The 56766-nt window shown below is 40.0% G+C and carries 60 protein-coding genes and 1 tRNA gene (2 of these 61 only partly in view); 37 read left to right on the top strand and 24 right to left on the bottom strand.

The features are described from left to right. The 3 genes from potB to potD all read left to right on the top strand — a co-directional run. Nucleotides 1-687, top strand: partial view of a spermidine/putrescine ABC transporter permease PotB gene (potB, locus tag ABE954_RS19165; RefSeq protein ID WP_042845478.1) — the 3' portion only. Its footprint begins 177 nt before the window's first position; 687 of the gene's 864 nt are visible here — the last part of the coding sequence; the start codon falls outside the window, past its left edge; the stop codon is at nucleotides 685-687. Next, nucleotides 684-1469, top strand: coding sequence for a spermidine/putrescine ABC transporter permease PotC (gene potC, locus ABE954_RS19160; RefSeq protein ID WP_042845477.1), 786 nt, complete (start codon nucleotides 684-686; stop codon nucleotides 1467-1469). The genes potB and potC overlap by 4 nt, the downstream gene beginning before the upstream one ends. Nucleotides 1470-1636: 167 nt before the next feature. After that, nucleotides 1637-2686 (top strand): spermidine/putrescine ABC transporter substrate-binding protein PotD, encoded by a 1050-nt coding sequence (gene potD, locus ABE954_RS19155; protein ID WP_042845476.1) that lies wholly within the window; start codon nucleotides 1637-1639, stop codon nucleotides 2684-2686. Between the two features lie 80 nt (nucleotides 2687-2766). Here the strand turns inward: potD and ABE954_RS19150 are convergent, their stop codons facing one another. After that, a complete protein-coding gene (locus ABE954_RS19150) occupies nucleotides 2767-3327 on the bottom strand; it encodes an NADPH-dependent FMN reductase (protein ID WP_042845475.1) in 561 nt (186 codons plus the stop codon). A gap of 308 nt (nucleotides 3328-3635) precedes the next feature. Between ABE954_RS19150 and ABE954_RS19145 the strand changes: the two genes are divergently transcribed. The 18 genes from ABE954_RS19145 to ABE954_RS19060 all read left to right on the top strand — a co-directional run bounded on the left by ABE954_RS19145 (nucleotide 3636) and on the right by ABE954_RS19060 (nucleotide 18853). Beyond that, a complete protein-coding gene (locus ABE954_RS19145) occupies nucleotides 3636-4214 on the top strand; it encodes a TetR/AcrR family transcriptional regulator (RefSeq protein WP_042845473.1) in 579 nt (192 codons plus the stop codon). A gap of 52 nt (nucleotides 4215-4266) precedes the next feature. Next, on the top strand, nucleotides 4267-5109 hold the full coding sequence (locus ABE954_RS19140; RefSeq protein WP_042845471.1) for a transcriptional regulator: 843 nt from the start codon (nucleotides 4267-4269) through the stop codon (nucleotides 5107-5109). Beyond that, complete coding sequence (locus ABE954_RS19135; RefSeq protein ID WP_042845470.1) at nucleotides 5106-5624, top strand: FidL-like protein; 519 nt, start codon at nucleotides 5106-5108, stop codon at nucleotides 5622-5624. The genes ABE954_RS19140 and ABE954_RS19135 overlap by 4 nt, the downstream gene beginning before the upstream one ends. Before the next feature lie 657 nt (nucleotides 5625-6281). Continuing rightward, the gene (locus ABE954_RS19130) at nucleotides 6282-6560 is read left to right on the top strand and encodes a BMC domain-containing protein (RefSeq protein ID WP_004249182.1); all 279 of its coding nucleotides are present in this window, start codon (nucleotides 6282-6284) and stop codon (nucleotides 6558-6560) included. Between the two features lie 20 nt (nucleotides 6561-6580). Then, on the top strand, nucleotides 6581-6865 hold the full coding sequence (locus ABE954_RS19125) for a BMC domain-containing protein (protein WP_042845468.1): 285 nt from the start codon (nucleotides 6581-6583) through the stop codon (nucleotides 6863-6865). A 15-nt stretch (nucleotides 6866-6880) separates the two neighbouring features. Then, a complete protein-coding gene (locus ABE954_RS19120) occupies nucleotides 6881-7159 on the top strand; it encodes a BMC domain-containing protein (protein WP_004259063.1) in 279 nt (92 codons plus the stop codon). A gap of 68 nt (nucleotides 7160-7227) precedes the next feature. Next, the gene (locus tag ABE954_RS19115) at nucleotides 7228-8862 is read left to right on the top strand and encodes an acetaldehyde dehydrogenase (acetylating) (protein ID WP_053083841.1); all 1635 of its coding nucleotides are present in this window, start codon (nucleotides 7228-7230) and stop codon (nucleotides 8860-8862) included. A 26-nt stretch (nucleotides 8863-8888) separates the two neighbouring features. Then, nucleotides 8889-9146 carry a EutN/CcmL family microcompartment protein gene (locus ABE954_RS19110; protein ID WP_004259057.1) on the top strand — a complete coding sequence of 86 codons (258 nt, stop codon included), beginning with the start codon at nucleotides 8889-8891 and terminating at the stop codon, nucleotides 9144-9146. A gap of 7 nt (nucleotides 9147-9153) precedes the next feature. Beyond that, nucleotides 9154-10284, top strand: a complete 1131-nt coding sequence (locus ABE954_RS19105) for a 1-propanol dehydrogenase PduQ (RefSeq protein WP_071548630.1) — start codon at nucleotides 9154-9156, stop codon at nucleotides 10282-10284. Nucleotides 10285-10341: 57 nt separating this feature from the next. Then, nucleotides 10342-13773 (top strand): choline trimethylamine-lyase, encoded by a 3432-nt coding sequence (gene cutC / locus ABE954_RS19100; protein ID WP_166696480.1) that lies wholly within the window; start codon nucleotides 10342-10344, stop codon nucleotides 13771-13773. A gap of 78 nt (nucleotides 13774-13851) precedes the next feature. Beyond that, nucleotides 13852-14802: a choline TMA-lyase-activating enzyme gene (cutD, locus tag ABE954_RS19095; protein WP_042845465.1), complete on the top strand. Its 951-nt coding sequence runs from the start codon at nucleotides 13852-13854 to the stop codon at nucleotides 14800-14802. 21 nt (nucleotides 14803-14823) lie between these two features. Then, entirely contained in the window at nucleotides 14824-15261 is a 438-nt protein-coding gene (locus ABE954_RS19090) for a BMC domain-containing protein (RefSeq protein WP_042845463.1), read from the top strand. Then, nucleotides 15258-15902, top strand: coding sequence for a phosphate propanoyltransferase (gene pduL / locus ABE954_RS19085; protein WP_048606020.1), 645 nt, complete (start codon nucleotides 15258-15260; stop codon nucleotides 15900-15902). Before ABE954_RS19090 ends, pduL begins: the two co-directional genes overlap by 4 nt. Nucleotides 15903-15916: 14 nt before the next feature. Next, nucleotides 15917-16606 (top strand): hypothetical protein, encoded by a 690-nt coding sequence (locus ABE954_RS19080; protein ID WP_042845458.1) that lies wholly within the window; start codon nucleotides 15917-15919, stop codon nucleotides 16604-16606. A gap of 62 nt (nucleotides 16607-16668) precedes the next feature. Next, on the top strand, nucleotides 16669-17085 hold the full coding sequence (locus ABE954_RS19075; RefSeq protein WP_042845457.1) for a multidrug efflux SMR transporter: 417 nt from the start codon (nucleotides 16669-16671) through the stop codon (nucleotides 17083-17085). A 21-nt stretch (nucleotides 17086-17106) separates the two neighbouring features. Beyond that, complete coding sequence (locus ABE954_RS19070) at nucleotides 17107-17433, top strand: multidrug efflux SMR transporter (protein WP_042845455.1); 327 nt, start codon at nucleotides 17107-17109, stop codon at nucleotides 17431-17433. 205 nt (nucleotides 17434-17638) lie between these two features. After that, nucleotides 17639-17974 (top strand): tRNA-binding protein, encoded by a 336-nt coding sequence (locus ABE954_RS19065; RefSeq protein ID WP_042845453.1) that lies wholly within the window; start codon nucleotides 17639-17641, stop codon nucleotides 17972-17974. A 177-nt stretch (nucleotides 17975-18151) separates the two neighbouring features. Next, complete coding sequence (locus tag ABE954_RS19060) at nucleotides 18152-18853, top strand: AraC family transcriptional regulator (protein ID WP_042845451.1); 702 nt, start codon at nucleotides 18152-18154, stop codon at nucleotides 18851-18853. Nucleotides 18854-18954: 101 nt separating this feature from the next. Here ABE954_RS19060 and ABE954_RS19055 read toward each other — a convergent pair whose 3' ends face one another. Together ABE954_RS19055 and ABE954_RS19050 are read right to left on the bottom strand one after the other, a co-directional pair. Further along, complete coding sequence (locus ABE954_RS19055; protein ID WP_048606024.1) at nucleotides 18955-19362, bottom strand: DUF2628 domain-containing protein; 408 nt, start codon at nucleotides 19360-19362, stop codon at nucleotides 18955-18957. A gap of 192 nt (nucleotides 19363-19554) precedes the next feature. Continuing rightward, nucleotides 19555-19935, bottom strand: a complete 381-nt coding sequence (locus ABE954_RS19050; RefSeq protein WP_166686598.1) for a DUF1992 domain-containing protein — start codon at nucleotides 19933-19935, stop codon at nucleotides 19555-19557. 457 nt (nucleotides 19936-20392) lie between these two features. On the opposite strand from ABE954_RS19050, the gene ABE954_RS19045 reads away from it, so the two are divergent. Further along, the gene (locus tag ABE954_RS19045) at nucleotides 20393-21964 is read left to right on the top strand and encodes an AbgT family transporter (RefSeq protein WP_042845449.1); all 1572 of its coding nucleotides are present in this window, start codon (nucleotides 20393-20395) and stop codon (nucleotides 21962-21964) included. Nucleotides 21965-22111: 147 nt separating this feature from the next. Here the strand turns inward: ABE954_RS19045 and ABE954_RS19040 are convergent, their stop codons facing one another. Then, nucleotides 22112-22429: an MGMT family protein gene (locus tag ABE954_RS19040; protein WP_042845448.1), complete on the bottom strand. Its 318-nt coding sequence runs from the start codon at nucleotides 22427-22429 to the stop codon at nucleotides 22112-22114. A gap of 201 nt (nucleotides 22430-22630) precedes the next feature. On the opposite strand from ABE954_RS19040, the gene ABE954_RS19035 reads away from it, so the two are divergent. After that, nucleotides 22631-23509, top strand: a complete 879-nt coding sequence (locus ABE954_RS19035) for an extracellular solute-binding protein (protein ID WP_281110730.1) — start codon at nucleotides 22631-22633, stop codon at nucleotides 23507-23509. Nucleotides 23510-23535: 26 nt separating this feature from the next. Next, the gene (locus tag ABE954_RS19030; RefSeq protein WP_281110731.1) at nucleotides 23536-23988 is read left to right on the top strand and encodes a hypothetical protein; all 453 of its coding nucleotides are present in this window, start codon (nucleotides 23536-23538) and stop codon (nucleotides 23986-23988) included. Nucleotides 23989-24202: 214 nt separating this feature from the next. Here ABE954_RS19030 and ABE954_RS19025 read toward each other — a convergent pair. The 5 genes from ABE954_RS19025 to aspA all read right to left on the bottom strand — a co-directional run bounded on the left by ABE954_RS19025 (nucleotide 24203) and on the right by aspA (nucleotide 29109). Beyond that, a tRNA-Phe gene (locus ABE954_RS19025) sits at nucleotides 24203-24278 on the bottom strand. Between the two features lie 126 nt (nucleotides 24279-24404). After that, nucleotides 24405-24983: a transcriptional regulator gene (locus tag ABE954_RS19020; protein WP_042845447.1), complete on the bottom strand. Its 579-nt coding sequence runs from the start codon at nucleotides 24981-24983 to the stop codon at nucleotides 24405-24407. Nucleotides 24984-25250: 267 nt separating this feature from the next. Continuing rightward, nucleotides 25251-25544 carry a helix-turn-helix domain-containing protein gene (locus ABE954_RS19015; protein ID WP_042846388.1) on the bottom strand — a complete coding sequence of 98 codons (294 nt, stop codon included), beginning with the start codon at nucleotides 25542-25544 and terminating at the stop codon, nucleotides 25251-25253. A 673-nt stretch (nucleotides 25545-26217) separates the two neighbouring features. Next, complete coding sequence (locus tag ABE954_RS19010) at nucleotides 26218-27540, bottom strand: anaerobic C4-dicarboxylate transporter (RefSeq protein WP_048606083.1); 1323 nt, start codon at nucleotides 27538-27540, stop codon at nucleotides 26218-26220. A 144-nt stretch (nucleotides 27541-27684) separates the two neighbouring features. Then, complete coding sequence (gene aspA, locus ABE954_RS19005) at nucleotides 27685-29109, bottom strand: aspartate ammonia-lyase (protein ID WP_042846386.1); 1425 nt, start codon at nucleotides 29107-29109, stop codon at nucleotides 27685-27687. A gap of 440 nt (nucleotides 29110-29549) precedes the next feature. Here aspA and ABE954_RS19000 point away from each other — a divergent pair, with 440 nt between their 5' ends. From ABE954_RS19000 to ABE954_RS18985, 4 genes are all read left to right on the top strand, one after another. Beyond that, nucleotides 29550-30065, top strand: a complete 516-nt coding sequence (locus tag ABE954_RS19000; protein WP_048606085.1) for an FxsA family protein — start codon at nucleotides 29550-29552, stop codon at nucleotides 30063-30065. A 163-nt stretch (nucleotides 30066-30228) separates the two neighbouring features. Next, entirely contained in the window at nucleotides 30229-30522 is a 294-nt protein-coding gene (locus ABE954_RS18995) for a co-chaperone GroES (protein ID WP_042846384.1), read from the top strand. A gap of 51 nt (nucleotides 30523-30573) precedes the next feature. Then, nucleotides 30574-32217, top strand: a complete 1644-nt coding sequence (groL, locus tag ABE954_RS18990) for a chaperonin GroEL (RefSeq protein WP_166686600.1) — start codon at nucleotides 30574-30576, stop codon at nucleotides 32215-32217. 442 nt (nucleotides 32218-32659) lie between these two features. Next, nucleotides 32660-33004: a DUF4156 domain-containing protein gene (locus ABE954_RS18985; protein ID WP_042846381.1), complete on the top strand. Its 345-nt coding sequence runs from the start codon at nucleotides 32660-32662 to the stop codon at nucleotides 33002-33004. Between the two features lie 47 nt (nucleotides 33005-33051). Here the strand turns inward: ABE954_RS18985 and epmB are convergent, their stop codons facing one another. Continuing rightward, on the bottom strand, nucleotides 33052-34080 hold the full coding sequence (gene epmB / locus ABE954_RS18980) for an EF-P beta-lysylation protein EpmB (protein WP_042846377.1): 1029 nt from the start codon (nucleotides 34078-34080) through the stop codon (nucleotides 33052-33054). Between the two features lie 43 nt (nucleotides 34081-34123). Between epmB and efp the strand changes: the two genes are divergently transcribed. Continuing rightward, the gene (efp, locus tag ABE954_RS18975; protein WP_042846375.1) at nucleotides 34124-34690 is read left to right on the top strand and encodes an elongation factor P; all 567 of its coding nucleotides are present in this window, start codon (nucleotides 34124-34126) and stop codon (nucleotides 34688-34690) included. 84 nt (nucleotides 34691-34774) lie between these two features. Here efp and ABE954_RS18970 read toward each other — a convergent pair whose 3' ends face one another. From ABE954_RS18970 to ABE954_RS18960, 3 genes are all read right to left on the bottom strand, one after another. Next, nucleotides 34775-34972 carry a YbdD/YjiX family protein gene (locus ABE954_RS18970; RefSeq protein ID WP_004258665.1) on the bottom strand — a complete coding sequence of 66 codons (198 nt, stop codon included), beginning with the start codon at nucleotides 34970-34972 and terminating at the stop codon, nucleotides 34775-34777. A 121-nt stretch (nucleotides 34973-35093) separates the two neighbouring features. Continuing rightward, the gene (gene cstA / locus ABE954_RS18965) at nucleotides 35094-37187 is read right to left on the bottom strand and encodes a pyruvate/proton symporter CstA (protein ID WP_371025657.1); all 2094 of its coding nucleotides are present in this window, start codon (nucleotides 37185-37187) and stop codon (nucleotides 35094-35096) included. Between the two features lie 361 nt (nucleotides 37188-37548). Beyond that, nucleotides 37549-38457: an EamA family transporter gene (locus tag ABE954_RS18960; protein WP_042846373.1), complete on the bottom strand. Its 909-nt coding sequence runs from the start codon at nucleotides 38455-38457 to the stop codon at nucleotides 37549-37551. 268 nt (nucleotides 38458-38725) lie between these two features. Here ABE954_RS18960 and sugE point away from each other — a divergent pair, with 268 nt between their 5' ends. Beyond that, nucleotides 38726-39040: a quaternary ammonium compound efflux SMR transporter SugE gene (gene sugE, locus ABE954_RS18955; protein ID WP_125890504.1), complete on the top strand. Its 315-nt coding sequence runs from the start codon at nucleotides 38726-38728 to the stop codon at nucleotides 39038-39040. Nucleotides 39041-39114: 74 nt separating this feature from the next. Here sugE and ABE954_RS18950 read toward each other — a convergent pair whose 3' ends face one another. Then, nucleotides 39115-39333 (bottom strand): helix-turn-helix transcriptional regulator, encoded by a 219-nt coding sequence (locus ABE954_RS18950; protein WP_166686601.1) that lies wholly within the window; start codon nucleotides 39331-39333, stop codon nucleotides 39115-39117. A 206-nt stretch (nucleotides 39334-39539) separates the two neighbouring features. Between ABE954_RS18950 and ABE954_RS18945 the strand changes: the two genes are divergently transcribed. Genes ABE954_RS18945 through ABE954_RS18930 form a run of 4 tightly spaced genes read left to right on the top strand, consistent with a single transcriptional unit; the run spans nucleotide 39540 to nucleotide 43550 of the window. Continuing rightward, a complete protein-coding gene (locus tag ABE954_RS18945; RefSeq protein WP_166686602.1) occupies nucleotides 39540-40301 on the top strand; it encodes a hypothetical protein in 762 nt (253 codons plus the stop codon). Nucleotides 40302-40340: 39 nt separating this feature from the next. Beyond that, on the top strand, nucleotides 40341-41531 hold the full coding sequence (locus ABE954_RS18940; protein ID WP_166696488.1) for an MFS transporter: 1191 nt from the start codon (nucleotides 40341-40343) through the stop codon (nucleotides 41529-41531). A gap of 16 nt (nucleotides 41532-41547) precedes the next feature. Further along, nucleotides 41548-42312 carry a hypothetical protein gene (locus ABE954_RS18935; RefSeq protein WP_166686604.1) on the top strand — a complete coding sequence of 255 codons (765 nt, stop codon included), beginning with the start codon at nucleotides 41548-41550 and terminating at the stop codon, nucleotides 42310-42312. Nucleotides 42313-42365: 53 nt separating this feature from the next. Next, nucleotides 42366-43550 carry an MFS transporter gene (locus tag ABE954_RS18930; RefSeq protein WP_166686605.1) on the top strand — a complete coding sequence of 395 codons (1185 nt, stop codon included), beginning with the start codon at nucleotides 42366-42368 and terminating at the stop codon, nucleotides 43548-43550. A gap of 54 nt (nucleotides 43551-43604) precedes the next feature. Here ABE954_RS18930 and ABE954_RS18925 read toward each other — a convergent pair whose 3' ends face one another. The 3 genes from ABE954_RS18925 to tet(59) form a co-directional block, all read right to left on the bottom strand. After that, nucleotides 43605-43781: a hypothetical protein gene (locus ABE954_RS18925; RefSeq protein WP_166686606.1), complete on the bottom strand. Its 177-nt coding sequence runs from the start codon at nucleotides 43779-43781 to the stop codon at nucleotides 43605-43607. A gap of 180 nt (nucleotides 43782-43961) precedes the next feature. Beyond that, nucleotides 43962-44543, bottom strand: a complete 582-nt coding sequence (locus ABE954_RS18920) for a TetR/AcrR family transcriptional regulator (RefSeq protein ID WP_129466456.1) — start codon at nucleotides 44541-44543, stop codon at nucleotides 43962-43964. A 79-nt stretch (nucleotides 44544-44622) separates the two neighbouring features. Next, entirely contained in the window at nucleotides 44623-45825 is a 1203-nt protein-coding gene (tet(59), locus tag ABE954_RS18915) for a tetracycline efflux MFS transporter Tet(59) (protein ID WP_226693168.1), read from the bottom strand. A gap of 80 nt (nucleotides 45826-45905) precedes the next feature. On the opposite strand from tet(59), the gene tetR reads away from it, so the two are divergent. Beyond that, nucleotides 45906-46508, top strand: a complete 603-nt coding sequence (gene tetR, locus ABE954_RS18910; protein WP_000113092.1) for a tetracycline resistance transcriptional repressor TetR — start codon at nucleotides 45906-45908, stop codon at nucleotides 46506-46508. A gap of 58 nt (nucleotides 46509-46566) precedes the next feature. Here tetR and ABE954_RS18905 read toward each other — a convergent pair whose 3' ends face one another. The 5 genes from ABE954_RS18905 to frdA form a co-directional block, all read right to left on the bottom strand. Next, entirely contained in the window at nucleotides 46567-46965 is a 399-nt protein-coding gene (locus ABE954_RS18905) for a hypothetical protein (protein WP_042846363.1), read from the bottom strand. 352 nt (nucleotides 46966-47317) lie between these two features. Further along, nucleotides 47318-47671 (bottom strand): fumarate reductase subunit FrdD, encoded by a 354-nt coding sequence (frdD, locus tag ABE954_RS18900; RefSeq protein ID WP_042846361.1) that lies wholly within the window; start codon nucleotides 47669-47671, stop codon nucleotides 47318-47320. 15 nt (nucleotides 47672-47686) lie between these two features. After that, nucleotides 47687-48082 carry a fumarate reductase subunit FrdC gene (gene frdC / locus ABE954_RS18895; protein WP_042846360.1) on the bottom strand — a complete coding sequence of 132 codons (396 nt, stop codon included), beginning with the start codon at nucleotides 48080-48082 and terminating at the stop codon, nucleotides 47687-47689. Nucleotides 48083-48096: 14 nt separating this feature from the next. Beyond that, complete coding sequence (locus tag ABE954_RS18890; RefSeq protein ID WP_004258616.1) at nucleotides 48097-48831, bottom strand: succinate dehydrogenase/fumarate reductase iron-sulfur subunit; 735 nt, start codon at nucleotides 48829-48831, stop codon at nucleotides 48097-48099. Continuing rightward, a complete protein-coding gene (gene frdA, locus ABE954_RS18885) occupies nucleotides 48824-50620 on the bottom strand; it encodes a fumarate reductase (quinol) flavoprotein subunit (protein ID WP_129466454.1) in 1797 nt (598 codons plus the stop codon). The genes ABE954_RS18890 and frdA overlap by 8 nt, the downstream gene beginning before the upstream one ends. A gap of 821 nt (nucleotides 50621-51441) precedes the next feature. Between frdA and epmA the strand changes: the two genes are divergently transcribed. After that, nucleotides 51442-52419, top strand: a complete 978-nt coding sequence (epmA, locus tag ABE954_RS18880; protein ID WP_042846358.1) for an elongation factor P--(R)-beta-lysine ligase — start codon at nucleotides 51442-51444, stop codon at nucleotides 52417-52419. Nucleotides 52420-52486: 67 nt separating this feature from the next. On the opposite strand, the gene glpQ is transcribed toward epmA, so the two are convergent. Beyond that, the gene (gene glpQ, locus ABE954_RS18875) at nucleotides 52487-53554 is read right to left on the bottom strand and encodes a glycerophosphodiester phosphodiesterase (protein WP_166684950.1); all 1068 of its coding nucleotides are present in this window, start codon (nucleotides 53552-53554) and stop codon (nucleotides 52487-52489) included. Nucleotides 53555-53658: 104 nt separating this feature from the next. Then, complete coding sequence (gene glpT / locus ABE954_RS18870; protein WP_042846353.1) at nucleotides 53659-55008, bottom strand: glycerol-3-phosphate transporter; 1350 nt, start codon at nucleotides 55006-55008, stop codon at nucleotides 53659-53661. A 439-nt stretch (nucleotides 55009-55447) separates the two neighbouring features. Between glpT and glpA the strand changes: the two genes are divergently transcribed. Continuing rightward, a protein-coding gene (gene glpA, locus ABE954_RS18865) for an anaerobic glycerol-3-phosphate dehydrogenase subunit A (protein WP_042846352.1) crosses the window boundary here: on the top strand, nucleotides 55448-56766 show its 5' portion. The gene runs 340 nt beyond the window's last position; 1319 of the gene's 1659 nt are visible here — the first part of the coding sequence; its start codon is at nucleotides 55448-55450; the stop codon falls past the right edge of the window.

Below are 56766 nucleotides of genomic sequence, written 5' to 3'. Positions count from 1 at the left end.
GACCCAATGTATGCAGAAGTGATGCTTCATTCGCTTAATATGGCGCTGATTGCGACCTTCTTCTGCTTAGTCATTGGGTACCCGTTTGCTTTTATATTGGCTAAGTTACCAAAGCGTATCCAACCCCTGATGCTATTTTTGTTGATTGTACCTTTTTGGACTAACTCACTAATCCGTATCTATGGTTTGAAAGTTTTTCTTAGTACCAAAGGGTACTTGAATGACTTTTTACTTTGGGTTGGCATTGTTGATAAACCTTTGAGAATTATGTACACGCCAGAAGCGGTAATATTGGGGCTTATCTATATATTACTGCCGTTTATGGTAATGCCGCTTTATTCAAGTATCGAAAAACTGGATAAATCATATTTAGAAGCGGCAAGGGATCTTGGTGCGAATAAATTCCAGCGGTTTGTAAAAATTATCATTCCATTAACGATGCCTGGGATTATTGCGGGCTGTCTATTAGTTCTGCTGCCTGCAATGGGGTTATTTTATGTTGCAGATTTAATGGGCGGAGCAAAAAACCTGTTAATTGGTAATGTGATTAAGAGCCAGTTCTTGAATATTCGTGATTGGCCATTCGGGGCAGCAACCAGCATTTTCCTAACTGTGATGATGGGGTTATTGCTGTATGTGTATTATCGAGCGGCTAAGCTTCTGAATAAAAAGGCATATGAAGAATGATCGGACGTACTTTGCGTGGTGGCTTTATGGCCATCATTTACGCTTATCTTTATATTCCAATTATTATTTTGATTATTAACTCTTTCAATGAATCTCGTTTTGGTATTCAGTGGCAAGGGTTTTCAACAAAATGGTATGAATTACTCAGTAATAATGACAGCTTATTGGAAGCAGCAGGGCATTCGTTGACAATGGCTATCTTGTCAGCAACTTTTGCCACAGTTATTGGTACATTAACGGCGGTTGCTTTGTTTCGCTACCGTTTTAGAGGAAAGCCTTTTGTGGGGGGAATGCTGTTTGTGGTGATGATGTCCCCCGATATCGTGATGGCCATTTCCTTATTAGTGCTATTTATGATACTAGGTGTTTCACTGGGCTTTTGGTCATTGCTGTTTTCTCACATTACTTTCTGCCTGCCGTTTGTGGTTGTTACCGTATACGCAAGGCTCAAAGACTTTGATGTGAAGATGCTCGAAGCGGCACGTGACCTCGGTGCGGGTGAATTTACTATCTTACGTAAAATCATACTGCCTTTAGCATTACCTGCTGTTGTTGCTGGGTGGTTACTGAGTTTCACATTATCGATGGATGATGTGGTGGTTTCGTCATTTGTTACGGGGCCGAGTTATGAAATTTTGCCATTAAAAATTTATTCGATGGTGAAAGTGGGTGTTTCTCCTGAAGTGAATGCATTGGCAACCGTGTTGCTGATAATGTCCCTATTGCTTGTCTGTTTAAGTCAGTGGGTGATGCGGGATAAATACTCAAAAAAAGCCAAGTAATAAGTTAAACGATGGTGCTGTGTTTTGTTGTATTGCAGCATCTTTTTTAGTGCCATTAGGCGAGAGGGTGGGCTCCAATTGAGTCCATAAGATACATACCCTAAATAATTCAAGTTATTGCTTGAGATATGCGGGGGTAAAAACACGTTGTTGAGGGAAGCTCAGTCATGAAAAAATGGTCCTATCTACTGGCGGCAGGCTTAATGGCTGCAAGTATTGGCACGGCAACCGCCGCTGACGATAATAAAGACGTACTGTATTTCTATAACTGGACAGAATATGTTCCCCCCGGTTTATTAGAGCAATTTACCAAAGAAACGGGTATCAAGGTAATTTACTCCACCTATGAATCAAACGAAAGTATGTATACCAAATTAAAGACCTATAAAGAAGGTGCTTATGATTTGGTTGTACCATCTACTTACTTTATCGCCAAAATGAGCAAAGAAGGGATGCTGCAAAAGATCGATCAAAGTAAATTAAGTAATTTCAAAAACCTTGATCCAAATTTAATTCATAAAGAATTCGATCCAAATAACGATTATTCCGTGCCTTATATTTGGGGCGCTACGGGGATCGGGATTAACGGTGAAGCGGTTGATCCAGGCTCGGTGACTTCGTGGGCTGACTTTTGGAAACCTGAGTATAAAAATAGCCTACTAATGATGGATGATGCGCGTGAAGTATTCCAAGTCGCGTTGACTAAACTGGGCTATTCAGGGAACACGACCGACCCGAAACAAATTGAAGAAGCTTATAAAGAGCTACAAAAACTTCGTCCGAATATTTTAGCCTTTAACTCTGACAACCCAGCGACACCATTTATCGAAGGTGAAGTGGATGTAGGTATGTTATGGAATGGCTCTGCATTTGTGGCAAGGCAAGCAGGTCTACCTATTGAGGTCGTATGGCCAAAAGAGGGTGGGATTTTCTGGATGGATAGCTTAGCCATCCCAGCCAATGCAAAAAACGTTGAAGGTGCCCATAAGCTAATTAATTTCTTACTGCGCCCTGAAATTGCGGCACAAGTTGCTGAATCTATTGGTTACCCAACACCAAATTTAGAAGCTAAGAAAATGTTACCTGCGGAAATTGCTAACGACCCATCCCTTTACCCAAGTGAAGAGGTGCTGAAAAAAGGCGAGTGGCAAAGCGATGTCGGGAATACCAATATTCTGTATGAAGAGTATTTCCAAAAGCTAAAAGCAGGCCGTTAATAATCTGATTATTAGGTTTATTTTATGTAAAGGGCACTGGTTGAGTGCCCTTTTTTATGGGCGGCATATTGCCAACCCACTTATTTACTCACAATATTATGTGCCACAAACTTTGCAAAGGTATCGGCCCAAGGTTGTAAGAAATCTTTGCTTTTTGGTGAGATATTTCCCTGCTCATCCACCATGCCGTCATACCATTTCAGGTAACATTCGGGTTGGTTCATGGTAGGCATATTTAAGAATGCAAGGCTATTGCGTAGGTGCTGTTGGGCTATCGCGGTACTGATATTACCAATAGAAACACCTAAAATGCCTGCTGGAATGCCATCCCATGAATTATCACCCCAAGGGCGGGAACCTTGGTCAATGGCATTTTTCAACACGCCAGGGATTGAGCGGTTATATTCTGGGGTAGCAAAAATAATTCCGTCACAAGCTTTAATCTGCGATTTAAAATTTGCGACCACAGTTGGCACACTTTGGTCTGCATCTTGGTTGTAGAGAGGTAAGTCACCGATGTTGATAAACTTAAAGGTAAAGTTTGCTGGGAACAACTTGGTAATGGCCTTAGCCACGGTTAAGTTGTAAGAATCTGCACGTAAGCTACCAACAATAACACCAATACTATATTGATTTGACATGATAAAACCTCTTCTATCGACAGTTGATCATTAATACTTCATATGATTTGTATTTTGTCAGAACGTTGTTTCTTTTATTAAACATCATAATATGAACAGGTGCAAAATCTAAGTTAAATTAAAACGACAGAATAAGTGAAACAAATATCAAAAAAAATTGAATTTTTTAAATTAATTATAGTGATATGAATTATTACGATGGGATATTGTGAGTCCTCTTCCAGTATTTCTATTTACCCACTGACAAATCATAGTTACTTGATTTTAGTCAAAATGAAACATACCGACTGGTCGGTATCATTCGTTTCATGAATAAAACGGCACAGCATAGAAAAAAAGATCCCGCCAAACTCCAAGTTGAGTTACTCAAAGCGGCTCGCATTATTGCTGGTAGAGAAGGGATTTCTTCGTTATCTCTTAATGCTGTGGCAAGAGAAGCGGGTGTCAGTAAAGGCGGGTTGATGCACCACTTCCCAAGCAAACAGGAACTCATCCATGCGTTGTTTCTCCAATTATTGGGAATTATGGATGAGCGAATTCATTTGATTATGGAGAATGATCCGAATCCGTATGGGCGTTTCTCTCGTGCATATTTGCACTATATTGGTGAACTTAAAGAATCGGATGAAAGTTTTCAACTTGCTTTGCTGTCTTTAGCTATGCCAACAGAGCCGGTATTACGTCAATGTTGGCGAGATTGGGTGTTAGGCCATTTAGCAAATGGGGATGAATTTGATAATAGTTATTTAGGGGCATTAGTCAGGTATGCCGCTGATGGGTTATGGCTTTCGTCATTGACTGAAGGGGAAACATTATTACAACAAGAACGCGCTGCTATTGTAAGTCGGTTGACACAAATATCATTTGAAAAACTACCTGAGGAGTAACGGTAATACCAGCAGTGTAATTTTATTAATATAATAAGCACATGAGGCGATAGTGAAATATAAAATCAATGCCTTCATTATATATGATGCAGTTGATGGCACTTTATCTTTGAAAGAAGGTGAGGTGGACACGCAATTGTCTATCACTGCTAATGCATTATTATTTTATTTTATACAACATAATGGTGTTTTATCCCGAGACGATATATTGAAATCTGTATGGGATGATAATGGCTTAGTGTCATCGAACAGTAATTTAAATCAATACTTAAGTATTTTAAGAAAAGCATTCCGTCAATATGGTATTGAAAATATTATCGTTACTGTTGGTAGAGGCTTATTAGAATTCAATTCTGAAGTCTCCTTAGAATTAATTGATGATATTAAAATCAACCCTCTTGAGTTAATTAGTAATCTTAATGAAATTGATGGCGCAGAGGTCGTTTTATCTTCTGTTGCGAATTCAGCCCCACATCCCCTTGAAGAACCACAGATTATTACTTCACTAACCCCAGAAAAAAAAGAAATTTGTTGGTATTTAGCTAGTGCAGCCTTATTGCTTTGCTCAATTTTATTAGCCGTGATGGCTTATCTATCCAAGCAACCATCATCACCAATTAGTATGACGGTGTTGGAACACAATAATTGCGATGTCTTGTCAAATGAGAAAATGATTAATGGCACTGTTGCCCTCAACTATATACAAAATTTTGACAAGGTAAGAAATAACTTGAAACTAGACTGCATAGAAAAGGAGCGATTTGTTTTTTTCTATGGTGATAAGTTACAAACGAATGGATTAGGGCGAGTTTTTCTGGCCCATTGTGCTGTGAATGAAGATAACCCATTTAGTTATTGTGATAATTACTTCTACTATTCATGGAATCCATCATGAAGATTTCAGGCAAGGTATTATGCTTACTGAGTGGTTTACTATTTATCATAGTAGCGGTTTATACTCAGTCAGTGTTATTTTCAAATCAACAAGATGGTTTGATGGTCTGTTCGACTAAAGGCATTATGCGCTTTGAAAATATGATAGATGAAAATGTTAATGGCAACATTCATTTCAATTTTGGTTCTAATGGCAAGGGCTCGATTGTTGTGGAAGGTTATACAGACTCCAAAGCAGGGTGGCTATATTTACAACGTTACGTAAAATTTAGTTATACTACCCAACGAGTATCCCCAACAGAAAGGCATTATAATATCAGCCAATGGGAATCACGAGCATCTTCTATTGATGAATCCCCTGATGTTATTTTCGATTACTTTATGCGAGAGATGTCAGATAGCCATGACGGTTTATTTCTTAATGCCCAAAAGCTCAATGACAAAGCATTATTGTTAAGCTCAATAAATTCCCCTCTTTATATCTGCACACTTAAACCTGGCAGTAAATTTGATTAATGGTCTGAAAATAGCTTAAAGAAAAGGGCGCTATGGGCTCTTTTCTTTCAGTATTTTATGCGTATAGAGATGCTCCCCCGCGTTTTATCCAATAGCTCATTGGAGCTTTACTTAGTTTAAACTAATTATGCCTATGCAGGGTTCCTCATAGTGGTTTCGTGAATGGGATTAGCCAAGTTGGTATTGAAGTTGGCAGTTGCCCAATCGCTATCTCACAAATAAATACTTAGCTAAGCTTATAAGCAAGTGAGCCCTTCCACAGTTATCACTCCCTAAATTACCCCGCCTTATCAGCTCAATAATATCTTGTTAACAATTCCTTTGATTAATCGTAAATCAACTTTTAGCCCTTTTTTCATCTCCAGATAGAAACGTGAATTTTTGGTTTTTTTAGTGAGGTTACATAAAAAATCAAATAAATCACGCTAATTTTTAGAGTAAAACACTAAGTATTAATCATTCATGGATTTATATTTTGTTTTGTTTTTTAGGTTCTATAGTGAGTTTGAAGCCAAAGGCTGCGTTCAATAAATCACCGCGCAGACACCCTTGGCGCAAATGATTACCCCGATATTTCAAAGGACATGTACTCGGACACATCAATTTGAATTATCAGCGGTAAAGAAAAACAAAGAAGGTTTCTCGGAGGAAATAACAATGGGTGATGCATTAGGTCTTATTGAAACTAAAGGTTTGGTGGCTTGCATCGAAGCAGCGGATGCCATGTGCAAAGCGGCGAATGTTGAGCTAATTGGTTATGAAAATGTCGGTTCCGGTTTGGTAACTGCAATGGTTAAAGGGGATGTAGGCGCGGTTAAAGCGGCTGTCGATTCCGGTGTTGAGTCTGCTCAGCGTGTTGGGGAAGTTGTGACCTCTTTGGTGATTGCGCGTCCACACAATGACATCAACAAAATTGTTATTAAACATAAAGCATAACTTTTTCCGGAGGAAAAAACATGGGTGACGCATTAGGTCTTATTGAAACTCAAGGGTTAGTGGCCTGTATTGAAGCCGCAGACTCGATGTGCAAAGCCGCAAACGTTGTGCTGATTGGTTATGAAAATGTTGGGTCAGGGTTAGTTACCGCCATGGTCAAAGGCGATGTAGGTGCAGTGAAAGCTGCAGTGGATTCAGGTGTTGAATCCGCCTCTCGCGTTGGCACCGTCGTGACATCTTTGGTTATCGCGCGTCCTCATAGCGATATTCAAAAAATCGTCGCCCAGTATAAAGTCACGGAATAAAAAAGGAAATCACTTATGAAAGAAGCACTTGGTCTAATTGAAACCAAAGGTTTAGTGGCTTGTATTGAAGCGGCTGATGCGATGTGCAAAGCGGCGAATGTCGAGCTAATCGGTTATGAAAATGTTGGTTCAGGGCTCGTGACAGCAATGGTTAAAGGTGATGTGGGTGCCGTTAATGCTGCTGTTGAATCCGGTGTTGAGGCTGCAAAACGTATCGGAACAGTGGTGACTTCACGCGTTATCGCAAGACCACACAACGATATTGGCAAAATTGCGCAGCAACACAAAGCGTAATTATTGGCTAATAAATCAATAAAACAACAAGTTAATGAGTTAATTTTGACTCCGATACGGGGGAAGACATGGTTGCATTAGACAAAGATCTGCAATCCAGACAGCTAGCAAGAGAGCTAGTTCGAAACGCGAAGCAAGCGCAGAAAGAATTCGCGACATTTTCGCAGGAAAAAATCGACAGTATTGTTAAACACATTGCTATTGAGTCTGCACTTCATGCAGAAGAGTTGGCAAAAATGGCCAATGAAGAGACAGGGTTTGGGAAGTGGCAAGATAAAGTCCTGAAGAATACCTTCGCTTCAATGCGTGTTTATGAGCACATCAAAGATCTAAAAACCGTTGGCATCATTAATGATGACAAAGTCAACAAAGTTATGGATGTGGGGGTACCTCTTGGTGTTATCACAGCGTTAGTACCTTCTACTAATCCGACATCAACCATCATCTACAAAACGTTGATTGCCTTGAAGGCTGGTAACGCAATCGTCTTCTCCCCTCATCCAAATGCTAAAGCATGCAGTTTCCGTACGTTAGAAATAGTCAAAAAAGCCGCACTAGAAGCGGGCGCACCAGCAGGTATCGTTGATGCAGTCACTATGTTGACTCTTGAAGCAACGAAAGAACTGATGCACAGCAAAGACGTTTCATTAATTTTGGCAACGGGTGGTGAAGGCATGGTACGTGCAGCCTATGCATCAGGCACACCAACCATTAGTGGCGGCCCGGGTAATGGCCCTGCATTTATTGAACGTAGTGCTAATATCAAGCAAGCAGTCAGTGACATTATCACCAGTAAAACTTTCGATAATGGTGTGATCTGCGCATCTGAACAATCCATTATTGTTGAGCGTTGTATCTATAACGAAGTCCATCGTGAACTCCTTGCCCAAGGTGCTTACTTCATGAATGAAGAAGAAGCGAAGCGTATGGCATCCATGTTGCTTAGAGCGAACGGCACTATCAACCCTGAAGTGGTAGGTAAAGATGCGATTACTTTAAGCCAACGAGCAGGTTTCGCTGTCCCTGCGAATACCCGTGTATTAATTGCATTACAAGATACCGTTTCCCCTAAAAACCCGTACTCCCGTGAAAAATTGTGCCCAATTTTAGGGATGTATATCGAAGAAGACTGGCAATCAGCTTGTCATCGTGTGGTTGACTTACTGACCAACGAGGGCTTAGGCCATACCTTGGTTATTCACACTCAAAACGAAGATGTTATTCGCCAGTTCTCTCTCGAAAAACCCGTTAACCGCATTTTAATTAACACACCAGCGGCGCTTGGTGGTATCGGGGCAACCACCAATATTACGCCTGCATTAACATTGGGGTGTGGCGCAGTGGGTGGGGGTTCTAGCTCAGATAATGTAGGGCCAATGAATCTACTGAACATCCGCAAAGTGGGTTATGGCGTACGTTCAATTGAAGATTTAAGGCAACCCACTCAGCCTTGTACAACTGCACAACCTGCGGTGTCTGCAACGGTAACTCAACCGCAAGTCAGTATTTTTGATGATAACCGCTTCCGTAACCCTGTTGCGGCGACAACATCACCCGTAGCTGTCCATCCAATAGGTGATGACCGATTTGGTGGTGCGGTGACAACGGCTGCGGTTACTGAGGCTGTCGTTTCTCACGGTGATATCAGTGAAGAAAATGTTGAGCAGATCATCAAGGCCGTTCTCGGACGCCTAAATAAGTAACTCATTGGAATAAGGCGGTATAAACCATGATCCTTGCAAAGGTAGTCGGGCATGTTGTTGCAACGCAGAAATGCCAAGAACTTAGCGGCAGTAACTTACTGATGGTAACAAAGCTAGGGGATGACCTTGAACCGTTGAAAAACAAAACGTATGTGGCAGTTGACAGTGTTGGTGCTGGTATCAATGACATTGTTTTAGCTGAAGCTTACTTCGCTTTGAATAAAGACAATTACAAAGCCATGTCAGTGGTTGCCATTGTGGAAAAGGTTTATACCAAGGAGTAAAAACAGCATGAACCAGTTTTTGATTAAACCTAAAGTCCAATTCGGTGCTAACGCATTGGATTTTATCTCACAAATGAGTGCTCACCATGCATTTATCGTCACTGACAAAGCGATGGTGAAGTTTGGCTTAGCTGATGAAGTCACTCGCAGGCTAACCCAAAGTGGCATCACCTTTTCGATTTACGATGATGTTGTGCCAGATCCAGACATTTCAGCCATCGTTAACGGCATGAAAATAATGGATAGGCAATACCCAGATGTGGTGATTGCACTCGGTGGTGGGTCGGTGATTGATGCTGCGAAAGCTGTTATTTACTCCCTTTGGCACACGAAAAAAGACCCCAATCGAGTTAAACCGCAGTTTATCGCTATTCCAACCACCAGTGGAACAGGCTCTGAAGTGACATCATTTTCCGTGATCAAGTCTCAGTCTGAAAAACTGGTTTTGGTTGATGAGTTTATGTTGCCAGATGTAGCTATTTTAGACCCCGCACTAGTGAAATCTGTGCCAGCTTCTATTACTGCGGATACAGGAATGGATGTGCTGTGCCATGCATTGGAAGCGTATGTTTCGCGTACCGCTTCTGATTTTTCCGATGCATTGGCAGAAAAAGCCGTGCAATTAGTCTTTGGTCATTTAATTGATTGCTACCGTGAAGGCAGCAATTTAGTGGCTCGCGAAAAAATGCACAACGCGTCATGTATTGCAGGAATGGCTTTCACTAATGCCTCCCTTGGGATAACGCACAGTTTGGCTCATGCATTAGGTGGTGTGTTCCATATCCCACATGGCCGCGCCAACGCTCTGTTAATGGCACAAGTGGTTGCTTTCAATGCAGATTTAGAAGGCCGTTGTGACACTGAGGCAGCGAAACGCTACGCCAATCTTGCGAAAAATTTAGATTTACCCGCGTCATCAATACGTGAAGGCGTTGAAAGCCTGATGGTGGCGATCAACGTATTGAAAGATGAAATGAACCTGCCAAAAGGCATTCAAGCAACAGGTATCAATGAATTCGATTTTAACGCCCGTTTAGGGGAAATGGTTGGGCAAGCACTGCGCGATAGTTGCACGCCGACCAATCCACGGGATGTGAGCAAGGTGCAACTGGAAGCGCTGTATAGACAGTCTTTTTAACAGTTAACGCTTTATGTGATGAACAACAAACTAGAAAGAACATCAGGATAGGCTAACATGAATAAATATGCTTTGACCCCACGCGTAAAAATGCTGGCTGAACGCTTAAGTGCCCGCAACAGTTCAATTATTACTGAACGAGCTAATATTTTAGAAGCATTGGGTAACCAATTATCCGGTGCGCCGCAGGCGATTAAACCTGCTCAACGTTTTTATGAGTTTATCCGCCATTTTCCAGCCTTTATCGGGCAAGACGAGTTGATTATTGGTAGCCAATCATCAACCCCACGTGGTGCTATTTTCCATACTGAAAATGAAATTAATAGCCACAGTATTTATACCTTTTTAGCAGGCGACAGTAACGTCGATGCGCCAGATTACTTAGCAGTATTAAACGTAGGCTTTTTAGCTATCAAAGCGCAGCTAGAAAATAAAGTGAGAAATATTGGTAGCGCAGTGAGCCGCAATAGCATTGATGAGGCAAATAATTGCCGCTCTGCGATTTATGCGTGTGATGCAGCAATCCACTTTGCGCAATCTTTAGCGACGAAAGCTGAAAGCATGGCAGCAATCGAATCGAACCAATATCGCCGTGCGGAGCTGCAAGAAAGCGCAGCAATTTTGCGCAATGTGCCTGCTAAACCTGCGCAAACTTTCAAGGAAGCTTGCCAAGCCTTTTATTTATTACAGCTGATCTTGCACTTAGAAAATGGCAGCTATGCGGTTAATCCAATGGGATTTGATAAAGCCGTTTATCCATTCTACCAACGCGATATTGAACAAGGCCGTTTAACTCAGGCGCAAGCTTATGAAATTGTAGAAAGTTTATGGCTGAAACTGGCTGAGCTTTCAGAAGTTCGCTCAACCAAGCAAGTTGATGGCTACCCAATGTTCGATGCATTAAAAGACGGTATCTATCTGAATGATCCTTGTGTTTGCATTAACGAGTTGTCTGGCATGATGTTATCCGCTAATGAAAATATCAGTGCTATCAATAATGGGTTAAAAGTCCGTTTATATTGCGGTAAAAACAGTGTTCAGCCGCAATACGCAGCGCCAAATGCGAATTATATTGCTCCAACAGCACAAGCGGAAACTGAATTCAAAGTTATGGAAGGTTTAACGCCCCGCTTACAACGCTTGCGCAATCGCTACTTAGAAGCGCGTCCAAGTGTGTCTATCTACCGCGCACTCGCCTTCACTGAAGTTGTCAAAAATAACCCAGGTTTACCGCCAATTTTATTGCGTGCGAAAGCGTTCCGCCGAGCTTGTGAAACGGCACCAATCCTAATTCAACCCGAAGAGCTGATTGTGGGTCATCCATGTGGTAAAGCCCGTGCGGGTGCATTCTCACCGGATATCGCATGGCGTTGGGTAGTCGAAGAACTCGATACCATGAGCACGCGTCCACAAGACCCATTTGTTATCTCAGAAGAAGACAAAAAAGTGATCCGCGAGGAAATTGCTCCGTTCTGGGAAGGGCGCTCTCTGGATGAAATTTGTGAAGCACAATACCGTGAAGCGGGGGTATGGGAATTCAGTGGTGAAACATTTGTCAGTGACTTGTCTTATCACCAAATCAACGGTGGTGGTGATACCTGCCCAGGCTATGACGTTTTATTATTCACCAAAGGAATGAATGGCATTAAAGCGGATGCTCAGGCGAAATTAGCTGAGTTGAGCATGGAAAACCCAGATGACATTGACCGCATTTATTTCTATAAAGCGTCAATTGAAACCTGTGAAGGGGTTGTTGCTTATTCACATCGTATTGCTGCACATGCGCGTGAATTAGCCGTACTTGAATCAGACCAAAAACGCCGTGAAGAATTACTGACTATCGCGCAGGTGAATGAAAATGTACCTGCTAACCCGCCGGTGACATTACAAGAAGCATTACAAAGCATTTGGACGGTTGAGTCATTATTTGAAATTGAAGAAAACCAAACCGGTCTTTCTTTAGGGCGTCTCGACCAATATTGCTTACCAATGTATGAAAACGACATCAAAACAGGCCGTTTAACTGAAGACCAAGCATTAGAGATGATGCAGGCATTTATCATCAAGTGTGCCGAGTTAATGTGGATGTCGAGTGAGCTAGGTGCGAAATACTTCGCAGGTTATCAGCCATTTATCAACTTAACTGTTGGTGGACAAAAACGTTCTGGTGGTGATGCTTGTAACGATTTGACCTATTTAATAATGGATGCGGTTCGCTTTGTGAAAGTGTATCAGCCATCTCTGGCATGCCGTATTCATAACCAATCACCACAGAAATACATGGAGAAAATCGTTGATGTGGTGAAAGCCGGTATGGGCTTCCCAGCCTGTCACTTCGATGATTCCCACATCAAAATGATGCTACGTAAAGGCTTTGATTTTGAAGATGCGCGTGACTACTGCTTAATGGGGTGTGTAGAGCCACAAAAATCAGGCCGTATTTATCAATGGACATCAACAGGTTATACCCAGTGGCCAATTGCGATTGAATTTGTGCTAAACCGTGGTCGCATGGTGTTATTTGATAGCTATCAAGGCTTAGATACGGGTGACTTACGTGAGCTGAAAACTTTCGAAGACTTTGATAATGCAGTAAAAGCACAGATTGGCCACATTGTTCGTTTATCGGCTATCGGGACTGTTATCAGCCAGCGTGTACATCGCGATGTAGCTCCAAAACCCTTGATGTCTTTACTGGTAGAAGGTTGTATGGAAAAAGGGAAGGACGTTGCAGCTGGCGGGGCGATGATCAACCACGGCCCAGGGCTGATTTTCTCAGGCCTTGCCACCTATGTTGACTCGATTGTTGCTATTCGTAAATTGGTTTATGAAGAGGGCCGCTACACGCTTGAGCAAATCCGCGATGGCTTACTCGCAAACTTTGAAGGCTATGACGAATTACGTCGTGACTGCTTAAATGCGCCTAAGTTTGGTAACGATGATGACTATGTTGACCAATATGCGCTGGATATCACCGAGTGGACAGAGCGTGAGTGCCGTAAATATGACATGTTGTATTCAACATTGAGTCACGGAACCTTATCCATTTCCAACAATACCCCAATTGGTGAATTGACCGCAGCAAGTGCTAACGGCCGTTTAGCGTGGATGCCACTCTCGGATGGTATCAGCCCAACACAAGGTGCGGACAAACAAGGCCCTACTGCCATCATCAAATCAATCAGCAAGATGAATGTTGAGACGATGAACATCGGTATGGTGCATAACTTTAAGTTCTTAAAAGGCTTATTGGATACACCGGAAGGGCGTCATGGCTTAATCACGTTACTGAGAACCGCCTCTATTTTAGGTAACGGGCAAATGCAGTTTAGTTATGTAGATAACGAAATGCTGAAAAAAGCACAGCAAGAGCCTGAAAAATACCGAGATTTAATCGTTCGTGTTGCAGGTTACAGCGCATATTTCGTTGAGCTTTGTAAAGAGGTTCAAGATGAGATTATCAGCCGTACTGTAATTGAGAAGTTCTAAACCAGCGTTGGCAGGTATGACTTCATACCTGCCGTTTCATAATAACAATAATAAATTTGAACTGATTTTAGAGGTGTAATGATGAGCGCGGCAGAGATTAAAGGTCGGATATTTAATATCCAAAAATACTCAATTTATGATGGCGATGGCATTCGAACGCTGATTTTCTTAAAAGGGTGCAATATTCGCTGCCCATGGTGTGCTAATCCAGAAGGACTAAGTAGCCAGTTTCAAGTGATGTTTTCTCACGACAAATGTGTGAATTGTGGGAAATGTGTCGATGTTTGCCCTACCGGTATCCATTACAAAACCATTAATGAACAAGGTGAACAGATTCACCGTGTCAATCGCAGTATTGACTGTATTGGTTGTCGTAAATGCGAAGAAGTGTGTATTGGCGGTGCGTTAGACATTATGGGCAAAGATGTCACGGTAGCCGAAATGATGGAAATCATTATGCAAGATTATGATTTTTATATCTCTTCCGGTGGTGGTGTAACAATCGGTGGTGGCGAAATGAGCCTACAAACCGACTTTGCTGTTGCCCTACTGCGTGAGTGTAAAAAAATGATGATCAACACCGCCGTAGAAACACAAGGAACAACCTCATTAGCCAACTATGAAAAGCTAGCTGAAGTTGTCGACCTATTTTTGTATGACATTAAACATATCGATACGGTACAGCATAAAAACTTATTCGGTATTGGGAATGAAAATGTTCGCCGTAATCTTGAAAGGTTGGTGGAACTTGGCGCTAACATCGTCGTTCGTATGCCGTTAGTCCGTGGATACAACGATTCATTTGATGCCATTACTGGTGCGATTAATTATGCGATGGAATTATCCAAACGCGGCAATGTAAAGCGCATCGATATTTTACCTTATCACCAGTTGGGTCGTGGCAAATACGACAAGTTAGAGATGATTTACCCGGTTAAACAAGACCCAACCTATAGTGCTGAAGAGTTAGATCAACTTGAAGCGTTCTTTAAGCAATTCGATTTCGATATTCGACTGGTTCGTCACTAAGTCACAAAGTAGGAGAGACAGATGAAAAGTTTAGGTGTGATTGAAACTCGGGGGCTGACATCCGCCATACAAGCCGCAGATGCAGCATGTAAAGCCGCTAGTGTAGAAATTATAGGTTATCGGAAAATAGGTTCTGGGTTGGTATCAGTTTGTTTTCAAGGTGAAATTAGTGCAGTTCGCACTGCGGTTGATCATGGCATTGACGTGATAGCGAATAGCCAACTGCTTGTCGGCTCATTAGTGATTGCTCGCCCAGAAGAAAGTGTGACGGCTAAATTGTTAACGGTGAAAAGTAAAAAGGGTGAATTAGAAAAAAGCATTGAAAAGACAGAAAAAGGACAAAGTTCATCAGAAAGTGAAACGGTTGAAGCAAAACCTCAACATACTGCGCCTGAAGTAAAAGAGGATACCAGTGTAAAAGAGACCAAAAATGACCTACGCAAAGGTAAAAAATCATGATTAATGAGCAGTTGATGGGCAAAATTTTATCCCGTCTTTCAACCAATAGCTTTGCTCAAGGAATACAACCGAACATTGCAATTCCTGTCGGTATTTCAAATCGTCATGTTCACCTGTCACAGCAAGATGTTGAAGCGTTGTTTGGTCAAGGATATCAACTGACACCATTCAAAGATTTAAAGCAGCCAGGGCAATTTGCAGCCAAGGAATGTGTCATGGTGGTTGGGCCAAAAGGGTCGATAAGCAAAGTGAGAGTCTTAGGGCCTGTTCGCCCAAAAACGCAACTTGAAGTGTCCAAAGCGGATTGTTTTGCACTGGGTATTAAAGCGCCAGTGAGAGAGTCAGGAGATTTAACGGGCTCAGGTAACGCTTTATTGATCGGCCCTGCTGGGCACGTCAACCTTGAGTCGCAAGTTATTTGTGCTCAGCGTCATATTCATATGAGTGTGATGGATGCGAGGTCACTCAATGTGGTGAATGGGCAAAAGGTAAATATCCGTACTGAGGGTGAGCGTAGCTTAGTATTTGATGAGGTTATCGTGAGAGTGGATGAGCGGTTTTCTCTTGAATTTCATATTGATACAGATGAAGCGAATGCTGCGGGTTTACGTAATAACGATAGCGTATTTATTGCGGGTTAAGGAACGGTGGCAAAATGAACGAAAAACTGATCGAGCAAATTGTGCAACAAGTTTTACGTCAGTTAAAACGACAAGTTTTGGTTGTGTTATCACCGGTTGAGGGCTATCAGCAAGCTATTTACCAAAGGTTAGCGCAGCTAGATTCTGTTTGTTTTTCCTTTTATGCCACCGCATCAATGCTTCAGTCTTCGAATATGGAGAAATGGGCTGAGCTAGGACATGTTATAGACAAAAATACGTTATCAATAAATAAGTTAAGCCGCTATAGCTGCCTATTTTTACCTTTTATTGATGCAAAAGTTGTCGGTGAAATTGCCAGTGGTTTATTTGTTAGTGAGGAAAGTGAATTAACTTTACACGCACTATCACAAAATATTCCTATATTGGCATTGAAATACCATTGCTGCCCAGAAAGTGAATTAAGCCATATCTTAGGTTTAAATAAAAATGAAAATTATAATCATCTTATTAAAGAAAATATCAGTAAAGCAATTAACTTAGGTATTCAGTTTTTTCCATTAAATGAAATTGAAAAAAAGTTACTAACTCATGATATTTCTAAATATTTAAAACCTGAAATAACTAATGAAACTCCAAGTCGCTATATTACTTTAAAAGAAGTAATGAATAACCCTAGGGGGTATTGCGCGAATGAAAATAAATTAACAGATTCTGCAATTGATTATTTAAAATCATTGAAATAATAAAATAAATTTAGCGTATTAAAAATCATCTTAATTTTCTATTTATTGTAGGAGTATTATCTATGTCCCCTAAAGCAAAATCATGGCTTTGGATGTTGGCGGTTATTATTTCTGAAACCTCAGCAACATCAACGCTAAAAATGTTTGATAATAGTGAAGGAATGACAAAATCGTTATTATTGGCATTAATCGTCGTACTGTATGTTATTTGTTATTATTCACTTTCTCGCGCTGTTAAATATATTCCGGTGGGTTTAGCTTATGCAACATGGTCAGGAACAGGGATATTAATGGTTTCTACTCTTGGCATGTTATTTTATGGTCAGCATCCAGATACTGCCGCAATGATAGGCATGGCTGTAATAGCAAGTGGTATTGTAATTATGAATCTATTTTCCAAAATGGGTTCTGATGAAGAAGCCGAAGAGCCTAAAGCTGAAGCTTCATTATTATCAGCAAAAAATAAAGCAGCTCACTAATTTAAATTTAAGGGGAATATTATGTTTACTGGATTTTTATGGTTAGCGCTTTCTATTGGCTCAGAAATAACAGGCACATCCATGATTAAAAAGACCAACAGCTTTAGTAAGTTGGGGCCTTCAGTATTAGTCATTATTGCATATTGCTTATGCTATTTTGCATTGACTCGCGCAATGGGGTATATCCCTGTCGGAGTCGCTTACTCATTATGGTGTGGGTTTGGGATTGTCGGTGTAACGTTAGTTTCTATGGTGTTATATAAACAAAAGCCTGATTTTCCTGCTGTCTTTGCGATGGGGTTAATTATCTCTGGCGGGATAATTATGAATACATTCTCCACTATGTAATTAATACATTAGTTTAATTGCTACTCTCAGAACTTTATTATTATTTTGCTCATTACGTTGCCTTCATTTTAGTGTGAGGGCTTTTTTTTAAGTAACCGAAGCTATTGATGCTTCTACAACATAAAATGATTGCCTAGCGATAAAAAGCTAAATCCGTTCTATGTTACTTTACAGAAGATAAGTGAATTAATTCAGGAATAGATTTATGCAAATTATTGAGTGGGATGATTTTACTCGGGTAGAAATGCGAGTCGGTACGATTATTCGTGCCGAAGTGAATAGTAAAGCTAAAAAGCCAGCTTACGTAATGGACGTGGATTTAGGCGAGTTGGGAATTAAACGTTCCAGCGCACAAATTACCGTCAACTATACACCAGAAGATTTGATTGGTAAGCAGGTGCTATGTGTTTGTAATTTTGAGGTGAAACGGATAGCAGGGATCAAATCCGAGGTATTAATCACGGGTGCACCGGATGAAACAGGGGCGATTGTTCTTGCAGAATTTAACCTGCCTCTACCGAATGGTGCGCTTTTAGCATAATGCTCGTCATTCTTTGTATTATCGTGTTGTTGGCTTCGCTCACTCGCCCTAGTCACATACTTTTGTATGCCCCTAGGGGCTCGTTTGCTTGCGGCCTAGCGTAGTCGGCGCCATCGCTGCCATTTATCAGTAAAAAGGTTATACTACTATCATCTGTATCAGTAGGAGTGTGATCTTTTGCTATTGCCTGAACTTCATTTTCGCCAATATTCAGACGAAGTCATTTCTCATCAACATGATGGGCAGTGGCAAGTCGTTTTGTCGTTATCTGGGCAAATGGAAATCAATATGCATCGCCAACATTTTTTACTTAATGCAGGCAATGGAGTAGTGATCCCGCCAAGTGTTAATCACGCTTTTAGTGGGCAAGTCGGCAATCAAAATTATGTATTAGAAATGCCCGCCACAGCTCAGTGGGCATTGAGTGAGAAAATGACGCAGTTCACTTTGACTCCTGCCGCTGTCGGTCTTTTGAATTGGTTGCAAAGTTTCCCGCAAGCACCTGAACATAATTTTACGGTTGCCCGCTTATTATTGGCTCAACTAAAGCCTGAAAATAAATGGATTGATGAAGTTTCTCAGTGGGTTGAACTACGCTTACATCACCCTATTAGCTGTGAAGATATGGCGACAGCTTTTTGTATGTCGATAAGTACGCTCCAACGCAAAATAAAGGCTGAAACACAATTAACGGCGATGCAGTTTTTATTACATAAACGGATGGAAGCTGCGGGGAGCTTATTGCTAACAAATATTCCGATAGAACAAATCGCATTAACAGTCGGCTATGATTCACATTCCGCATTTAGTCATGCATTTCGTAAATTTTATGGTAAAACGCCGAATGAATATCGTATACAGAAATTTCACTTACGGTAGGTTACGACTCAGCGGCTTAGGTTAACTATTTAGAAATCGAATTATCACAATACGATGATAAAAATTAGCTACTTTTAAGCCGCCATTTTATTTTTCTGCCGCTATACCATGCGTATCCCTTCGAATGGGTTCCAACCATCTAGCCCTTTAGTTTCTTTAATATAGTAAGCATAGTTAGCAACCATCGCCCACATCACTGAAATACCTACCGATAACCCAGTATAAGCACCATTAGGGATAGTTCCACCTACCATAAAATCAATAATATTTAAGACAAGGCCTATCGCTATAGAAATACCAAGCATCACCAGACCTTTCTTCCAAAGCCCTAATATTAGGAAGTAAATAATACCGAAGAAAAAAGCAAAAAAATTCATGTTAATTAAAAGGCGCTCGCCAAAGGACGCTGCTTTTAATGCAGTTTTAAATTCAGGTGTACTCGGTGAGCCATACTTTTCAAAAAAGTCGAAACGTTTTTGCCATTTATTAGAGTATTGTTTTTGTTCCATTTCCCATTCCTTGTTGATATATAATATAAAATAGGGATTGATAATACTTATATGTTTATATAAAAACAGTGGGAAATAGTCTTAATATGACTATTGCAGAGCTTTCTTAATACAGTATGCAGAAGCTATAAATAGAAAAGATATTAAGAAGATAAAAGGCTAGTGGCTATTTACTAATCTATTTACGTAAAGTTACTTTGTTTCTGAATTATTGGTTATTTTCTCAGAAATAGAGTTTGAGTAATTACCATGCAAGAAGTCAGTATTTACATTGGCTTGTCTAAGTTTTAATTCAAGTAAAGCAAATTGTTTGCTAATGCTTGAATAATTGGGGTCGTCGGTTGAAAGACTTTGCAACATATTACTTAATGTCAGAGCATCTTTTCTTTGCTGTAATTCTGGGGGTAAATACCCCGAATTTTTCAAGAGCCGATACCCAGCCTTAAGCTCTGGTGGAACCAAACTATCATCTTCAAGCTGCAACGGCTGACCTTCTCCCTTTAAACTCGATAGTTCACCTTTGTTTAACGCTTCTTGAATATGGCGTTCAGCCCAAAGATCGATAACTGACATAATAGTGACCCCGAAAATTGATTTTATACCATTATAGCCTTTCATATTCGCTGAATGAAGGCTGGTATATTATGCTTCATTAGCGTTGTTATTACGAATAATCAATAAGGTTTTATCGAGTATTGATAAATGGAGGTTTAACTATTTATATAAAATAAAACTGCTAAAAATTGATATATATTTAGTGATAAATGATGAAAAATGGTTATTAATAATGTGTAAATTGTTATGTTGAGCACATTTATAGAAATTAATTTACGAGGCTTTCTTTGGTGTTATATCTCTAGTTTAATTAAATTAATAGTTTTAATAGCTGATTAAGTGATTGCACTCCTGATTTTTATGAATCTTATGTCTAATTTGTATAAATTTTGTTGATTTGCAATTATCTATTTGTAAATAGCAAAAAAGAAAAACATTGTGTAATGTCCGTTTTTCTTGTTTATAAGGAGAAAATATGGAACAAAAAAAGCAAGAGGGAAGCCGTTTTTTGCGAACGGTAGAGTGGTTAGGTAATGCTTTACCACATCCCGTTATTTTATTTATTATTTTGATTGCCATTTTATTAGTTTCTTCAGCAATTGGTCAGTACTTTGGTGTCAGTGTGGTTGATCCTCGTCCAGAAGGCGCAAAAGGGCGCGCGGAAGATGGTATTATTCACATTGTGAGTCTATTGGATGCCGAAGGGATCCGAAAAATTATTGCCAATGTTGTCACAAACTTTACAGGGTTTGCACCATTAGGGACGGTGCTTGTCGCACTATTAGGGGTTGGGATTGCAGAACGGGCAGGCTTACTATCTGCCGCTATGCGCTTAGTTGTGACCAAAGCTCCACGAAAATTAACCACTATGGCGATTGTGTTTGCCGGGATCATGTCAAACACCGCTGCAGAGTTGGGCTATGTGGTTCTTATTCCACTGGCTGCCATTATTTTCCATTCATTAGGTCGTCACCCTTTAGCGGGTCTTGCTGCTGCATTTGCTGGGGTTTCAGGCGGCTATTCAGCAAACTTATTATTGGGTACAGTTGACCCGTTACTTTCTGGTATCACTCAGCAGGCTGCACAAATCATTGACCCAACGTATATCGTGGGTGCAGAAGCAAACTGGTACTTTATGTTTGCCAGTACGTTTTTAATTACTATTTTAGGTTATTTGATCACTGAAAAAATTGTTGAGCCGCAACTCGGTCCCTATACCGGTGGTGCGGTTGATGAGGATGAAAATAGCCTCTATGCTTCGGCAAATGTCACCCCACTAGAGAAAAAAGCATTATTTTGGGCCTCTGTGACTTTTTGGGGATTGGCGGCGATTCTGGCGTTAATGGTAGTACCAGAAAACGGAATATTACGTAACCAAGATACTGGGTTAGTTAGTAACTCTCCTTTCTTGAAAGGAATTGTGGTCTTTATCTTTGTTTTTTTCGCGGTTCCAGGGATTGTGTACGGCTATATTGCCAAAACCATGCGCTCAGATAAGGATATTGTTGACGCAATGGCAGGGGCAATGAGTACACTTGGTTTATACCTTGTTATTATTTTCTTTGCAGCACAATTCGTCGCTTTCTTTGGCTGGACAAACATTGGGCAAGTTATTGCGGTTAAAGGTGCTAACTTCTTAAATAGTATCGACCTTCACGGTGGTGTTCTATTTATTGGCTTTATTCTTATCTGTGCATTTATTAACTTAATGATTGGCTCTGCATCCGCTCAATGGGCTGTTACTGCGCCTATCTTCGTACCGATGTTGATGTTGGCGGGTTATGCGCCAGAAACTATCCAAGCGGCATATCGTATTGGGGACTCAGTCACTAATATTATCACCCCAATGATGAGCTATTTTGGGTTGATTATGGCGATTGTCGTGAAATATAAAAAGGATGCAGGTATAGGGACATTGGTTTCAATGATGTTGCCATACTCTATTATCTTTTTTATCGGATGGTCAATATTCTTCATAGTCTGGGTATTTGTATTAGGTATTCCAGTCGGACCGGGCTCCCCAATTTATTTTACTCCGGGTAGTTAGTTTTTTTATTAGGTATAACCTGTCTTAAAGAGGGTTATACCTTTTTACTTTTAAGCGATAGGCTACAATACGCGTTTGGCTTAGCCAGTTCAGTCAGTTTATGGTGAGGAGGATGTGAATTTCAGCGTGTAGGTTTTTATTTAGGAATTAATCAAGCCCTTCCCATAAATAGTCTTTCAATTTTATCTTATCGTTCAAACCAAAAATAATACCTTCATCTATCAGTGCTTGTTTATGGCGCAGATAGCACTCGCCCTTAACGGATAATTTCCCCTGACCATTAATGATACGGTGGCAAGGTAAAGTACTGCCCGCCGGAATGGTTCGAATTGCTTGGCAAACTTGGCGTACATGGGCTGGGTAACCCGCCATTTTCGCCAGCGTTCCGTAAGTCACGACCCTACCTTTAGGGATGCTTCCTATGAGGCTATAAATGATGTCTCGAAAAGATGGTGCATTGTTCATGGTTATGGTCTCAATTACGATGAGTGTTTGTTAACCTAACTTATAAGATGATACTAGCCATTATTCTGTTCTAAACAGGTTTTAATGGCAAATATGACCCAAACTTAGGTAAAGCGTTGGATAAGTATTAAGGGCGGGATAGAAGCCCTAGAGAATGTGATTCTATAAAGAGACCTAATCTTAACAGGTAGTACACCCCCAATGATCACTGGGCTTTACTGTTTTCCTATGAATTTTGCTCAGCCTGGCCAAGATGTGGCGACTCGTTTATTTCGAGCTGAAGAGGTAAACCTGAAGCCAGAGCAAAGGTTCCCTAATACCAGTAACAGAGTTTATACAGGTGAAGTTAGAGCGCATGAGATTGCACGAATAGCTACCCTTAATTTATTAACATTACCCAGCCCATCAACAACTGCACTACAAAAGTTGCTTCCCAATTTTTTTGCTCAAACAGATATTCACGTTAATATGTCTGTCCGCCCTTACGGAGAGATATATAACATCCTAGACACTATCGATGAACACCCCTATTACGATTTATTGCGTGTGGATGTGGCTTGTTTCCCTTGGTTTGCAGAGCGAACACTTGTTCCTCTAAATGCCATCGGAGGTGGACTCACTGATTTGCAATCGAAATTCACTGAGCAAAAGCAGAGTCGATTTTGCTTAGTCAACAATATAGCCTATGCAATGCCATTTGATGCAAGTGTACAGCTCCTGTTTTATCGTAAAGACCTGTTTGAAGACCCTATTACAAAGCGGATGTATTTTGAATCGACAGGAAAAGAATTAAAAGTGCCTACCACTTTTGAAGACTACGATAGAATAAGCCGATTTTTTTACGCGCATAGAGAAGCCGGAAATGAACATAAACCCTATGGTTCATCTTCAACGACAGGGAGTGCTGGGATAATTTCATCAGAATACTTACTGCGGTATTATGCCGCGGGAGGCTGTTTGATTGATTCTAGTTCTACTCCTAGCCTATCTCCACCGATTGCAGAAAAAGTGTTAGCTGAGTACATCCATCAGCTTTCATTTTCTGACAGGATCAACAGTGAATGGTGGGGGAATCAATAGCGCGGTTTGAATCAGGCGATCTCGCGATGAATATTGCATACATGAATTTATTCAATGATGTAGCTCACAGCCCGATGTCCAATAGTATCGGATATGCCCAAGTGCCCGGCGGAAAGCCTCAAATAGGTGGTGGGGTTTTAGGTATGTCACGCTGTAGCGAAAAATCAGAGTTGGTGGAATGCTTCTATCGTTGGCTTTATTCTGACGTTATTCAGGATCATATTCTGATGCTCGGTGGGAATACCATTCAGCGCAATTTTATTTACATGCAGGAAATTAGGCAGCGTTATCCTTGGCTATCACTTTCGTATAATGAAATCAAAACAGGGGTCCGTGAATCCACTATGCCAGACGGTACAGCGTTTAACCTTCGTAAAGCTGAAAATATCATCGGTGGTGGGGTTATAAATGCATTAGATGGGCTGATGAGTATCCCTGAAACAATTCAGAAGATAAATCAAGGGCTAAAAGCACTATAAATAAAATAGCCCACAAACTATGTGAGCTATTTTATCGTTTTGTAGTGGTCAGCTAAAAATTAGTTTTTATAGTGAATATCGCTGACAATTCTTAGTTTTTCTGCGGCTTGTTCAGGTGTAAGGTCTCGTTGAGTTTGACGAACAGTATGTGAGGGAATTTTAAATGTTTATAAGGAAATTGCTTTTTTTGAGGGAACCACTGTAGAAGTGAAAGTGGTGCCCGGACTCGGAATCGAACCAAGGACACGGGGATTTTCAATCCCCTGCTCTACCGACTGAGCTATCCGGGCAACGGGGCGCATTAAACCGTATTAGGCCGTTTACGTCAATGAGTTTTTATAAAAAAAACATATTTTTCGACTGAGTGTTTTCTTTTTCAGCAAAAGATGTGTGTTTAATAAACGGTTGTTGGTTTTTTAACTTAAGGCGCCTTTTTTACGACATAAAGCAATGGCTAAAATGTCTTCGGATAAGTGCTGAGCAATTTCAACATCTTGAATATCTCGCTGAACTAACAAGCGGTTCAAGCAACCCTCTAGTACTAATTCCATTTGGTTGGCAACCAGCTCAGAGTCCTCTATATCAAGCTCATCTAACAAATCTTTGGTAAATTTAAAGGAATTCTCTTTTTGCAGACGGCTAAGTTGGTGAATAGGGTGCTCTGATTCAGGGTAATAATTACAAGCAGAGATGAACAAGCAGCCAGGGAAACGCCCTTCACGGACTTTCTCGGATAACTGCTGGTAACGGGCCATAAGCTTCTGCTGAGGGTTTAATGATTCATCTAGGAGTGTTTGGCGCTGCCACACTTCAATTTGCTGACCATGATAGCGTAGGCAATCATAAACAAGCGCTTCATCGTCGGGCCAAAATTGGCGTATAGTAGAGAAATCAGATTCAATTTCATGCAGTAAATTTTCTGTGGATGCAGATAAACCCTGGATTTCAAGTTGGTTTAAAGCATGACTTAGAATAGTGTCACGTTGGATAGGCATTGTTAACTCCATCACAGTAAAGTCTGATTTTCTCCCATCATAACAATGTTCAATTCTGAATTATAGCTGTTTGTTTTACCCCCAACCAATTGAGAAAAATAGATAATACAGCCTTAAGAATGTGAGTCGCCCACATGTTATGGCTAGGGCTTATGAGGGGGAATGATTTAGTCGATTAGAAGAGAGCAAATAAACTGAAAAAGTGGGCAACAGGAGGGGGAGAACCCCCCTGATATTGACTGATTGTTTTTAATTTATATTAAAACATTAGTTAATCAACTTAGCTTCTAGTGCAGCATCGATATAATAGAACTGAAAAATATTTTTCATAAAATCATCTATATCGTGTTTTCTTAGTTCAAGAGCTTGTAAAATATCCAAAAGACCTTGAATAGTAATGGAATTTTTGCCTCTTTCATAACGAGAAACTTGCTGTTGACTAATATTTAAGCGGGAAGCTAACTGCGCCCCCGTTAAGCCAACCGCTTTTCTGCGGTGCTTTAAATATGTTCCAATATAAATAGTCACATTAGTATTTTCATTTCGTTGAGCGTTTAACATTCCTCCTCCAAATAAATAGATACAAATAGTACACTATTTAATTATCAAAAATATTCTTTGTTATCGTCTATTACGATGATGGTTAATAAAAGGTAATCGTAATAAATTCCGCGGTCTATTTAACTAGGATTAATTAGTTATTACCAATATTTATGGCGAATTGGTTTTAATGATTCAATAGGTTATTTCTATATTCAATACACGGTATATGAGTGCGGGATATGGATTTATTGGTGTTTAGTTTTGTGATTTTTAATTTGCTTGGAGTTAACTTTTGATTTGTTTTTATTTTATCTTTATTTTTAGCGTTTAATTTTATAGCTAAATTAGCGTAAAAATGTCTTTTTTATTTATCATTTTATGTAATCAGTCATTGTTTGTTACACTTATATTGAGAGTATTAATATAAATGTAACGCCAGTAAAATTATTATAATTAGTTTTTATTTTAACGACTAAAATAAGAGGGTAATGCACTTTAAATATGTATATTGGTATTGTTTTTATACATATTAAATAAAAATAATAGATAACCTATAAGAGACCTATTATTTTTATAGTCACGTATGTAACTTTATTTTGATAAGAGAGAATAACATACTGTTGTGTATAGATATAAAAAACCCGCGCAAATCGCAACGGGTTTTAAGTGTATTTAATTATGATTAGTAAAACTACAGGATCATACCACCAAACAGGAAGCCGAATGAAACGGCTAATGCAACACCAATAGTGCCTGGGATGAAGAATGGGTGGTTAAAGACGAAACGGCCAATGCGTGTTGTCCCTGTGTCATCCATTTGTACCGCAGCAACCAGAGTTGGGTAAGTTGGTAGAATGAATAAACCAGATACCGCAGAGAATGACGCAATAGCGGTTAATGGGCTTACATTCAAGGCTAATGCCATTGGCATCAGTGCTTTTGCTGTTGCAGCTTGTGAATAAAGTAGTGCAGAGCAGAAGAAGAAAATTACCGCTAACATCCATGAATGTTCGTGGATTAAGTCACCTGCAGTTGCTTTGATCCAGTCAATGTTGTGCTGTACGAAAGTATCACCTAACCACGCCACACCTAAGATACAAATACATGCACTCATACCCGCTTTAAAGGTACTTGAATTCAAGATTGCATCGGTGTTTACACGGCATAGTACAGTAATTAATGTTGCCACTGTTAGCATGATAATTAAAATTGCGTTAGTGGTGTTCATTAATGGTGTTTCAACAATACCAAGGCTAGGGCTATTGATGATGGCATAACAAACAACGCCGATAACACCAAACAAGAATAACAAGACGGAAGATTTAGCACCCGCTTTGATTTCTTTTACTTGGCTTCCACGTAATTCGACTAATCCTTCTGCTAAACGTTTTTGATAAATAGGGTCATCAGACAACTTGGAATTAAATGTCCAAGAAATGATGAATGACATTAAAATGATAGCGAGGAAGGTGGCCGGTAATAAAATACTCAGCAGCGTGATATAACTTACAGTATTTCCTGCGCCAACCATTGCTGGGTTTTCCATGACTGATGCCATGTAAACCACTGCGGCTGAAATTGGTGATGCAGTGATACCAATCTGTGCCGCAACAACCGCGGTTGAAAGTGGACGACAGGGTTTAACACCTTGCTCTTTTGCGACTTCTGCAATAACAGGTAATGTCGCTAAAGAAATATTACCAGTTCCTGCAAAAAGGGTCAGAAAATAGGTGACGATTGGGGCAAGTATGGTGATGTATTTTGGGTTGCGGCGCAGTAATTTTTCTGTTTGGGCAACTAAGTAATCTAAACCCCCTGCAATTTGCATTGCTGAGATAGCGGCGATAACAGCCATGATGATTGAGATAACGTCAAATGGAATCGTACCCGGTTTCACGCCAATTGCAGCGAGTACCAGTACCCCAAGGCCACCGGCAAAGCCGATACCTATCCCACCTAAACGGGCCCCCAAAAAGATGGCCAGCAGAACAATAATAAATTCTACGGCTAACATAGTGTTTACTCCTCGACAAAATGAAAATTAAAATTATGAAACTGTTATGTTAATTTTTTGTGTGTGTATGAATCAAAAAAGGCACGCTTTCTGGTGAGAGGCGTGCCTTTATTTTTAAGTATTATTTATGATAAACATAAATTTTTAGTCATCAAAACGTTTTGCTTTATAAGCAGGGTGTTTTAAGTTCTCAACAGAGAAAATATCATCCAGCTCAGCTTCTGTTAGTAAACCACGTTCAAGAACAACTTCACGTACGCTCTTACCTGTTTCTGCGCAAATCTTACCGACGATATCACCATTATGGTGACCAATGAATGGGTTCAGGTAAGTGACGATACCGATGGAGTTAAATACAAACGCTTCACAGATCTCTTTGTTCACTGTAATGCCGCTAATGCATTTTTCTTGCAGATTACGACAGGCGTTGTTCATCAGGGAAATCGATTCGAACATAGCTTGACCGATTGCAGGTTCCATTACGTTTAATTGTAATTGACCTGCTTCTGCAGCCATAGTCACGCAAATATCATTACCGATGACTTTGAAACAAGCTTGGTTAACAACTTCAGGGATAACAGGGTTAACTTTTGCTGGCATGATAGAAGAACCAGCTTGTAACTCAGGTAAGTTGATTTCTTTAAGACCTGCACGAGGCCCAGAAGACAGTAGACGTAAGTCGTTACAAATCTTAGACAGTTTCATCGCCAGACGTTTTAGGCCTGCATGTACAGTGATATAAGCACCACAGTCTGAAGTTGCTTCGATTAAGTCTTCTGCTGGTACACAAGCTAAGCCTGTGACCTCTGCTAATTTTTTAACAGCTATTTCTGAATAGCCCGGTGCGGTATTCAGACCAGTACCGATAGCAGTTGCACCTAAGTTAACTTCGAGCAGTAATTCGATGCTACGTTTTAGATTTTTCTCTTCTTCTTTTAAAAGAGTCGCGAAAGCATGGAACTCTTGACCGACGGTCATTGGAACAGCATCCTGCAATTGGGTACGGCCCATTTTCAGAATGTCTTTATATTCTTCAGCTTTAGCTTCAAAGCCTTTTTTCAGGTATTCAACAGAATCAATTAATTTCAGTACAGAGTTATATACTGCGATACGGAACCCTGTAGGGTAAGCATCGTTAGTTGACTGGCTTTTATTAAGGTGATCATTCGGGTTTAAATAATCATATTCCCCTTTTTTATGGCCCATCAGTTCTAAACCGATATTTGCCAGAACTTCGTTGGTATTCATATTGAGTGATGTGCCCGCACCACCTTGGAATACGTCAACAGGGAACTGATCCATACATTTGCCTTCATTTAATACAACATCACAGGCTTTAATGATAGTATCCGCGATATTACGTGGGATAGTTTTCAGTTCTTTATTGGCTAAAGCTGCCGCTTTTTTGACCATAACCATGCCTCGAATAAATTCTGGGACATCGTTAATAGTGCGGTCGCTGATATAAAAGTTTTCAATCGCACGCAGAGTATGAACACCATAATAGGCATCAGCTGGAACTTCTTTTTTACCTAACAGGTCTTCTTCGATACGAGTATTGTTTGACATGAGAACCTTCTTAATTAGATTACAGTTTACTGTCCGTTTATGCGCTTGCAAAAAAAGTAATATATCGTAAAGCAAAATTCACAGGTGATTAATATTGTGAAATAAAACTTCACAAGCGATTAACACCAACTACTACGTTGTCAGCATTATGATCTACTGATTTATGGGTAGATGATAAGCTTTTAATCATGTACTGCCTTGAACCTAGATCACTATATAGTTTGATTTATGCAACAGATTTTACGTTGTGTGACATTCATCACAGATAAGTATCATTAATGAGAAAAATCTGTGAGTTGAAAAGCGTTATATCTGCCCCAATTATTATGGCTATACTAAAGAAAAAAGCGAATATTGATAGTTGTCTCTTAGATACAGTTCACAAAGGTTTTCCAAGGGGCGTAAAATAGTTGATAGCTTATTGAAATAAAGGAGAACTTGTGCGCTGGTTACCACTCATTCTGATAGGTATTCTCGTTTACATTGAATCTGTCATTTTTGTGCGAGTTGCGTCCGAAGTTGGCGTATTAATGACTTTGATTTTAGTTGTTCTAACTTCTTGTCTAGGTGTTTCACTCGTCAAGAACCAAGGCATGAAAAATGTACTGCAAATCCAACAAAAATTAGTGTCAGGTGAAAGTCCCGCAGCAGAAATGATCAAAAGTGTTGCGTTGGTTTTAGCTGGCTTTTTACTTATCGTTCCAGGCTTTTTTACTGACTTCATTGGTTTATTGTTGTTACTTCCGCCAATTCAAAAACTCATTGTAATGCGTTTAATTCCTCACATCCGTTTTTATCAACCGGGGAATGGTTTTGGCCAAACGGGGGGCGGGAAATACCAAAATGGAGACACTTTTGAGGGGGAATTCCAACGTAAACAAGATGACCCTTCTTTTACAATTGATAACTCAGATAAAACGGACTCATCTGATAAAGACGACCGCCCCAAGTCGTAAATCCATTCTTTTTGTAGGGAGATAAAAATGAAAAATTTTTTATCTCCCCCCTTGAAGTCCCTCTGTTTCGCCCCAATCTGCTCAAACATGGTACTAGTTTATTTGAGACATACTGGTATCGTCCTTTTACCTAGTGTGGACTTTATTTATAGGAGAACTATTAATGAAAATTCGTCCATTGCATGACCGTGTTATCGTTAAACGTAAAGAAGTTGAATCAAAATCTGCTGGCGGGATCGTTCTGACTGGTACTGCTGCAGCTAAATCAACTCGTGGTGAAGTACTTGCTGTAGGCAACGGTCGCATCCTAGAAAATGGTGAAATCAAAGCACTGGATGTGAAAGTTGGTGATATCGTGATTTTTAACGACGGTTATGGTGTGAAAGCTGAAAAAATCGACAATGAAGAAGTCCTGATCATGTCTGAAAGTGACATTCTGGCAATTGTTGAAGCGTAATTTTCACTTAAAACTTCTCAACTAACGAAAAGAATTTGAAGGAAAGAGATAATGGCAGCTAAAGACGTTAAATTTGGTAGTGATGCACGTACGAAAATGCTTCGTGGTGTGAATGTTCTGGCAGATGCAGTAAAAGTAACTTTAGGTCCTAAAGGCCGTAATGTAGTTTTAGATAAATCTTTCGGCTCACCAGTTATCACCAAAGATGGTGTTTCTGTAGCACGTGAAATCGAATTAGAAGATAAATTCGAAAACATGGGTGCACAGATGGTGAAAGAAGTTGCCTCTAAAGCTAACGATGCTGCGGGTGACGGTACAACTACAGCAACAGTTTTGGCTCAAGCTATCATCACTGAAGGTTTAAAAGCCGTTGCAGCGGGTATGAACCCAATGGATCTTAAACGTGGTATCGATAAAGCCGTTATTGCTGCAGTTGAAGAGCTGAAAACACTTTCTGTTCCATGTTCAGACTCTAAATCAATCGCACAGGTTGGTACTATTTCTGCAAACTCCGACGAAACCGTGGGTAAACTGATCGCAGAAGCAATGGATAAAGTCGGTAAAGAAGGCGTTATCACTGTTGAAGAAGGTACAGGCCTAGAAGATGAATTGGATGTGGTTGAAGGTATGCAGTTTGACCGCGGTTACCTGTCCCCTTATTTCATCAACAAACCAGAAACAGGTGCTGTTGAGTTAGAAAACCCATTTATTTTATTAGTTGATAAAAAAGTTTCTAACATCCGTGAATTACTGCCTGTATTAGAAGGCGTAGCTAAAGCTAGCAAACCACTGTTAATTATTGCAGAAGATGTTGAAGGCGAAGCGCTGGCAACACTAGTTGTCAACACGATGCGTGGTATTGTTAAAGTTGCGGCTGTTAAAGCTCCTGGCTTTGGTGATCGTCGTAAAGCAATGCTACAGGATATCGCTGTTCTGACTAACGGTACTGTTATCTCTGAAGAGATCGGTATGGAGCTAGAAAAAGCAACGTTAGAAGACTTAGGTCAAGCAAAACGCATTGTTATCAACAAAGATACTACAACCATTATTGATGGTGTTGGTGATGAAGCGACGATTTCAGCCCGTGTTGCTCAAATTCGTCAGCAAATCGAAGAGTCTTCTTCTGATTATGACCGTGAAAAATTACAAGAGCGTGTTGCTAAATTAGCAGGCGGTGTTGCTGTTATTAAAGTTGGTGCAGCAACTGAAGTTGAAATGAAAGAAAAACGTGCTCGCGTTGACGATGCTCTGCATGCAACTCGCGCAGCTGTTGAAGAAGGTGTTGTAGCTGGTGGTGGTACTGCACTGGTTCGTGTTGCTGCTAAACTGGAAGGTTTAAAAGGCGACAACGAAGATCAAACCGTGGGTATCCGTGTTGCTCTGCGCGCAATGGAATCACCTATGCGCCAAATCGTGACTAACGCAGGCGAAGAAGCCTCTGTTGTCGTGAATAAAGTTAAATCAGGCCAAGGCAACGAAGGTTATAACGCAGCGACTGATGCATACGGCGATATGATCGATATGGGTATCTTAGACCCAACTAAAGTAACGCGTTCTGCTCTGCAATTTGCAGCATCTATCGCAGGTTTAATGATCACGACAGAAGCGATGATCACTGAACTGCCAAAATCAGATGCACCTGACTTAGGTGCTGCTGGTATGGGCGGCATGGGTGGAATGGGCGGCATGATGTAAAAGACATCAAGCTTAGGTAACAGCTAACTTAGTTGGTTGTTACTAGCCGATATAAGACCGGCACCGTTAGTTTAACTAGCGGTGCCGGTTTTTTTATTGCTTCTTAAATGACGCTACAGTTATTAACTCAAAATGGGAGCAGCCATTAGGTGGATATAAATTAATGTTAAATGCCATTTATTTTTGCGTAAAGGTCCATCAAAAGGTTATATTTAGCGTAAGGCAAAATGGTTTGAAGAAATAAACAACAGGGCGGTTGTCTTGATTGTTTTGTGATAGACTCTATTTGGCTGGTGAACTGTGGTATTTACACGGTAATTTTGACGCAGTATGTTAATCACCTCCTAGATATTTCATGATATATTGCTATCAATATGGTATTGGGACTAAAACGATTTTCAAACCAGTTGCAAAAAAAACACAATGAAAAATGAGGGAAAACATGCGAATTAAAGTCTTGATTGGTGCTGCTGCATTACTGCTTTTAGCGGGTTGTTCTACAACAACTAATTTGACTGCGGCAGGCTCACAAGTTCGTTTTGTTGAGAATCAACCAGGAAGTGATTGCCAGCTTCTGGGGCAGGTTGCAGGGACACAAAGCAACTGGTTGAGCGGTGTGAATAATGAATCCAGCTCAATGCGCAGTGCAGCGAATGACTTGCGAAATAAAGCTGCTGCAATGGGTGGTAATGTTATTTTTGGCGCAACAAGTCCAAGTGAAACAGTATTATCTAGCTTTATTCCGCTAGATAGCAAAATGGTTGGCCAAGTATATAAATGTCCCTAATATGATTTCATAGCGCCCAAATTACAGTAATTTGGGCGTTTTGCTTTTTAAATCTGCCTTAAATTTAGGTCAAGCAATGTTTTGCTTGGCTCTCCGCCAATTTCCCGTGCCAATTTTGGTACGAGGTATCCGGATACCTGACTTAATAACTGCTGTATTAATTGTCGAGCTTCTAAATCACTGACTAAAAAGTGTGCTGCTCCTTGGACTTTATCCAATACATGTAAGTAATAAGGTAAAATCCCTGCGTCAAATAAGGCATTACTTAAATTAGCTAATGCGCTTACATTGTCATTAACTTGGCGTAATAATACGCTTTGATTCAGTAAGGTAACACCTGATGACTTTAGTTTAAACATGGCGGCAGTTAATGGTTTATCAATTTCATTTGCATGGTTAATATGTGTAACCATAATCACTTGAAGCCGCGAACGCGCAAGTCTGTTGCATAGTGTGTCGGTAATACGTTCTGGAATAACAACGGGTAAACGAGTATGAATTCTAAGGCGTTTTATATGTGGGATTGCCTCTAGTTGGCTAATTAACCAGTCGAGTTCATGGTCTTTTGCCATTAGTGGGTCACCACCTGAGAAGATGATTTCATTGAGTTCGGTGTGGTTTTTTATATAATCCACAGCCATCAACCAGTTATTTTTATTTCCTTTGTTATCTTCATAAGGAAAATGCCGGCGAAAACAGTAGCGACAGTTGACTGCGCAACCACCTTTTACCAGCAGTAATGCGCGGTTGTGGTATTTATGCAGCAAACTGGGAATTGCGTTATCTTGCTCTTCTAGCGGGTCTGTAGAAAAACCTGGATGTATATCAAACTCTGCTTTTGCCGTTAATACTTGCAATAACAGAGGGTCTAGTGGATCGCCTTTTTTCATCCGCGAGATAAACGGCATTGGCACACGCAAAGGAAATAATTTACGCGCTTCATTGCCTTCTTTCGAAAAAAGGTGGTTTTCTAAGTTAAGCATTTGCAGCAATTCATCTGGATTAGTGATTGCTTCAGCAAGTTGTTGTATCCAGACTTCTCTGGATGAGGTATTTTGAGTTACAATATCGACCATTTTTTGGCTATGCCATTTTTAGTTTATAAATTAGAGGATCACCATGGCTACTTATAGTACCAATGAATTCCGCTCAGGTCTTAAAATCATGTTAGATGGCGAGCCTTGTGTCGTTTTAGAAAGTGAATTCGTAAAACCAGGTAAAGGTCAAGCATTTGCACGTGTGCGTATCCGTAAACTGATTTCTAACAAGCTGTTGGAAAAAACATTTAAGTCTACTGACTCCGTTGAAGGTGCTGATGTCATGGATATGAACTTAACTTACCTATATACCGATGGTGAGTTCTGGCATTTCATGAACAACGAAACTTTCGAACAATTAGCAGCAGACGAAAAAACCGTTGGCGATAACGCCAAATGGTTAGTTGACCAAGCAGAGTGTATTTTAACTTTGTGGGACGGTCGTCCTATCGCGGTAACTCCACCTAACTTTGTTGAGTTAGAAATTACCGATACTGACCCAGGCTTGAAAGGTGATACTGCTGGTACAGGTGGTAAACCAGCGACACTGAGCACTGGCGCAGTTGTTAAGGTTCCGCTGTTTGTTCAGATCGGTGAAGTTATCCGTGTCGATACTCGCTCAGGCGAATACGTTTCACGCGTAAAATAATAGCGTATCCTATACGGAATCGCTAAAAATAAAAAGCCGTGGTCGATGTGAACTGACCCCGGCTTTTTTGTCTATTTTAAGTCGCTAACAGCACTTAAACCCACCTTTACCACCATAGCGTGCGTCTTGACGTTCTTTGAAAAACTCTTCATAGGTCATTGGCGTTTGATCAGGATGCGTTTTTTGCATGTGAGCAACATAGTTGTCATAGTCAGGGACGCCAACCATCATTTTTGCCGCTTGGCCGAGGTAGCGGGCTGCTTTTCCCAGTTCTCCAAACATAAATCCTCGTCATATTTTGTGTTGTAGCTTCAATTATTTTGGAGAAAGAGAGTGAATCTTGATAAATACTTAAAAACTAAATATTTAAAACAAAACTGCTCAACTCTCAATCTCCGGTGTATTAATGATGTCGTGTATTTGCCACGATTTCTTCATAGTTGGCTGGCATTGGCTCGTAGGGTACTTCATTCGCAGTTGGTTGGTCAGATTTTAAGGCCTTCAACGCAGTGCGGATGGAGAAAAGAGCTAGTAATACCACAACAATCATAAAGAAAATAGTTAAGCCAGCGTCTAAACGGTTATTGAAAATCAACTGCGTGAGTTGAGATTCGGTGTACTGAACTGGAATATTTCCACTATCAATCATTGCTTGGAATTTATTTGCAACAGCTAAGAAGCCAACACGAGCATCTTCACTAAAGGTTTTTTCCCAACCAGCTGTCATAGTACAAATCAATAACCAAGCTGTTGGTATCAATGCAACCCATGCGTATCGTTGACGCTTCATTTTGAACAGTACCACAGCACAGAGCATTAATGCCATACCTGCTAGCATTTGGTTTGCGATACCGAATAGTGGCCATAGTGTGTTAATCCCGCCCAGAGGGTCGACAACACCTTGATGCAGGAAATATCCCCATGTCAGTACGCATAGTGCGGTTGCTATTAAGTTTGCAGGCAGTGAGTCTGTTCGTTTTAGTGACGGTGACACCACCCCAAGCAAGTCTTGCAGCATAAAACGTGCGGCACGTGTTCCTGCATCAACTGCAGTTAAAATAAATAACGCCTCAAATAAAATAGCAAAGTGGTACCAGAAGGCGACATTCATCAACCCACCAAGTGCACCGTGTAAAATATAGGCCATTCCGACAGCAAGCGTCGGTGCTCCTCCTGCCCGTGAGATAATACTGCTCTCACCGACTTCATGAGCTATTGTATTTAACTGCTCAGGCGTAATTTGGAAACCCCAACTACTTACAACTTGAGCCGCAGAGGCAACAACATCTTGTGTACCGGCGGGGGCTAACATTGCCATTGGACTATTCATGGCAAAATACACACCTGGGTCAATCACACAAGCTGCGACTAGCGCCATGATGGCAACAAATGATTCCATTAACATACCGCCGTAACCGATAAAGCAGGCTTGGTTTTCATTTGCTAACATTTTCGGCGTTGTGCCTGAAGAAATCAGCGCATGGAAGCCAGAAACAGCACCACAGGCAATAGTGATAAATAAGAATGGGAACAAATCCCCTGCCCAAACGGGGCCTGTACCATCAATATATTTCGTTAGTGATGGCATTTGTAGATTAGGATTTAAAATCAAAATACCAATAGCAAGGCCAATAATAGTACCGATTTTTAAGAAGGTAGAAAGGTAGTCTCGTGGAGCAAGGAGTAACCAAACAGGAAGTACCGCAGCAACAAAGCCATACCCCACTAACATCCACGTTAATTGGACACCAGTATAATCAAAATAAGGTGCCCACGTTTCACTTTCAGCAACCCACCCTCCAGAAATGATGGCAAAGACAAGGAAAATTAACCCAATAATCGATACTTCGCCAATACGACCAGGACGGATATAACGAGTATAAATCCCCATGAAAATGGCTAATGGGATAGTGAAAGCAACAGTGTAAGTTCCCCATGGGCTATGGGTTAGCGCTTTAACGACAATCATGGCCAGTACCGCTAAGATAATCACCATGATCATAAAGCATGCAATTAATGCCAGCACACCTGCTGTATTACCCATTTCTTCCTTAACTAGCTCTCCAAGAGAGCGCCCATCTCGTCGCGTCGAAACAAATAACACCATAAAGTCTTGTACAGCCCCTGCCAGTACTACTCCTGCTAACAACCAGAGCATACCCGGTAAGTACCCCATTTGGGCAGCAAGAACCGGACCAACAAGAGGGCCTGCTCCAGCAATAGCGGCAAAATGGTGACCAAATAATACTTTTTTATCTGTTGGTACGTAGTCGAGCCCATCATTATGACGAATTGCAGGCGTCATACGTGTTGAATCGACTTGTAATACTTTTTTCGCAATAAATAGCCCGTAGTAGCGGTATGCAATGAGATAAATACATACTGCAGCAACAACAATCCACAGAGCATTGATCTGTTCACCGCGATTTAAGGCAATATAACCTAGTGAAAATGCACCAAGTAAAGCGAGTACAATCCAAATTAATTGTTTACCCATAGCCATCCCCATTTATTCAGTTAACAGCGCTTTGTTATCTATTTAAATGTTACTTAATTACTATTTATTTAAGTAGAACAAGGAAGATATAGCTAATTTAAGTTAAAGGAAAAGTAGCTAAAACGAGACACCTATTGGAAATTGTGAGAACAATTCTATAATTGCAGTGAGCTTCACTAATTTATCATTAGCGACTGGATTTTATCGGATTTTAAGCTAAAGACTTGCTATTTTTTTTAATTAAACCATAAGTTTTATTTAGTGTGGATTTTTGAACTAAATAATAGTCAGAAATAAAATGCTTTATGAGGGGGGATTTAATTACCGAAAGATAAAACTCTCGGTAATTAAATCGGCTACTTTAAGCATGCCTTAGGCTGAGAATAATTTTTTTACCAAAAAGCGTTATAATTAAGCCAAACATAATTAAAATAAGCCCGGCGATTTGTATGCCATTAATATGTTCATCAAGGAATAAAGCACTACTGCTTAAACCAAATACAGGAACGAGCAAAGAGAATGGCGCAACTCGCCACGCTTCATAGCGGCCAAGTAAGATCCCCCATAGCCCATAGCCAACAAAAGTAGATAAATAAGCAAGATATAAAATAACGCCAAATATGGACCAATTAAAACCAGTAAGTCCGTCTACGATGGCATCTTCCCCTTCTAAAACCCAAGAACTTATTAAGAATGGAATAATAGGGATTAGCGCGCTCCAACTTACTAAGGACAAGGCACTGCATTTTTCAGCCCCTTTATGTTGCATAATGATCCTATTAGTAATGTTACCGCAAGCCCAAGAAAGCCCCGCGATCAGTGTAAAGGCTAGCCCAAGTAGCGGTATATCATCTAATCCACCAGCGGTTGCCCCATTGGCTAATATGGTTAACCCTATTATGGCAATAAACATGCCGATGAAGTGAGTCGGTTGCAATGATTCTTTTAAAATTATTGCGCCAAGTAATAGGGTAAAGAAAGCTTGGGATTGCAATATGACAGAGGTTATACCCGCAGGCATACCCACTCTAATCGCGCAAAATAAGAAGGCAAATTGACCGAAGCTGATGGTAAGTCCATAGAGAAGTAATAATTTGAGCGGAATTTTGGGGCGCTTAAAAATAAAAATAGCAGGGAAGGCCACAAACATGAAGCGTAATGCACCTAATAATAACGGCGGAAGTGCGGTAACGCCGAGTTTAATGATAACGAAGTTAACACCCCAAATAACCACCACACAAAGGGCGAGTAAGATGTCTCTGAGACTCATGCTATTTTCTCGATTAACTTGCCAGATTAAACATCTACTTTACATGTGTATAATTTTGAGTGCGATGGTTATGATGCTTAATAATAAAAAACGGTATAAAAATGTTGAATTTTATGGTTGATTTGCGCTTATTTGTTATTTTTCGTGGCTTGAGTCAGCGCTAACGAAGGTTTATAATGTATTCACACATCACACGTATTCAGGACGACCTGAATAAACGTCATTCAAATATGGGGACGGCCCCGAGTAATTAACGGGAGTAACCCAAGTGGCTTGGATCATTCTTTTATTTGCAGGCTTATTAGAAGTAGTATGGGCTGTAGGGTTAAAATACACTCATGGTTTCACGCGTTTAACACCCAGTATTATTACCATTATTGCGATTATCGCCAGTATGGGGTTATTAGCTTACGCCATGCGTGACCTACCAGTAGGAACTGCCTATGCAATTTGGACGGGTATAGGTGCTGTTGGTACTGCAATTGTTGGGATTATTTTCCTGGGTGAATCAGCGAATATGTTCCGTTTATTAAGCCTAGCTTTGATTATTACGGGTTTAATTGGCTTAAAAGTGTCGAGTTAACTATTTAAAACAAGCGGGTAGTTTTCATCTTACCCGCTTTATTATTGTTATATATTGCTTGGGCATAAATAAAACTATCCCTTTTGTTTGCCGACATAACGGGATGGCCAAATTTCCTCTGCTGGTACCCCCAGAAACTCCGCAATAATTCTCTCCCCTTTAGGCCAGCGCCTTGAAAGTGCATTATTCAATGTGGATGAATTTAACCCTGCTGAACGTGATATTTGTGAAAGAGAAGACCCTTTTTTCTTTATTGCTGCAATAATATCAGCCGAGTGCCAATCTTGTTTCATATGATCTCCAATAGTTAATATATAAATATAATTTAAATTATTTTAATGAGCTTTAACTCAATAGAGATATAAAGATATAAAAATAACTCTTAATTTTAAATACCTTTAAATTTTGGTCTTTGAATATTTACTTTTATGTGTTAAAGATATTTATTCAACGTTTTTATTATCTTTATTTTTATTTAAATAACTACAAGGTGATTTTTATGGATATAGAAAACAGGAAGATAGAAAAAATAAGTGCTAGAGTAAAATTAGATCTTTACAACTATTTTGATTGGAATGATATTGATATCCATTATACGGTTATTAATGTTGATGAAAGGAATATATATACATTATCTAGTGATTATGAATGGCAATTAATTTATTGGCACCATGATATGGATTTATCATTAAAAGAACGGTTATTTTCTGGGGTTCAATATTGGTGTAATTATTCCGATGCATATCAGAAAATTTTAACCAAATTAGATAAAGGTAATAAAAAAATAGACATTTGTAATAGATACAATAACTTATTTGAGATATTTTCACTTAATGCGAATCATAAAGTCCCATATGAACATTTACTTACATTGTATCAATGGCGTTCAATAGTTTCTGAATATGCATATAAACAATGGTCTGAAAATAAAACGGTTGCATTACCATTACGCCAAAAAATTGAATTAGATGAACCTGAACCTATTATTTGTAGGGGGAAGGAAACTCCTAATTTTATACGTTTTGGTCAGTTATCATTTTCAAACAAAGAAGCATTAACCATCCGTTTGTTGCTTTCCCATCGAAATATAAAGGAAATTAGCCGTATTCAAGGCTGTTCGGAGGACGAAGAATATAGAAGGCTTAATAATATTAAGAAAAAATTAAATTGTGAAATGGTATCTCAAAAGGAATGTTTTTCGGTAATGAAAGAACACGGGATTACATTAGCAAGTTTAGAAAAATTAATGCCTATTAATTAATTTAACTATTTGTTTTATATAGGGATGTAAAATTATTTTATGAAATGGAAATTACGTTTTGGCGCTGTAGCAGGGCATACCTTAGAATTTTATGATGTTGCAATTTTTGCAGCGATTTCATCATATTTAAGTGCAGAATTAACTCGCCTAGGTTATCAGCAAGCAACGGAAATGGTGTGGGGGATTTTTGCTTTACGTTTTCTTATACGGCCATTAGGAGGGTATGTGATTGGCCGTTATGCAGATAAAGTCGGTAAAAAACCGGCAATGATTTTGGTAAGTACCCTTACAGGTAGCGCTACATTGTGTATGGCATTTCTGCCAATTGAATTCTTAGGGGCATATACGCCTTTAGTCATCTTATTTCTTCAAATGTTGTTATCTTTTAGTTATGCGGGTGAAAGCCCATCACTGTCTACCTATTTATATAAAGATTCTAAACCCCAAGAACGAGGTAGAATTTCGGCGTTGTTAACCGGAAGTGCGGTTGTTGGTGTTATTGGCTCGTTAGGGGTCGTGTTAATTCTCGAAAATATATTAGACCCTGAAACCATGCAAAGGGTGGGGTGGAGGATACCACTACTATTAGGTCTAGGTAATATACTGATCTGTTTTTGGTTTCGCTATCGTTTACCAGACCAACCCATTGAGTATGATGGGGGGAAAAAAATAGATTGGCTTAAGGCATTTAATATTTTACTGATTGTTATTCCTGGCTCGGTTATTTTTTATACCTTAAATTTTTCATCTTCATTTTTACTTAAGGAGTTAGAATTAGAAGAATTTAAAAGTATATATTCAATGATATCATCAACTTTATTATTAGTTTTAATGGCAATAATTGGTTGGTTAACCGATAAATACAGTTACTCTGAACAGGTGTTTAACTTAGGGGTAAAGCTAGCTGCCATATTATCAATTCCTATTTATTACCTAATGTCGACTAAGGTTTTATCATTAATACTTATCTCCCAATCGTCAATTATTATTGTTTCAGCGATGGTTTTATGCAATTGGAATTATGCGATGACAAAACCAGCCAATGGACAAGTTACCACTTTAAGCATGGGATATAACCTTTCATCGACGATCATAGGCGGGTTAACGCCATTAATTATCAATTACTTAGTTATCATTGATGTTTCCTTGGTTGGTGTTTTTGTTTCGTTGAGTTCATTAACTCTATTTGCTTCATTGTTATTGAGTAAAAAAAAATTGTTAGCTATTTAAATTTAAAGGGGGATGTATGAATATAGAAAATAAACACCTAGAGCTCTCTTGTTCGGGTTTTGGTGATAAGTTTTTAAAGTATTTCGATTGGAATGATTTAGATGTTACTTACAGTAGAGTGGATGTAAGAAATAACGAGGTAAAAGTTATTTCAAGTCACTATGAGTGGGTTTTAATATTTTGGGATGATGATCTAGATAAAAAAGTAAAGGAACGATTAACCCCCGGTATTCAATATTGGAATAATTACTCTTCCGCATTTCAAGAAACATTATCTAAAACTGATAAGAAAGAAATGAAAGTTGATTTTTGCACTCAATATGGTGGTATATATGAAATTACATCAATAAATTCAAGGAAAAAATTTTCATGTAATGAATTATTAGAACTCTATAAATTAAGGGCTGTTATTTCTGATTATTCCCAACATATCTGGAAAGATAATGAAAATATTATTTTACCGCTTAGGGCAGACATAAGCTTACCTCAACAAATTGAAGATAATAATAGGGATATTTTAGATGCTCACCATTATATGCGATTTGGTAATATTCGTTTTACTCGTAAAGAAATGACAACGATTCGTTTATTATTATCACATTGCCGAGTAAAGGAAATTAGTTATATTCAAGGTTGTTCAGAGGCGACAGAAAATAAACGTATTCAACGTATTAAAGAAAAATTAGGTTGCTCTTATACTTCACCTGGTGGTTTATTTCAGGCATTAAAAGAAAATGGTATTACCCTTGCGTGTTTGGAGTCTCTGGTGAGTTACCCTTAAATATATAGGATGTTTTTCTATAAGGGAATAAATTAATAGAAAAGGGATAAACAATGAAATGGAAATTCAGGTTTGGTGTGGTTGCTGGTAATGCTTTGGAATACTATGATATTGCAGTTTTTGCTGCAATATCTACTTATTTAAGTATGGAATTAACTAAACTAGGTTATTCCCAAGCGACAGAAATGGTATGGGGTATCTTTGCATTGCGTTTTATAATCCGCCCATTTGGGGGATATGTTATTGGCCGGTATGCTGATACAGTAGGGAAAAAATCCGCTTTGATATTAACAAGCCTGATAACAGGCACGGCAACATTAATGATGGCACTGTTACCCATTGAATTGTTAGGAAACTATACACCATTAGTAATATTAATTTTGCAATTAGCACTTTCTTTCAGTTTCGCTGGGGAATATCCTTCTTTAATCACTTATTTATTTAACGATTTAGATAGGAATATTCAATCCAGAGTTTCATCAATTATTGTTGGTAGTTCTTTATGTGGCGTAATAGCATCATTAGCTATCGTTTGGGTGTTAAAGAACACATTTTCTGAAGAAATGATGCAATCAATTGGCTGGAGAATCCCATTGTTAATTGGTTTAGTTAATATTTTAATTAGTTTTTGGTTTAGAGCTAAATTACCTGATTACAAAAATGAATTAAACAGAAAAATAGTGTTCAGTTGGCACCACATTTTTGGGGTTTTCTTATTTACTATCCCTGGAACTGTCACTTTTTACTCTCAAAATTTATCAACTTCATTAATTATTGAACAATTAAAGATAGATGAGATAAAAAATTTTTATGAAATATTCTCATCCGGTCTATTGTTAATTTTTATACTGATATGTGGTTGGTTAACCGATAAATATAGTTCAGCTAAATCTGTTTTTAATATGGGAGTTACTGGGATGGTATTGCTTTCAGTACCACTCTATTTTTCCTTGCAGCTAGATAATTTACTTCTAGTCTTTTTCGCTCAGGTCGTTATGTCCACATATTCAGCGATGATATTGTGTAATTTATCAGCCGTAGTGATGGATAAATCTAATGGGCAGACAACAATACTAGGCGTTGGGTATAATAGCGCTTCTGCCTCTATCGGGGGGGTAACTCCTCTAGTTGTCGGTTATTTAGGTCACTTTAACTTAGGTTATGTTGGGCTATTTATTGCGGTTTGTGGGCTTTCATATTTTATTACGGTTTGGCTTCCAAAGCCTAAGCTGATTTAGGCTTTATTATTTTTGCTAGTCCCTCTATGGGGGCTAGCAATATTAATTTACAGACTAGAGTATCCAAGCTCTTCTAGCTCCTACTGTCGTACTTTTATGGTGTTCAGTGTGACTAAGGCACAGGGCATCAATACCTGCACTAGTTCGTGAATACCATGCACCTCCACGCATTAGGGCTCGCTTACCGTAGTTGCGTAGATAAATTTGGTCATCTGTTAGTTTCGCTAGCATAGATCGTAAACTGACCGTCGGTCAATATAATTAATAATCATTTGCATTTAAATGATGAGGTGTAATGAGCCTATAAAAAAGGGAGTTAAGTAATAGTTTGATATCTAAATAAAAATAGATAATGTAAGAGAAGGAAAAATATGAGAAATGCAGCGAGGTATCACTGCATGGATGGCTAAATTATTTTAGAAGTTGGCTAAAGCGCTGGTAGAGGATTTGGCCTAAATTATGTTGATTGTATTCGGTGCTAGTCGATAAATTATCAACCGCAGCATGCATCGAATGGTAAATCATTGTCGACATCAATTCTTTAGGCAACTCTGGCCATGCTTTGTTTTGTTCGCCAAAAGCTAAAATAGTTTTAATCTGCTCAACGGCACGGGTTTCATGATCATTGCTGCGGCCGTGGTATTCGTCATGAAATAACATGTCGTGAATATTTTGTTTTTCGACATAGTATTTGACGCTATTTTCGCACCATGCTTTTAATTTTTCACAGGCGCTTGTTTGGCTATCTAAAGCCGTTTGAATATGGCCTAAATACCAGTCCATATAGCGTGTGCGCAGGGCTTCCATGATATCATTTTTAGATTGAAAATAATGATAAAAGGTCCCTTTTGCTACATCAGCTGATAAAACAATTTCGCTGACGGTGGTACTCACAAACCCTTTAGAAAGAAACAGTTTTTCCGCTGCATTCATTAGGTCATCTAGCCTTTCTTCCGCAGGTTTTGTTCTTGGTTTTTTAGGGGGTAATGTCATAGGGTTTGTCTCTTAATATCTTGTGCTAAAAGCAAATCTGATAGGGGTATCATAGCACTTAATATTGATATGCTAAAACTTAGCTCGCTGATAGCTTCGCTATTTTAACTATCTTTTTGGTGCTTCTATAAAAAGATAAAATAAATACAATCAATAAAACATACATTATCGCACCAATCATCCATATCCAGCCATCCCAACTTGCCAGTGTTTGACCAAAAATAAAGCTAAATAATAATGGGCCGATCACCCCCGTCGTATTGGTTAAGCTGACTAGAACGCCTTGTAGCTTACCTTGGTTAGTTTGATTGACTTGAGCTGACATTAACCCCTGTAAGGCTGGTAGCGCAATACTGCCGCCGGCGAGTAAGATTAATGTAGGGTAAATCATCCAACCCTTTGTCAATAATGACAAAATAATGAATGCTGCTCCATCAACAACAAAGCCCACAATAATCGTCACTTTTTCATTGAATTTCTTGGCGATTGCGCCCGCTACAAATGCTTGGAACAAGGCATGCATGATGCCTAACCCCGCTAAAGATAGGCCGACCTCCATACTGCCCCATTGAAAACGATGTTCCGTAAATAACACCCATGTCGTTGCTGGAATTTGCCCTATCATTTGAGTCATAAAAAAGATAAATAACAATAGTATGACTGGCTTGATCACTTGCAGGAAAGGTCGCGAATTTTCTGCTGTTTCTGTGGTGTTTTTTTCAGTATTTTTGATTTTATTATCTTTAAATATCAACATAATAACTAAAAAAGAGAGCGCATTTAAAATGGCAGCAATAATAAAAGGAAGATGAGCTGAGAATTGCCCTGTAAAGCCGCCAATTGCAGGGCCAGCGATTAACCCGATACCAAAAGCCGCCCCTAAGCGTCCAAACCACTTAGTACGCTCTTGTGAAGCAGTATTGTCAGCAATAACAGAAGCGGCGACCGCACCTGTTGCGCCAGTCACTCCAGAAATTAATCGCCCAACGTATAGCATCCAAAGTGAGCTAGATAATGCAAGCAAAGTGTAATCCACAGCAGCGCCTGCAAGGGATAGTAGTAATATTGGTCGGCGCCCGAATTTATCAGACCATTTGCCAAGTAGAGGAGCAAAAAAAACCTGCATGATGGCATACAGTGCCAGCAGGATACCGTAATGATTTGCTAAATTTTCAGCCGACACGTATTCACGTAACAATGTAGGCAATACAGGCATGATCAAGCCGATCCCCATAGCATCTAGGGCGGTGATTGTTAAAGCGGTGATCGCAAATTTATTCATCGTTTTTTCTCTATCATTGATAGAGTTGGAATATATCCCTATCAGTGATAGAGTGTCAATAGAAAAAAAGAGAGGGCAGTATGGCGCGATTAGATAAAGAAACCATCATCACAGTGGCATTAGAGTTGCTAAATGAAGTGGGAATGGAAGGGCTGACAACGCGAAAACTAGCTCAAAAACTGGGCGTAGAGCAGCCTACACTATATTGGCATGTGAAGAACAAGCGCACATTGTTGGATGCATTATCTGTTGAAATGCTAAAGCGCAATCATCGCCATTCATTACCCGCAGTTGGGGAAACGTGGCAACAATTTTTACGTAATAATGCATTGAGCTTTCGTGATGCATTATTAAGTTACCGTGATGGCGCAAAAGTGCATTTAGGGACTCGCCCGAGTTCAGACCAATATGACACAGTAGAAATGCAGTTGCAGTTTATGGTGGACAATGGTTTTTCATTGAAATGTGGGTTATATGCCATAAGCGCGGTTGGTCATTTTACGTTAGGTTCTGTGTTAGAGCAGCAAGAACATATCGCAGCACTTAATGATAGGCAACAAATAGCAGATGATACGATGCCTCGACTATTAAAAGATGCTTTGCAAATTATGGATCAAGATGATGGCACAGAGGCTTTTTTATTTGGTTTAGAAGCATTGATTAATGGTTTCGAAAAGCAGTGATAAGGTGTCTGTGTTTTTAGGCTCGCACAATAGGGGGGGATTTGTGCGAGTGATGGATTTATTTAGAACATTGTTTTTCAATTTGGCGTTTTTGTTCTACCAATTTTTTAGCTGTTGCCATCGCGAGTTGTTCATCGGCTTGCATTTTTGCCGTAAAAGAATTGAGGTCATTTCCTACTATATCTTTTAACAGCTTATATTCGCGTGGAGCCACACATTTACATTTTTTCTCTACGGCTGCTTTTCTTTTCGCACGTTTTTTATTTACGGAAGACTGGGGTTCACCAGGCGTTGGTAAGTAACTGTAAGTATTAGACTTTATGCAATCATTATACAACTCTGTTTCGGTTGGCATTTGGTTGGAAGATTCTTTTTTAACAGAAAAGGAATCAGCCTGTGCGGGTAATACGAATGCACTCGAAATTAATAGTGCAACAAATAGAGTTTTAAATTCCATTTAAATTTCTCCTAACATAAAAATAAAGAATGTGTGAATGCTATCCTTTATTCTTAGAGGGGTATGATTAATACATTGATATTTGATAATTAATGACTTTTCTAAAAGGTATTATTGATCATAGCAAGTAAGGTTTTGATTTAACTTCAGGTTATTCTGAATGTTTTTTAGCTTGGGAATTATGCAGTTTAAGGTGGCTAAAAGGGTGTATTGGCGTAAAAATAGAAGGTTTTATTGTTTATAAGCGATGGATGAATATATTCATCGATGATTTAAAAATGCCACTATTTAAATAAAAAATACCCCATTACTCAATAGCTAATGGGGTATGTATATTTTGTTAGGTTCGCAATTACAGAGTGAAAACACCGATAACTGCGATCACACTAATGATCGCTGAGCCGCCATAGAAAACCCATTTAGTTGCAGGGACATGGATTTTAAAATCGTGCAGTGTATGGTGAATACGGTGCATACCACACCATACTGGCAGAATAATCATCAGTAATAAGAAAACGCGGCCGATAAAGCTTTGGCAAAATGCCATAATGCGTTCATAGCTAAGCATTTCTGGTGCGACACCCAGTGGAATTAAAATCCCTAACAGGATGATAATTGCGGGGCCAATTACAGCACTCCACATACCACCAGCACCAAATAACCCCCAGAAAATCGGCTCATCGGAACGTTTAGGCGTTAGATTCATCAGATTCTCCTTCGATTAAAATAACAATGCGATAGCTAAAATTGCCGCAGTGACGACAATCGTGACAGCCCAAAAGCCTTTAACGATAGGCTCATCAGACATTTTCTTATCTTTAACAATAATACTGACAGCTTTAGGTGCAAGGTTGAACCACGTTGTGGTATGTAGCAGCGTTGCAGCTAACGTAATGATGTTAATAATAAGAATAATTGGGTTACTTAAAAAACCAACAAAGCCAGCCCAAGACTCAGGACCGCTTTTAAGCGCAAACACCCCATACAGAACTAAAATACTGAACCAGACCTGAAGAACGGAGGTGCTTTCACGCATGATGTAAAAGCGGTAAAAACCGAGCTTTTGCCACCAGTCGCCCTTCATTTCTCTGACATAGGGTTTACGTTTCGTAGTCATGACTTCAATTCTCCTTATCGTGGCTTCAGCATGGCGATAACAAAGTCTTGCGCACTGGCAACTTTACCTTGCTGGATAGCGCCTGCAGGGTCGACATGCTTAGGACAGACTTCAGAGCAGTAGCCTACAAACGTACAGCTCCAGACACCGTTGTCACCATTTAACAAGGTCATGCGCTCTTTCGCACCATGGTCTCGGTTATCTAAATTGTAGCGCTCTGCCAATGTGATCGCGGCTGGTCCGATGAACTCTGGGTTCAGTCCAAATTGTGGGCAAGCTGCATAGCACAGACCACAGTTGATACAACCTGAGAACTGATGGTATTTAGCCATCTGTGCAGGCGTTTGTTTATTTGGGCCTTCAGATGGTTTGCGATCATTCCCAATAATATAGGGTTTGATTGCTTCTAAACGCTCAATAAAGTGAGTCATATCAACAACAAGGTCACGCTCGATTGGGAAGTTACCTAACGGCTCAACTTTCATACCTTGTGGGTATTCACGCAGGAAGGTTTTACAAGCCAGTTTAGGGACTTTATCTACCATCATGCCACAAGAACCACAGATAGCCATACGACAAGACCAACGATAAGACAGGTCTGGAGCAAGGTTATCTTTGATATAGCCTAACGCATCTAACAAAGAAGTTTGCTCATCGTAAGGGACATCATACGTCACCAAATGGGGTTCACTATCCGTTTCCGGATTGTAACGCATGATCTCCATTTTTAGGTGTTTCATATCATCCATTAGCTTGCTCCTTCTTCGCCTTATCTTGAGCTTCAGCTTCGGCACCGTAAACACGTTTAGCTGGCTGAGATTTCGTGATTTTCACATCACTGTATTCTAAACGAGGGGAGCCCTCAGGGTTATAGAATGCCAAAGTATGTTTAAGGAAATTCACATCATCACGCTCAGTACAGCCTTCATCTAAACGTTGGTGTGCACCACGTGATTCTTTACGGTTGATTGCAGAGTGAGCCATACATTCCGCCACATCAAGGCCAAAGCCTAATTCAATGGTGTACAGTAGGTCAGTATTAAAGACGCTGCTATGGTCGGTAATTTCGACATTTTTGAAGCGTTCTTTCAGTTCAGCAATCTTATCAACCGTTTTTTGCATTAATTCAGGAGTACGGTAGATACCGCAGCCTTCTTCCATCGAAATTCCCATTTCATCACGGATTTTCGACCAGCTCTCTTTCCCTTTTTGGTTCATGAGCTTGCTGAGGTCAGCTTCGATATCACGAGTACGGGCTTCGATAGCATTTGCATTGGCTGGCGTTGCCTCAGCAGCATGGCGGGCAGCTTGTTCACCGGCTAAGCGACCAAATACTACTAGCTCAGCGAGTGAGTTAGAGCCTAAACGGTTTGCGCCGTGTAAGCCGACAGACGAACATTCACCCACTGCAAACAGGCCTTTAATACGGGTTTCAGTATTTTGATCTGTTTCGATACCACCCATGGTGTAGTGAGCCGTTGGGCGAACAGGAATAGGGTCTGTGACTGGGTCAACACCCACGTAGGCTTTCGCCAATTCACAAATAAATGGTAAACGCTCATGCAGTTTTTCTGCACCAAGGTGGCGAAGATCCAGATACACAACATCACCACGGTGTGTGCTAATGGTGCGACCTGCACGCCATTCGTGCCAGAAGGCTTGAGAAACTTTGTCACGAGGGCCCAGTTCCATATATTTATTTTCAGGCTTGCCGAGCGGTGTTTCTGGCCCCATTCCATAATCTTGCAAGTAACGGTAGCCATCTTTATTAACAAGGATACCACCTTCACCACGGCAACCTTCGGTCATTAAGATACCTGAACCTGGCAGACCCGTTGGGTGATATTGCACGAATTCCATGTCTCGTAGTGGAACCCCATGGCGAAATGCCATCCCCATACCATCGCCTGTTACGATACCACCGTTGGTATTGTAACGATAAACACGACCAGCCCCACCTGTTGCCATAACGATAGAGTTCGCACGGATTTGAACTTTGGTGCCTTCCATCATGTTAAGTGCAACAAGGCCACGAGCTTGACCTTCATCGACAATGATATCTAGAACAAAATGCTCGTCAAAACGTTGAATTTGCGGATATTTTAATGATGTCTGGAATAACGTATGGAGCATGTGGAAGCCGGTTTTATCGGCAGCAAACCATGTACGTTCAATTTTCATCCCACCAAAGCGGCGGACGTTAACTGAACCATCTGGTTTACGGCTCCACGGGCAACCCCATAGTTCTAGTTGGGTCATTTCTGTAGGGCAATGTTCGACGAAATAATCGACGACATCTTGCTCACACAGCCAGTCCCCACCAGCAACAGTATCATTAAAATGATAGTCATAGGAGTCATGAGCCTGAGTAACTGCAGCTGATCCCCCCTCTGCGGCCACTGTGTGGCTACGCATTGGGTATACTTTTGAGACCAGAGCAATCTTGATATTGGGATTTGCTTCAGCGGCAGCAATTGCTGCACGTAAGCCTGCGCCCCCGGCCCCGATAATCGCTAAATCGGCATTGAAGGTTTGCACTGCGCTTCTCCATTGTTCAAGTGTAAATTGATAAATTCTTTTAAATACTTTTGATAATTAGCTATGTCATTTGTCATTTAACTTTGGGCTAAACGACAAAATATCTGTTTTTTAATAGTAAATAATATAATAGCTAATAATGACTTATCATGCTGTGAATTATAACGAATAGTCCCCAAGATAAATTTGATATAGAGGGGGGTTTTAGCCAAAATTAGCAATAAAGTGTGATCTTGATCTTCTTTTTATAAATTGTTTTTACATTTTATGTTTTTTTAGTTTGTTAACAGTGAATAAAAAGGAATTTCAAATAATTATCATTAAATTTACATACTATTATAGTATATAAAACCAAGTGGAATACTCGGGTTTTATCAACTTTAAGTGAATAATATTGTTATTATCGCTGAATATTTTAATTCATATTGAATATTTATTTGCGAGCGGCTTCACTATTTATTTTGCAGATAAATTTTATTTTATTGTTTAATTTCTAAAATAAGTTGAGAAAGCGAATCGTTTCGTTTTTTTATTAACAGTTGTGTCACATAACATAAGAAATAATCATGTTTTGTGTTCTTTTTATTCTTTTGTTCATTCTAGTACAAGCGGTACCATTTCTACTAAAAAGTAAAGACTTTGCCTAATCGTGTAAAGCAGGTGATAATCAGCATCTCTTTACTCACCTTTAGTGTCTAACACGGCCCGTAAGCAATCATGTTTTTTTACCCAGATAATTATGCTTTATCAGTGTAAATTCATTGTGTGTTGCAGGTGAGGTGGGTACACTGCACGACTAAGTTTATTTTGGAGTCATCTTCATGAGTGATATAGCGAACTGGCAGCCAACCGCCCCCATCGCTAACCTGCTACAGCGCGCAAAAATTATTGCGGAAATCAGGCGTTTTTTTACTGATCGCTGTGTACTTGAGGTCGAAACACCTGCAATGAGTCAGGCAACTGTAACTGACATTCATCTTGTTCCATTTGAAACGCGTTTTGTTGGCCCTGGAGCCGCACAGGGGCTGAATTTATATTTGATGACAAGCCCTGAATATCATATGAAACGCTTACTCGCTGCGGGTAGTGGGCCTATCTACCAATTAGGTCGAAGCTTTAGAAATGAAGAGGCGGGGAGGCACCATAACCCTGAATTTACCATGCTTGAATGGTATCGCCCACATTTCGATATGTACCGTTTAATCAATGAAGTTGATGACTTATTACAACAGGTTTTAGAATGCGAAAGTGCCGAGCTGCTTTCTTATCAGCAAGCATTTTTACGTTATCTGGATATTGACCCACTTTCAGCAGAGAAAAGTGAGTTACGAGAAGTCGCTGCACGCTTAGATTTAAGCAATATCGCTGATAACGAAGAAGATAAAGATACCTTATTGCAGTTGTTATTTACCATGGGGGTTGAACCTCATATTGGTAAAGAAAGGCCGGCAGTGGTTTATCATTTTCCGGCGACTCAAGCTTCGTTAGCTGTGATTAGCACAGAAGATCACCGGGTAGCAGAGCGTTTTGAGGTGTATTACAAAGGGATGGAATTAGCGAATGGCTTCCATGAATTAACCGATGCCAGTGAACAGCGCCAACGCTTTGAGCAAGATAACCGTAAGCGTGCGGCAATGGGGTTAGCTATTCAGCCTATTGATGAGCATTTATTGTCAGCGCTTGAGCACGGCTTACCTGATTGCTCAGGCGTTGCTGTTGGGGTTGATAGGTTAATCATGATGGCATTAAATGCAGAAAAGATTAGCGATGTCATCGCGTTCCCCGTTACTATTGCGTAACAGCGAAATAAACCGTTTCTAATAATGCAGCCAGATGGCTGCATTATTGTTTTACAACCAATAAAAGTTATTTTTGTTGTTCTAGAAATTTAACGCCTAAATCAGGGAAGTCGGTAAAGGCACCATCAACATTTGCTTGGTTATAGATGATGTCATAAAGCTGCTGCCCATCTTTTGCATATTTAGGTAGCTTGTCGACACGAATGGTGAATGGGTGAACTGCCATTTTGTTTTCATGGGCTTCTTTTACCATATCATTCACTTTGATATTAGTTGGGGTAGACTCTTCATCGATTAGCATATGGTAATCAGGGCCAATACCATCAGCGTATGTGGCAATTTCTTTCATTGCACCAGGTTTCATCATCCAGTCGTAATTATAGTTAACCCAAGTACCATCTGGTTTTTGTTCTTGAGTTTCATTCCAGTCCGTGTAAGCGATCAACTGAATTAACTTAAGATCCATCCCCATTTCAGGCATCAATGTGTTTTTAATCCGTTTTAGATCATTTGGGTCAAACGATTGTAGGTAAACATTAGAGTCTTTGTTGGTATAGCCATATGCTTTTAGCACCTCTAGTGTTTTTTTAGTGATATCTTTCCCTTCTTGTTGATGGAACCAAGGTGCTTTAATTTCTGGGTAAATACCAATATTTTTACCTGTGGATTTGTTCAAGCCCTGAACAAACTCAATTTCTTCTTGAAATGTATGAACACGAAAGTCTGATTTACCCATTGGGAAACGATTCGGGTAACTCTGGACTTTCTTGCCATCAACAATATCAAACCCTTCAGTGAATTTAAGCGATTTAATTTCATCCAGCGTAAAGTCTATCGCATAGTAACGGCCATCTTTGCGAGCACGATTTGGAAAACGTTCGGCGACATCTGTAACCCGATCAAGATAGTGGTCGTGTAACACCACAAGCTCGTTATCCTTTGTCATGACTAAATCTTGTTCAAGAAAGTCTGCACCTTGTGCGTAAGCCATTGCTTTAGCGGGTAGAGTATGTTCGGGTAAATAACCACTTGCACCACGATGTGCAATGACGACTTTACCTGAAGCTTGAGCTACGGCAGACACTGACATCACTAAAACCATACTTGCCACCAATGTTTTTAATGGAAAGTTCATGATTATATCTCCTTGGCACTTTAATTGGATAAAAAAAATGGGCTACATCATTTTTTGATATAGCCCACGAGTCTAGCGATTAACAATGAACATTTGATGAATGCTTATTGTGAGTTTGCTAATTCACGTTTATGTTTGCTTTCGCTTAACATCACGATAAACAGTAGAACAACCGCTAATGCTGAACCACCAATCATGACAGCGAAGCCACCGTCCCAACCGAAGAAGTCAACGGTGTAACCGACGATAGCACTTGCCGCAACTGAACCCCCGAGGTAACCGAACAAGCCAGTAAAGCCTGCTGCTGTACCTGCCGCTTTTTTCGGAGCCAGTTCAAGTGCGTGTAAACCAATTAACATCACCGGGCCATAAATTAAGAAACCGATGACCAACATACAGGCCATATCAATATTTGGGTTACCCGCTGGGTTCATCCAGAATACGATAGTTGCGATGGTTACTAAGGTCATAAAGAACACACCTGTTGCACCACGGTTACCGCGGAAAACTTTATCCGACATCCAACCACACAGAAGTGTTCCTGGGATACCTGCGTATTCATATAAGAAGTAGGCCCATGAAGATTTATCCATAGCGAAGTGTTTTACTTCACGCAGATAAGTCGGAGACCAGTCCAAAACACCGTAACGTAATAAGTAAACAAATACGTTGGCAATCGCAATCATCCATAACAGTTTGTTAGGGAAGACATACTTCATGAAGATTTCTTTTGCGGTTAGCTCTTGTTCATCAGACTCTTTATAGTCTGTTGGATAGTCGTTTTTGTATTCTTCGATAGGTGGAAGACCACAAGATTGTGGTGTATCGCGCATTAATGCAAATGCGATAATCGCAACAAGGATAGCAGCCAATGCAGGCATATACAGAGCAGCTTTCCAGTCGTTAAACCATGCCATACCTAACATGAATAGCAATGGCGGGATACCACCACCAACGTTGTGGGCACAGTTCCAAACAGAAACGATACCACCGCGTTCTTTTTGTGACCACCAGTGAACCATTGTACGCCCACATGGAGGCCAACCCATACCTTGGAACCAACCACAAAGGAACAATAGAACGAACATGACCATGATGCTAGAAGTCGCCCATGGTACAAAGCCCATAACTAACATGACTAAAGAGGCGAGGATCAGACCTGCGGGTAAGAAATAGCGCGGGTTTGCACGGTCAGAGAATGACCCCATGATAAATTTAGAAAAGCCGTAGGCAATTGAAATACCGGATAATGCGAAACCAAGGTCACCTTTTGAAAAACCCTGTTCAACAAGATATGGCATCGCTAACGCAAAGTTCTTTCGGACTAGATAATACGCTGCGTAACCAAAGAAAATACCCATGAAGATCTGCCAGCGAAGCTTACGATAGACAGGGTCTATCTTGTCAGCTGGCAGCCTCTGTATGTGAGGTGCTGGTTTAAAAATGCTTAACATATACGCCTCCGATGGCATGCTAAATTATTTATTCACTCATTCCTTCTCTTTTTAAGAAAATCATTGAGTGTTTATTATTGGTGAAGTAACAAAAACGAAAATAATCGAGTAATTTAAGAGTTTTTATTTTCTTAATTGCTCTAAATTGTAGTCGTTAGAAAACAATTTATCTGTAATCCAACGCACAATTATTGATTTTGTTTATGAAGTTGCATAGTAAATGACATTTGTGAATAGAATGGAACCATAATTGTTAATTATTTTGTGATTTACATCACGTATTTGTTGTTTTCAACGCTAAAAATGTACCAATCACTTTCGTTTTTGTTCCTTATCAAACATTCGTCGCATTTCTGGTCTATATTTAGTAATAGATTATAAAAATAGAATCTATACTTGTACTGATTATAGAAATGTTTATTAATGTGAGGAATGCGACATGAATGGCTCATCTGTGACTGAAACGGATGTCATCATAATTGGTGGTGGCGCAACAGGTGCAGGAGTCGCTCGTGACTGCGCTCGCCGAGGTCTAAGAACGGTTTTACTTGAGCGGCATGATATTGCAACGGGGGCGACAGGACGTAACCACGGTTTACTACATAGCGGTGCACGTTATGCAGTAACGGACAGTGAATCAGCTAAAGAATGTATTGAAGAAAACAAAATATTGAAACGCATTGCGCATCATTGTATTGAGCGCACAGATGGTTTGTTCATTACGTTACCTGAGGATAGTTTAGACTATCAGCAAAAGTTTATTACAGCCTGCCAAGCAGCCGGAATCGATGCAACAGCAATTGACCCTGCTCAAGCCATCCGTCTTGAACCTTCAGTTAACCCTCAGCTTATTGGGGCAGTTCGTGTACCAGATGGAACTGTTGACCCATTTCGTTTAACCGCAGCGAATATGCTTGATGCTAGAGAGCATGGCGCTAAGGTATTAACTTATCATGAGGTTATTGGCCTCATTCGTAACGGGGATACTGTGCGCGGTGTTACCGTTTATGACCATCAAGCAAAAAAACAATACGATATTTATGCGGAAATTGTTGTTAATGCGGGGGGAATTTGGGGGCAAAAAATTGCAGAATATGGCGATCTAAAAATTAAAATGTTCCCCGCAAAAGGGGCTTTATTGATTTTAGGTCATCGATTAAACAATATGGTAATAAACCGTTGCCGCAAGCCTGCGGACGCCGATATTCTTGTGCCTGGTGATACTATTTCCTTGATCGGCACCACCTCAACTCATATTGAATATGACCAAATTGATAACATGTATGTCACGCCTGAAGAAGTGGATATTTTGATCCGCGAAGGCTCTATGTTATCCCCCGCACTGGCGAAAACGCGCATTTTGCGTGCTTATGCAGGCGTTCGCCCATTAGTTGCTAGTGATGATGACCCTTCAGGGCGTAATGTAAGCCGAGGGATCGTATTGTTAGACCATGCAAAACGTGATGGCTTGGAAGGGTTTATCACTATTACTGGCGGTAAATTAATGACTTATCGGTTGATGGCTGAATGGGCTACCGATAAGGTTTGTGAAAAGTTAGGTCATAATGAGAAGTGTACGACTGCTGAAGCGGCGCTTCCAGGCTCACAACATAGCGCGGAAGAAGCATTACGCAATGTTGTTTCAATTCCAGCTCCTATTCGCGGCTCTGCAGTTTATCGTCATGGAGATCGTGCTTCTGCGATTTTAAGCACTGATAGGTTAGATAAAAGTTTAGTTTGTGAATGTGAGGCGGTGAC

This window comes from Providencia sp. TYF-12 (assembly GCF_041344805.1).
Classification (GTDB): domain Bacteria; phylum Pseudomonadota; class Gammaproteobacteria; order Enterobacterales; family Enterobacteriaceae; genus Providencia; species Providencia huashanensis.
The sequence above is the reverse complement of the archived record's forward strand: the minus strand, read 5'-3'. Positions and strand labels throughout refer to the sequence as shown.

What these genes read in the sequence shown, in the direction of transcription:
- potC (WP_042845477.1), top strand. Translation starts at nt 684, where the DNA reads ATGATCGGACGTACTTTGCGTGGTGGCTTTATGGCCATCATTTACGCT.
- potD (WP_042845476.1), top strand. Translation starts at nt 1,637, where the DNA reads ATGAAAAAATGGTCCTATCTACTGGCGGCAGGCTTAATGGCTGCAAGT.
- ABE954_RS19150 (WP_042845475.1), bottom strand. Translation starts at nt 3,327, where the DNA reads ATGTCAAATCAATATAGTATTGGTGTTATTGTTGGTAGCTTACGTGCA.
- ABE954_RS19145 (WP_042845473.1), top strand. Translation starts at nt 3,636, where the DNA reads ATGAATAAAACGGCACAGCATAGAAAAAAAGATCCCGCCAAACTCCAA.
- ABE954_RS19135 (WP_042845470.1), top strand. Translation starts at nt 5,106, where the DNA reads ATGAAGATTTCAGGCAAGGTATTATGCTTACTGAGTGGTTTACTATTT.
- ABE954_RS19130 (WP_004249182.1), top strand. Translation starts at nt 6,282, where the DNA reads ATGGGTGATGCATTAGGTCTTATTGAAACTAAAGGTTTGGTGGCTTGC.
- ABE954_RS19125 (WP_042845468.1), top strand. Translation starts at nt 6,581, where the DNA reads ATGGGTGACGCATTAGGTCTTATTGAAACTCAAGGGTTAGTGGCCTGT.
- ABE954_RS19120 (WP_004259063.1), top strand. Translation starts at nt 6,881, where the DNA reads ATGAAAGAAGCACTTGGTCTAATTGAAACCAAAGGTTTAGTGGCTTGT.
- ABE954_RS19115 (WP_053083841.1), top strand. Translation starts at nt 7,228, where the DNA reads ATGGTTGCATTAGACAAAGATCTGCAATCCAGACAGCTAGCAAGAGAG.
- ABE954_RS19110 (WP_004259057.1), top strand. Translation starts at nt 8,889, where the DNA reads ATGATCCTTGCAAAGGTAGTCGGGCATGTTGTTGCAACGCAGAAATGC.
- ABE954_RS19105 (WP_071548630.1), top strand. Translation starts at nt 9,154, where the DNA reads ATGAACCAGTTTTTGATTAAACCTAAAGTCCAATTCGGTGCTAACGCA.
- cutC (WP_166696480.1), top strand. Translation starts at nt 10,342, where the DNA reads ATGAATAAATATGCTTTGACCCCACGCGTAAAAATGCTGGCTGAACGC.
- cutD (WP_042845465.1), top strand. Translation starts at nt 13,852, where the DNA reads ATGATGAGCGCGGCAGAGATTAAAGGTCGGATATTTAATATCCAAAAA.
- ABE954_RS19090 (WP_042845463.1), top strand. Translation starts at nt 14,824, where the DNA reads ATGAAAAGTTTAGGTGTGATTGAAACTCGGGGGCTGACATCCGCCATA.
- pduL (WP_048606020.1), top strand. Translation starts at nt 15,258, where the DNA reads ATGATTAATGAGCAGTTGATGGGCAAAATTTTATCCCGTCTTTCAACC.
- ABE954_RS19080 (WP_042845458.1), top strand. Translation starts at nt 15,917, where the DNA reads ATGAACGAAAAACTGATCGAGCAAATTGTGCAACAAGTTTTACGTCAG.
- ABE954_RS19075 (WP_042845457.1), top strand. Translation starts at nt 16,669, where the DNA reads ATGTCCCCTAAAGCAAAATCATGGCTTTGGATGTTGGCGGTTATTATT.
- ABE954_RS19070 (WP_042845455.1), top strand. Translation starts at nt 17,107, where the DNA reads ATGTTTACTGGATTTTTATGGTTAGCGCTTTCTATTGGCTCAGAAATA.
- ABE954_RS19065 (WP_042845453.1), top strand. Translation starts at nt 17,639, where the DNA reads ATGCAAATTATTGAGTGGGATGATTTTACTCGGGTAGAAATGCGAGTC.
- ABE954_RS19055 (WP_048606024.1), bottom strand. Translation starts at nt 19,362, where the DNA reads ATGGAACAAAAACAATACTCTAATAAATGGCAAAAACGTTTCGACTTT.
- ABE954_RS19050 (WP_166686598.1), bottom strand. Translation starts at nt 19,935, where the DNA reads ATGTCAGTTATCGATCTTTGGGCTGAACGCCATATTCAAGAAGCGTTA.
- ABE954_RS19045 (WP_042845449.1), top strand. Translation starts at nt 20,393, where the DNA reads ATGGAACAAAAAAAGCAAGAGGGAAGCCGTTTTTTGCGAACGGTAGAG.
- ABE954_RS19040 (WP_042845448.1), bottom strand. Translation starts at nt 22,429, where the DNA reads ATGAACAATGCACCATCTTTTCGAGACATCATTTATAGCCTCATAGGA.
- ABE954_RS19035 (WP_281110730.1), top strand. Translation starts at nt 22,631, where the DNA reads ATGATCACTGGGCTTTACTGTTTTCCTATGAATTTTGCTCAGCCTGGC.
- ABE954_RS19030 (WP_281110731.1), top strand. Translation starts at nt 23,536, where the DNA reads ATGAATATTGCATACATGAATTTATTCAATGATGTAGCTCACAGCCCG.
- ABE954_RS19020 (WP_042845447.1), bottom strand. Translation starts at nt 24,983, where the DNA reads ATGCCTATCCAACGTGACACTATTCTAAGTCATGCTTTAAACCAACTT.
- ABE954_RS19015 (WP_042846388.1), bottom strand. Translation starts at nt 25,544, where the DNA reads ATGTTAAACGCTCAACGAAATGAAAATACTAATGTGACTATTTATATT.
- ABE954_RS19010 (WP_048606083.1), bottom strand. Translation starts at nt 27,540, where the DNA reads ATGTTAGCCGTAGAATTTATTATTGTTCTGCTGGCCATCTTTTTGGGG.
- aspA (WP_042846386.1), bottom strand. Translation starts at nt 29,109, where the DNA reads ATGTCAAACAATACTCGTATCGAAGAAGACCTGTTAGGTAAAAAAGAA.
- ABE954_RS18995 (WP_042846384.1), top strand. Translation starts at nt 30,229, where the DNA reads ATGAAAATTCGTCCATTGCATGACCGTGTTATCGTTAAACGTAAAGAA.
- groL (WP_166686600.1), top strand. Translation starts at nt 30,574, where the DNA reads ATGGCAGCTAAAGACGTTAAATTTGGTAGTGATGCACGTACGAAAATG.
- ABE954_RS18985 (WP_042846381.1), top strand. Translation starts at nt 32,660, where the DNA reads ATGCGAATTAAAGTCTTGATTGGTGCTGCTGCATTACTGCTTTTAGCG.
- epmB (WP_042846377.1), bottom strand. Translation starts at nt 34,080, where the DNA reads ATGGTCGATATTGTAACTCAAAATACCTCATCCAGAGAAGTCTGGATA.
- efp (WP_042846375.1), top strand. Translation starts at nt 34,124, where the DNA reads ATGGCTACTTATAGTACCAATGAATTCCGCTCAGGTCTTAAAATCATG.
- ABE954_RS18970 (WP_004258665.1), bottom strand. Translation starts at nt 34,972, where the DNA reads ATGTTTGGAGAACTGGGAAAAGCAGCCCGCTACCTCGGCCAAGCGGCA.
- cstA (WP_371025657.1), bottom strand. Translation starts at nt 37,187, where the DNA reads ATGGGTAAACAATTAATTTGGATTGTACTCGCTTTACTTGGTGCATTT.
- ABE954_RS18960 (WP_042846373.1), bottom strand. Translation starts at nt 38,457, where the DNA reads ATGAGTCTCAGAGACATCTTACTCGCCCTTTGTGTGGTGGTTATTTGG.
- ABE954_RS18950 (WP_166686601.1), bottom strand. Translation starts at nt 39,333, where the DNA reads ATGAAACAAGATTGGCACTCGGCTGATATTATTGCAGCAATAAAGAAA.
- ABE954_RS18945 (WP_166686602.1), top strand. Translation starts at nt 39,540, where the DNA reads ATGGATATAGAAAACAGGAAGATAGAAAAAATAAGTGCTAGAGTAAAA.
- ABE954_RS18940 (WP_166696488.1), top strand. Translation starts at nt 40,341, where the DNA reads ATGAAATGGAAATTACGTTTTGGCGCTGTAGCAGGGCATACCTTAGAA.
- ABE954_RS18935 (WP_166686604.1), top strand. Translation starts at nt 41,548, where the DNA reads ATGAATATAGAAAATAAACACCTAGAGCTCTCTTGTTCGGGTTTTGGT.
- ABE954_RS18930 (WP_166686605.1), top strand. Translation starts at nt 42,366, where the DNA reads ATGAAATGGAAATTCAGGTTTGGTGTGGTTGCTGGTAATGCTTTGGAA.
- ABE954_RS18925 (WP_166686606.1), bottom strand. Translation starts at nt 43,781, where the DNA reads ATGCTAGCGAAACTAACAGATGACCAAATTTATCTACGCAACTACGGT.
- ABE954_RS18920 (WP_129466456.1), bottom strand. Translation starts at nt 44,543, where the DNA reads ATGACATTACCCCCTAAAAAACCAAGAACAAAACCTGCGGAAGAAAGG.
- tetR (WP_000113092.1), top strand. Translation starts at nt 45,906, where the DNA reads ATGGCGCGATTAGATAAAGAAACCATCATCACAGTGGCATTAGAGTTG.
- ABE954_RS18905 (WP_042846363.1), bottom strand. Translation starts at nt 46,965, where the DNA reads ATGGAATTTAAAACTCTATTTGTTGCACTATTAATTTCGAGTGCATTC.
- frdD (WP_042846361.1), bottom strand. Translation starts at nt 47,671, where the DNA reads ATGAATCTAACGCCTAAACGTTCCGATGAGCCGATTTTCTGGGGGTTA.
- frdC (WP_042846360.1), bottom strand. Translation starts at nt 48,082, where the DNA reads ATGACTACGAAACGTAAACCCTATGTCAGAGAAATGAAGGGCGACTGG.
- ABE954_RS18890 (WP_004258616.1), bottom strand. Translation starts at nt 48,831, where the DNA reads ATGGATGATATGAAACACCTAAAAATGGAGATCATGCGTTACAATCCG.
- epmA (WP_042846358.1), top strand. Translation starts at nt 51,442, where the DNA reads ATGAGTGATATAGCGAACTGGCAGCCAACCGCCCCCATCGCTAACCTG.
- glpQ (WP_166684950.1), bottom strand. Translation starts at nt 53,554, where the DNA reads ATGAACTTTCCATTAAAAACATTGGTGGCAAGTATGGTTTTAGTGATG.
- glpT (WP_042846353.1), bottom strand. Translation starts at nt 55,008, where the DNA reads ATGTTAAGCATTTTTAAACCAGCACCTCACATACAGAGGCTGCCAGCT.